This window comes from Paenibacillus vandeheii (assembly GCF_030433635.1).
Lineage (GTDB): Bacteria > Bacillota > Bacilli > Paenibacillales > Paenibacillaceae > Paenibacillus > Paenibacillus vandeheii.
Map to the genome: position 1 here is coordinate 115,343 of NZ_JAROCD010000004.1, position 57,671 is coordinate 173,013.

56 protein-coding genes (2 of these 56 running past the window's edge) are annotated in these 57,671 nt (G+C 48.3%); 11 read left to right on the forward strand and 45 right to left on the reverse strand.

Annotated elements, in window-relative coordinates; translation table 11 throughout:
• From P5G61_RS08540 to P5G61_RS08615, 16 genes are all read right to left on the reverse strand, one after another.
• On the reverse strand, positions 1-188 hold the start of the coding sequence (locus P5G61_RS08540; RefSeq protein ID WP_301246081.1) for an extracellular solute-binding protein. It extends 1,132 nt beyond the left edge of the window; the window shows 188 of its 1,320 coding nt (coding positions 1-188); its start codon is at positions 186-188; its stop codon lies off the left edge, out of view.
• A gap of 117 nt (positions 189-305) precedes the next feature.
• Positions 306-1,100, reverse strand: coding sequence for a response regulator transcription factor (locus tag P5G61_RS08545; RefSeq protein ID WP_301246082.1), 795 nt, complete (start codon positions 1,098-1,100; stop codon positions 306-308).
• Positions 1,066-2,856 (reverse strand): cache domain-containing sensor histidine kinase, encoded by a 1,791-nt coding sequence (locus tag P5G61_RS08550; protein ID WP_363325734.1) that lies wholly within the window; start codon positions 2,854-2,856, stop codon positions 1,066-1,068. The genes P5G61_RS08545 and P5G61_RS08550 overlap by 35 nt, the downstream gene beginning before the upstream one ends.
• 288 nt (positions 2,857-3,144) lie before the next feature.
• Entirely contained in the window at positions 3,145-3,972 is an 828-nt protein-coding gene (locus P5G61_RS08555; RefSeq protein ID WP_024629817.1) for a carbohydrate ABC transporter permease, read from the reverse strand.
• A complete protein-coding gene (locus P5G61_RS08560; protein WP_024629816.1) occupies positions 3,972-4,838 on the reverse strand; it encodes a carbohydrate ABC transporter permease in 867 nt (288 codons plus the stop codon). Before P5G61_RS08560 ends, P5G61_RS08555 begins: the two co-directional genes overlap by 1 nt.
• Positions 4,839-4,863: 25 nt before the next feature.
• Positions 4,864-6,102 (reverse strand): ABC transporter substrate-binding protein, encoded by a 1,239-nt coding sequence (locus P5G61_RS08565; RefSeq protein WP_435874090.1) that lies wholly within the window; start codon positions 6,100-6,102, stop codon positions 4,864-4,866.
• Between the two features lie 263 nt (positions 6,103-6,365).
• Positions 6,366-6,857 carry a signal peptidase II gene (gene lspA, locus P5G61_RS08570; protein WP_301246084.1) on the reverse strand — a complete coding sequence of 164 codons (492 nt, stop codon included), beginning with the start codon at positions 6,855-6,857 and terminating at the stop codon, positions 6,366-6,368.
• Between the two features lie 203 nt (positions 6,858-7,060).
• Positions 7,061-8,008 (reverse strand): nucleoside hydrolase, encoded by a 948-nt coding sequence (locus P5G61_RS08575; RefSeq protein WP_301246085.1) that lies wholly within the window; start codon positions 8,006-8,008, stop codon positions 7,061-7,063.
• A 63-nt stretch (positions 8,009-8,071) separates the two neighbouring features.
• Positions 8,072-8,476 carry a DUF350 domain-containing protein gene (locus P5G61_RS08580; RefSeq protein ID WP_285075977.1) on the reverse strand — a complete coding sequence of 135 codons (405 nt, stop codon included), beginning with the start codon at positions 8,474-8,476 and terminating at the stop codon, positions 8,072-8,074.
• Positions 8,458-9,861: a glutathionylspermidine synthase family protein gene (locus P5G61_RS08585; RefSeq protein WP_301246086.1), complete on the reverse strand. Its 1,404-nt coding sequence runs from the start codon at positions 9,859-9,861 to the stop codon at positions 8,458-8,460. The genes P5G61_RS08580 and P5G61_RS08585 overlap by 19 nt, the downstream gene beginning before the upstream one ends.
• 6 nt (positions 9,862-9,867) lie before the next feature.
• Positions 9,868-10,143, reverse strand: coding sequence for a hypothetical protein (locus P5G61_RS08590; protein ID WP_079347982.1), 276 nt, complete (start codon positions 10,141-10,143; stop codon positions 9,868-9,870).
• Positions 10,143-10,610, reverse strand: coding sequence for a hypothetical protein (locus tag P5G61_RS08595; protein WP_301246087.1), 468 nt, complete (start codon positions 10,608-10,610; stop codon positions 10,143-10,145). Before P5G61_RS08595 ends, P5G61_RS08590 begins: the two co-directional genes overlap by 1 nt.
• 331 nt (positions 10,611-10,941) lie before the next feature.
• On the reverse strand, positions 10,942-12,873 hold the full coding sequence (abc-f, locus tag P5G61_RS08600) for a ribosomal protection-like ABC-F family protein (RefSeq protein ID WP_301246088.1): 1,932 nt from the start codon (positions 12,871-12,873) through the stop codon (positions 10,942-10,944).
• Positions 12,874-12,971: 98 nt separating this feature from the next.
• Positions 12,972-13,133 carry a hypothetical protein gene (locus tag P5G61_RS08605; RefSeq protein WP_301246089.1) on the reverse strand — a complete coding sequence of 54 codons (162 nt, stop codon included), beginning with the start codon at positions 13,131-13,133 and terminating at the stop codon, positions 12,972-12,974.
• Between the two features lie 109 nt (positions 13,134-13,242).
• Positions 13,243-13,512, reverse strand: a complete 270-nt coding sequence (locus P5G61_RS08610; RefSeq protein WP_301246090.1) for a YesK family protein — start codon at positions 13,510-13,512, stop codon at positions 13,243-13,245.
• A gap of 311 nt (positions 13,513-13,823) precedes the next feature.
• Entirely contained in the window at positions 13,824-14,021 is a 198-nt protein-coding gene (locus P5G61_RS08615) for a hypothetical protein (RefSeq protein ID WP_301246091.1), read from the reverse strand.
• A gap of 68 nt (positions 14,022-14,089) precedes the next feature.
• Here P5G61_RS08615 and P5G61_RS08620 point away from each other — a divergent pair, with 68 nt between their 5' ends.
• Positions 14,090-14,275, forward strand: coding sequence for a hypothetical protein (locus P5G61_RS08620; protein ID WP_301246092.1), 186 nt, complete (start codon positions 14,090-14,092; stop codon positions 14,273-14,275).
• 218 nt (positions 14,276-14,493) lie between these two features.
• On the opposite strand, the gene P5G61_RS08625 is transcribed toward P5G61_RS08620, so the two are convergent.
• Positions 14,494-14,694, reverse strand: a complete 201-nt coding sequence (locus tag P5G61_RS08625; protein ID WP_301246093.1) for a hypothetical protein — start codon at positions 14,692-14,694, stop codon at positions 14,494-14,496.
• A gap of 314 nt (positions 14,695-15,008) precedes the next feature.
• On the opposite strand from P5G61_RS08625, the gene P5G61_RS08630 reads away from it, so the two are divergent.
• Positions 15,009-15,146, forward strand: a complete 138-nt coding sequence (locus P5G61_RS08630; protein ID WP_435874093.1) for a recombinase family protein — start codon at positions 15,009-15,011, stop codon at positions 15,144-15,146.
• Between the two features lie 249 nt (positions 15,147-15,395).
• Here the strand turns inward: P5G61_RS08630 and P5G61_RS08635 are convergent, their stop codons facing one another.
• A complete protein-coding gene (locus P5G61_RS08635; RefSeq protein WP_301246094.1) occupies positions 15,396-16,394 on the reverse strand; it encodes a glycosyltransferase in 999 nt (332 codons plus the stop codon).
• A gap of 18 nt (positions 16,395-16,412) precedes the next feature.
• A complete protein-coding gene (locus P5G61_RS08640; protein ID WP_301246095.1) occupies positions 16,413-17,396 on the reverse strand; it encodes a phosphotransferase family protein in 984 nt (327 codons plus the stop codon).
• A gap of 286 nt (positions 17,397-17,682) precedes the next feature.
• Between P5G61_RS08640 and P5G61_RS08645 the strand changes: the two genes are divergently transcribed.
• Both P5G61_RS08645 and P5G61_RS08650 read left to right on the forward strand, forming a co-directional pair.
• Positions 17,683-18,279: a TetR/AcrR family transcriptional regulator gene (locus P5G61_RS08645; RefSeq protein WP_301246096.1), complete on the forward strand. Its 597-nt coding sequence runs from the start codon at positions 17,683-17,685 to the stop codon at positions 18,277-18,279.
• Between the two features lie 223 nt (positions 18,280-18,502).
• A complete protein-coding gene (locus P5G61_RS08650) occupies positions 18,503-19,084 on the forward strand; it encodes an NAD(P)H-dependent oxidoreductase (RefSeq protein WP_301246336.1) in 582 nt (193 codons plus the stop codon).
• A 272-nt stretch (positions 19,085-19,356) separates the two neighbouring features.
• On the opposite strand, the gene nikE is transcribed toward P5G61_RS08650, so the two are convergent.
• The 11 genes from nikE to P5G61_RS08705 form a co-directional block, all read right to left on the reverse strand.
• Complete coding sequence (gene nikE / locus P5G61_RS08655) at positions 19,357-20,157, reverse strand: nickel import ATP-binding protein NikE (RefSeq protein ID WP_301246097.1); 801 nt, start codon at positions 20,155-20,157, stop codon at positions 19,357-19,359.
• Between the two features lie 116 nt (positions 20,158-20,273).
• Positions 20,274-21,086: an ABC transporter ATP-binding protein gene (locus P5G61_RS08660; RefSeq protein WP_435874094.1), complete on the reverse strand. Its 813-nt coding sequence runs from the start codon at positions 21,084-21,086 to the stop codon at positions 20,274-20,276.
• 53 nt (positions 21,087-21,139) lie between these two features.
• Positions 21,140-21,970, reverse strand: coding sequence for a nickel ABC transporter permease subunit NikC (gene nikC / locus P5G61_RS08665; protein WP_301246098.1), 831 nt, complete (start codon positions 21,968-21,970; stop codon positions 21,140-21,142).
• Positions 21,967-22,911, reverse strand: a complete 945-nt coding sequence (nikB, locus tag P5G61_RS08670; RefSeq protein WP_301246099.1) for a nickel ABC transporter permease subunit NikB — start codon at positions 22,909-22,911, stop codon at positions 21,967-21,969. Before nikB ends, nikC begins: the two co-directional genes overlap by 4 nt.
• A 78-nt stretch (positions 22,912-22,989) precedes the next feature.
• A complete protein-coding gene (gene nikA / locus P5G61_RS08675) occupies positions 22,990-24,627 on the reverse strand; it encodes a nickel ABC transporter substrate-binding protein (protein WP_301246100.1) in 1,638 nt (545 codons plus the stop codon).
• Positions 24,628-24,856: 229 nt separating this feature from the next.
• Positions 24,857-25,798: a glycoside hydrolase family 113 gene (locus P5G61_RS08680; protein ID WP_301246101.1), complete on the reverse strand. Its 942-nt coding sequence runs from the start codon at positions 25,796-25,798 to the stop codon at positions 24,857-24,859.
• 66 nt (positions 25,799-25,864) lie between these two features.
• Positions 25,865-25,987: a hypothetical protein gene (locus tag P5G61_RS08685; RefSeq protein ID WP_301246102.1), complete on the reverse strand. Its 123-nt coding sequence runs from the start codon at positions 25,985-25,987 to the stop codon at positions 25,865-25,867.
• A 35-nt stretch (positions 25,988-26,022) separates the two neighbouring features.
• Positions 26,023-27,060: a glycoside hydrolase family 130 protein gene (locus P5G61_RS08690; protein ID WP_301246103.1), complete on the reverse strand. Its 1,038-nt coding sequence runs from the start codon at positions 27,058-27,060 to the stop codon at positions 26,023-26,025.
• Positions 27,061-27,329: 269 nt separating this feature from the next.
• Positions 27,330-28,169: a carbohydrate ABC transporter permease gene (locus P5G61_RS08695; RefSeq protein ID WP_435874095.1), complete on the reverse strand. Its 840-nt coding sequence runs from the start codon at positions 28,167-28,169 to the stop codon at positions 27,330-27,332.
• Entirely contained in the window at positions 28,166-29,053 is an 888-nt protein-coding gene (locus P5G61_RS08700; protein WP_192271700.1) for a carbohydrate ABC transporter permease, read from the reverse strand. Before P5G61_RS08700 ends, P5G61_RS08695 begins: the two co-directional genes overlap by 4 nt.
• Before the next feature lie 140 nt (positions 29,054-29,193).
• A complete protein-coding gene (locus tag P5G61_RS08705; protein ID WP_435874117.1) occupies positions 29,194-30,480 on the reverse strand; it encodes an ABC transporter substrate-binding protein in 1,287 nt (428 codons plus the stop codon).
• Positions 30,481-30,730: 250 nt separating this feature from the next.
• On the opposite strand from P5G61_RS08705, the gene P5G61_RS08710 reads away from it, so the two are divergent.
• The 3 genes from P5G61_RS08710 to P5G61_RS08720 all read left to right on the forward strand — a co-directional run bounded on the left by P5G61_RS08710 (position 30,731) and on the right by P5G61_RS08720 (position 34,315).
• Complete coding sequence (locus P5G61_RS08710; RefSeq protein WP_301246106.1) at positions 30,731-31,912, forward strand: AGE family epimerase/isomerase; 1,182 nt, start codon at positions 30,731-30,733, stop codon at positions 31,910-31,912.
• A gap of 2 nt (positions 31,913-31,914) precedes the next feature.
• A complete protein-coding gene (locus tag P5G61_RS08715) occupies positions 31,915-33,099 on the forward strand; it encodes a glycoside hydrolase family 130 protein (protein ID WP_301246107.1) in 1,185 nt (394 codons plus the stop codon).
• 202 nt (positions 33,100-33,301) lie between these two features.
• Positions 33,302-34,315: a substrate-binding domain-containing protein gene (locus tag P5G61_RS08720; RefSeq protein WP_301246108.1), complete on the forward strand. Its 1,014-nt coding sequence runs from the start codon at positions 33,302-33,304 to the stop codon at positions 34,313-34,315.
• 151 nt (positions 34,316-34,466) lie between these two features.
• On the opposite strand, the gene P5G61_RS08725 is transcribed toward P5G61_RS08720, so the two are convergent.
• Positions 34,467-35,894: a pectate lyase family protein gene (locus P5G61_RS08725; RefSeq protein WP_301246109.1), complete on the reverse strand. Its 1,428-nt coding sequence runs from the start codon at positions 35,892-35,894 to the stop codon at positions 34,467-34,469.
• A gap of 350 nt (positions 35,895-36,244) precedes the next feature.
• Here P5G61_RS08725 and P5G61_RS08730 point away from each other — a divergent pair, with 350 nt between their 5' ends.
• Positions 36,245-38,230 (forward strand): stalk domain-containing protein, encoded by a 1,986-nt coding sequence (locus P5G61_RS08730; protein WP_099857964.1) that lies wholly within the window; start codon positions 36,245-36,247, stop codon positions 38,228-38,230.
• 270 nt (positions 38,231-38,500) lie between these two features.
• Here P5G61_RS08730 and P5G61_RS08735 read toward each other — a convergent pair whose 3' ends face one another.
• A complete protein-coding gene (locus P5G61_RS08735) occupies positions 38,501-39,016 on the reverse strand; it encodes a DUF2179 domain-containing protein (RefSeq protein ID WP_301246110.1) in 516 nt (171 codons plus the stop codon).
• A 493-nt stretch (positions 39,017-39,509) separates the two neighbouring features.
• Here P5G61_RS08735 and P5G61_RS08740 point away from each other — a divergent pair, with 493 nt between their 5' ends.
• Positions 39,510-40,685: a Leu/Phe/Val dehydrogenase gene (locus P5G61_RS08740; RefSeq protein WP_301246111.1), complete on the forward strand. Its 1,176-nt coding sequence runs from the start codon at positions 39,510-39,512 to the stop codon at positions 40,683-40,685.
• 149 nt (positions 40,686-40,834) lie between these two features.
• On the opposite strand, the gene P5G61_RS08745 is transcribed toward P5G61_RS08740, so the two are convergent.
• From P5G61_RS08745 to P5G61_RS08775, 7 genes are all read right to left on the reverse strand, one after another.
• Positions 40,835-42,502, reverse strand: coding sequence for a hypothetical protein (locus tag P5G61_RS08745; RefSeq protein ID WP_301246112.1), 1,668 nt, complete (start codon positions 42,500-42,502; stop codon positions 40,835-40,837).
• Between the two features lies 1 nt (position 42,503).
• The gene (locus P5G61_RS08750) at positions 42,504-43,289 is read right to left on the reverse strand and encodes an ABC transporter ATP-binding protein (RefSeq protein ID WP_094938755.1); all 786 of its coding nucleotides are present in this window, start codon (positions 43,287-43,289) and stop codon (positions 42,504-42,506) included.
• 306 nt (positions 43,290-43,595) lie between these two features.
• Complete coding sequence (locus tag P5G61_RS08755) at positions 43,596-45,101, reverse strand: RICIN domain-containing protein (protein ID WP_301246113.1); 1,506 nt, start codon at positions 45,099-45,101, stop codon at positions 43,596-43,598.
• A 388-nt stretch (positions 45,102-45,489) separates the two neighbouring features.
• Positions 45,490-46,134, reverse strand: a complete 645-nt coding sequence (locus tag P5G61_RS08760) for an SDR family oxidoreductase (RefSeq protein ID WP_301246114.1) — start codon at positions 46,132-46,134, stop codon at positions 45,490-45,492.
• A 345-nt stretch (positions 46,135-46,479) separates the two neighbouring features.
• Positions 46,480-47,661, reverse strand: a complete 1,182-nt coding sequence (locus P5G61_RS08765; RefSeq protein ID WP_024629787.1) for an NAD(P)/FAD-dependent oxidoreductase — start codon at positions 47,659-47,661, stop codon at positions 46,480-46,482.
• 23 nt (positions 47,662-47,684) lie between these two features.
• On the reverse strand, positions 47,685-48,131 hold the full coding sequence (locus P5G61_RS08770) for a DUF1641 domain-containing protein (RefSeq protein WP_024629786.1): 447 nt from the start codon (positions 48,129-48,131) through the stop codon (positions 47,685-47,687).
• Between the two features lie 578 nt (positions 48,132-48,709).
• Positions 48,710-48,892, reverse strand: a complete 183-nt coding sequence (locus tag P5G61_RS08775; RefSeq protein WP_301246115.1) for a hypothetical protein — start codon at positions 48,890-48,892, stop codon at positions 48,710-48,712.
• 91 nt (positions 48,893-48,983) lie between these two features.
• Here P5G61_RS08775 and P5G61_RS08780 point away from each other — a divergent pair, with 91 nt between their 5' ends.
• Positions 48,984-49,157 carry a CsbD family protein gene (locus tag P5G61_RS08780; RefSeq protein ID WP_285076017.1) on the forward strand — a complete coding sequence of 58 codons (174 nt, stop codon included), beginning with the start codon at positions 48,984-48,986 and terminating at the stop codon, positions 49,155-49,157.
• Positions 49,158-49,318: 161 nt separating this feature from the next.
• Here the strand turns inward: P5G61_RS08780 and P5G61_RS08785 are convergent, their stop codons facing one another.
• Positions 49,319-50,326 carry an NAD-dependent epimerase/dehydratase family protein gene (locus tag P5G61_RS08785; RefSeq protein ID WP_301246116.1) on the reverse strand — a complete coding sequence of 336 codons (1,008 nt, stop codon included), beginning with the start codon at positions 50,324-50,326 and terminating at the stop codon, positions 49,319-49,321.
• Positions 50,327-50,475: 149 nt separating this feature from the next.
• Between P5G61_RS08785 and P5G61_RS08790 the strand changes: the two genes are divergently transcribed.
• On the forward strand, positions 50,476-51,006 hold the full coding sequence (locus P5G61_RS08790; protein ID WP_301246117.1) for a cupin domain-containing protein: 531 nt from the start codon (positions 50,476-50,478) through the stop codon (positions 51,004-51,006).
• Positions 51,007-51,347: 341 nt separating this feature from the next.
• Here P5G61_RS08790 and P5G61_RS08795 read toward each other — a convergent pair whose 3' ends face one another.
• From P5G61_RS08795 to P5G61_RS08820, 5 genes are all read right to left on the reverse strand, one after another.
• Positions 51,348-52,421 carry a DUF1835 domain-containing protein gene (locus P5G61_RS08795; RefSeq protein ID WP_301246118.1) on the reverse strand — a complete coding sequence of 358 codons (1,074 nt, stop codon included), beginning with the start codon at positions 52,419-52,421 and terminating at the stop codon, positions 51,348-51,350.
• Between the two features lie 89 nt (positions 52,422-52,510).
• Positions 52,511-53,170, reverse strand: a complete 660-nt coding sequence (locus P5G61_RS08800) for a TVP38/TMEM64 family protein (RefSeq protein ID WP_301246119.1) — start codon at positions 53,168-53,170, stop codon at positions 52,511-52,513.
• 277 nt (positions 53,171-53,447) lie between these two features.
• Entirely contained in the window at positions 53,448-55,112 is a 1,665-nt protein-coding gene (locus P5G61_RS32050; protein ID WP_435874097.1) for an HNH endonuclease, read from the reverse strand.
• A 400-nt stretch (positions 55,113-55,512) separates the two neighbouring features.
• Positions 55,513-56,688: an acyltransferase gene (locus P5G61_RS08815; protein ID WP_024629778.1), complete on the reverse strand. Its 1,176-nt coding sequence runs from the start codon at positions 56,686-56,688 to the stop codon at positions 55,513-55,515.
• A gap of 301 nt (positions 56,689-56,989) precedes the next feature.
• Positions 56,990-57,671, reverse strand: partial view of a cryptochrome/photolyase family protein gene (locus P5G61_RS08820; RefSeq protein ID WP_301246120.1) — the 3' portion only. The gene runs 671 nt beyond the window's last position; 682 of the gene's 1,353 nt are visible here — the last part of the coding sequence; its start codon lies off the right edge, out of view; the stop codon is at positions 56,990-56,992.

A 57,671-nucleotide genomic window follows, 5' to 3' on the forward strand; every position in this document is an offset into this window, starting at 1 on the left:
ACCAGCTTGTTCTGCTGTGCAGAACTGCCTGCTGGCCAGAGGTGCATAAACTTGAGGGTCACCTTTCCGTCGGACCCGCTGCCGCTTGCTTCACCTTTTCCGTCGGAATCTGAATTGCTGCATCCAGATAAAAATATGGTGAGGATAAGCGTCAATGTCAGAAGCATTGCTATGGGCTTTTTATTCATTTTCCCAACCCCCTGTATTCGTTTTTCGGTTGATGTAACCGCTTTAATTAAATTCTAACATGGGCACACCGACCCCATAAGACCAGGATGATTTGGAAAAACTCCACTATTTTATGGTTATTTTTTCTCTTGGGCGGTAATGGAATGACGATACTTGCTTGGGCTAATTGCTTCGAGGCTTTTGAACACTTTAATAAAATATTTGTCCGTCTGATACCCCACTTGCTCGGCGATCTCCGCGATGGGCATGGCGGTCTGAACGAGCAATTCCTTGGCTCGCTGAACACGTTTGCGGGTCAGATATTCACTGAAATTGATCCCCATCTGCTCCTTGAACAGCACGCTGAAATAACTTGAGTTCAGATGCAACAGCTCAGCGATTTCCCGCATGGTGACAGGCTCGCCCAGATGGGCTTCCACATAAGCAATAGCTTCGCTGATCTGGGGATTAAGCTGTTGATCTCCTCGCTCCCTTGCATCCAGCAGCTTGGGATCAACGAGCTTCTGCATCGTTTGAATACGCCGCTGCTGTTCACCGAGTTCCAGAGCTTTCTCAACCGTCTGGATCAACTGCTCCTTCTCAATTGGTTTAAGCAGATAATCCACCACTCCGAGCTTGATGGCCTGCTGAGCATATTGAAAATCGGCATGTCCGGACATGATCAGTACGACAGGCTTGCTCGGATAATTCTGTACCGCTTCAACCAGAGACAGGCCGGAGAACTCCGGCATTCGAACGTCTGTAATCAGAAGGTCTGCTGACTGTTCCTTGAGCCATTCGGCTGCCTCGACTCCGCTAGCTGCCGTTCTGATCTCATTGCGGCCAGCCGACCAGCCTTCCAGCGTCTTGCGGATGCCCTCTCTTGTGCGTGGCTCATCATCGACGATAAGAATCGTTTTGCCATGAATCATATGCACCCTCCGTATCCTTCGGAATATGAAAGCCAATGACGGTTCCTTGACCAGGTTCACTTTTCACGGACAACCCGCAAGCTTTACCGAGCTGATTGCCAAAATAGAGCTTCAGCCGACGATCGACGTTCACCAGACCTACGCCTGTTCCCTTATTGGAAACAGCAGGGCCCCCGTTCAATGCGCGAACGACAGATTGAAGCCTTAGATCATCCATTCCGGGTCCATTATCTCGAACTTCAATGTGAACAAGCCCCTCCTTCGTCGAAGCATCGGCGCGAACACTTACCTTTCCTGGTCCGATTCTGCTCTCCACGCCGTGAAGAATGGCGTTTTCCACCAACGGCTGAATGAGCAGTTTAGGTATTTTCACCATTCGCATGGCTTCACTCAATTGGATGTCCCACTCCAGTCTCTCCCCCAGTCTCATCTCCATGATTCGAAGATAACGTTCAGCGTGTTCCAATTCATCAGAAAGCGTAACCCATTCATCCTGGTTCGGACTGGAGATCGTGTAGCGAAATAATCGGGACATCGCCACAACCATCCGCGCCAGCTCCTCATCTCCTTTGTCCTCAAGGGACCAATAGAACGCCTCCAGCGTGTTGAACAGGAAATGGGGATTGATCTGTGACTGAAGCGCCTTCAGTTCCGTTCTGGACTGCATAATTTCCTTCTCGTACACCTCCTGGGTCAACTCGTTCAGCCTGTATACCATCTGATTGTATACTTCATTGAGCTTATGTATCTCCATTGTTGAGCTCACCATAATATTGGGCTCCATCGCCCCCGGACGCGCACTGCGCATGGCCCTCATCAGTCGCCTGATCGGATGTGTAATCATGGTTGATAAGAGAAAGGACATGATTAGAAACAAAACAACGCCGAACAAGCCGGAAATGAACAGCGCCGTACGAAGGATGGATACTCCCTCCGTCGTCTCACTCACCGGAGTAAGGACAGCCAGGGTCCACCCCGTAATTTCGGAATGCTGTCTGACCACGATATAGGGCTCATCCCGGGTCTGAACGATGGAGCGATCACTGCTCAACAATGCCTCCACATTCAGGTCTGCTTCCAGATTGGAAGTCACAACGCTCCCATTGGCATCCGCCAACAGAATCGAGTCCAGCGTATCGTCTGCATCATCCAGATCATTCAACTGAAAGAAACTGCGCTGCATCCGCACTACAACGTAGCCTCCATGTTCAAAGGCCCGGTCCATCAAGCTGACACGCCGAATAGCCATAATCACGCCGGGATCTTCCGGATCGGGGCCAGTCCAGATCAGCCTTCCTTTTTCCTTGTCCGCTTCCGTAATCCAGTTCCGGTCCAGCCTCACATCCAGGGAGCGGTCATCCATGGGGAAAATCCGGCTGTGATTGGTGGTGTAGATTTCCATGCTCTGTACGCCATTCATAAAGGATTGATAGCTGCCCACAATCTGCAGGAGGGCCTGACGCTGATTGAATGTTGCCGATTCTCCGCTTTTTTCATTGCTCAGCAAACGCTGAACGTAAGGATCATCCGCCACTTGGGCTGTCAGGGAGTTCACCTGTGAAATAAGGGCATCCAATCTGCCGTTGGCCTGAACAGCCGTCTGATAAATATGCTTCTCCGCATTGGTCTTCAGCAGACCGGATACCCGATCATAGGCAACAATGCCTGCAATGAATAAGACCATCAGCATCACCAGTACAAAACCAACAAAGATCTGATTGCGTAATGAATTCCATCTGCCCATTTTCCCTCGCAAGACCCATCCTCCTCGCTGCATGTAAAAGAAATCGCCACCCGAATCTCATGCTGGGTGACGATGGAGTACAAGCTATGCCGAATCCAGCATCAGCAATAATTAAAGCGTTTACATAACGGCTGATTACTCCCTTTCTCTGCGCTTTGTTTATCGATTAAACTAACGACTAAAAAATAGCACAGTTCCCTTTGTTAATCAATCACTTATATCTACCGTCCTGTCCAAACAAGCAAAAGAGCCATAAAAACAAAAAAAAGGCGGGCTCCATTGAGCCCAACCTCTCCTTTATTATTTTACCGAGCCTTGTGTCACTCCGTTGATAATCCACTTCTGCGCGAACAGATAGATGATGATCATTGGCAGCAATGCCAGCAAGTATGACGCAAACGCCAGGTTAAAGTCGGTATTGAATTGACCTTGGAATACATACTGCACAAGCGGCAGCGTGTATTGTGCCGGATCACTAATGATAATGAGTGGCAGCAGGAAGTCATTGTAAGTGGACAGACAGGTCAGGATACCCACTGTGGCACTGATCGGCGCCATCAATGGGAAAATGATTTTCCAGAACGTGCCCCAGGTTGTCGCTCCATCGACAAAGGCCGCTTCCTCCAGTGCTACCGGAATGGACCGAATGTATCCGACGTATACAAATACGTTAAAGGCGAGTCCATACACCGTGTGCAACAGGATTAGACCCAACAGATTCGTCATGTCCAATGATGCAGTCAGCTTAACAATCGGCAGCATGATGATTGGAAACGGAATGAACATCGCACTGACGAAGTAGTAGTACAGCCCTTTGAAAAATTTCCGTTTCTCCATATTTCGCGCAATCGCGTAAGCCACCATAGAGTTACTGAGCAAGGTCAGGATAACTGTTGATGCAGTCACAATGGCACTGTTACGGAACGATTGGAAGAAGTTGGTCATGTCTATTGCACTTGCAAAGTTCTCCCAGTGAAGCGTTGTCGGAATGGCAAATACCGATTGGGCCATTTGCTCCGGATTTTTCAATGCGATCGTTACCGTCATATATAACGGGAACAGAATGAACAAGGTACCCAGAACAATCAATAACATAACGGGCCAGTTGGTACGTAAACGGCTTCTCATTACAGATCCGTCTCCCTTCTTTGCAGGAACCGGATTTGCAGAATCGAAATCACCGCGATAACGATGAAATAGATAACCGAGTTCGCAGATTGATACGCATATTCGCCGCCTTCAAATCCACCCGTATAGATCAGATGGGAGATGGACTGTGTTGCCCGTCCCGGTCCACCATTGGTCAAGGCCACGATTTGGTCAAAGACCATCAGTGAGTTTTTCATCGCCAGCACCATGTTAATCGTGAAGAATGGAGCAATGAGCGGGAATGTAATGCTCCAGAACTCACGCCATTTGCCGGCGCCGTCCAGATTTGATGCTTCATACAATGTTGTAGGGATCGTTTGCAATCCCGCCAGATACAGAATCGTATTCAACGCAACGGATTGCCATACGGCCACAATCACGATCCCGATCCATGCCAGGCTTTCGCTGCCCAGAATGTTGGTGGATAGGGCGTTGATCCCTAGGTTTTGTCCCCAGATCGGAAATACGTTGGAGAACAGGTAGTTAAATATGTAACCTACAATCAATACACTCAGGATATTCGGCAAGAAGTAGATGCCCCGGAAAAAGTTACGGAACTTGATCTTGGCATTCAGCCCGAGTGCAATGAGCAGGCTTAGAATATTCGTCAGGATCGTTACAACGATCGCAAACTTGAAGGTAAACCAGTAGGCGTTGCCCACATTGTCATCCTGAAACAGATTGAAATAGTTTTTGAATCCAACAAAATCATAACCATTACCAAATCCGTTGTAGTTCGTAAATGAATAATAGATCCCCTGGAGGGCCGGCAGCGTCATAAATACGAAGAACAATACTACCGCCGGAACCGTCATCCAGTAATAGGGCGCAATGCGCTTGTTCATACTCCATCCTCCTTCGGACAAGGCGTTATCGCCGATTCGCTACCTTGTCCCATTCTTTGTCGAGTGTATCCAGATAGTTGTCGATGTTCTTGTTCTGCAAAAAGGACTGTACGATGGAATTCAGCTGCACCGCAGCCGGAATATAGTGATCGGCAAAGTCGATAACCTTGCCCTGCTCAATGTAAGGTGTCAGTTCCTGTACAGCAGGATCATCTTGTTTTACACCTTCCACCGCAGAGAACAGCGTTTGTTCCTTAATGTACTTGCCTATATTTTCAGGCTTCAGCAGAAATGCGATGAACTGCTCAGCCTGCTCCTTGTTCGGTGTATCCGCTGCAATGGTAAACAGGGAGTCGATTCCGTTCACCAGCTTAATCTGGCTAGGGTCGTTGCCTGTCGGGAATGGGAAGAAACCAATGTCCACATTCGGGTTCGCTTTGCGAATCTCGGAGATCGCCCAGGTACCCTGAATGTACATATAAGCTTCTCCATTAGCAAAGGCCCGGTTACCATCGGAATATGCTTTACCGAAGTTGTCGCCGTGACCGTAATTCATCAGTTCCAACTGCTTCTCCGCGACCTCGCGGTATTTCTCCTTGAAGGTCACCTTGTTCTCGCGACGCTCCAGATAGAAATCAATACCAACCAAGTTAGGTCCGAGTGCATTGAACGGCAGATTCGTCTGCCAGTCATCCTTGTATGTGAAGTAAAATGGAATTTTACCTGCATCCTTAATTTTTTGGGCTGTTGCAATCAATTCGTCCCAAGTCTTAGGCACGTCCAGTCCCATTTCCTTAAACAACGTTTTGTTATACATGATTCCGTTTGCATTTGTTGCGTAAGGAACGCCCGTCACTTCATCCATTCCCGTGACATCCTTCAGCATCTGTATGTAGTTGGGATCGATCGTTTTCAACAGTGGACTGTTGGTCAGATCGGCGAAAATATCACTCTGTGCAAGAATGGAATAGGTATCCGTTGCCCCCATCGCCATAATATCTGGCACATCGTTCTTCACCACACGTGTCTTCAGCACCGTCTCCGCATCTGGTGGATTCACCTGAGTGACCTGAATATCGGAGTGTTCGGCGTTAAATGTTTTGATTAATTCGTCAAAGGTTCCTTTGGCTTCGGGTTTGTTCTGAAAAAATTCAACCTGCACTTTGCCGTTGGCATGATTCCCGCTGGTGCAGGAAGACAGCAATACAGCCGTTATTCCACAAAGCAGCATTATCCCGAGTGCCTTGGTAAGCGATGTTCTCATGTTGTACCTCCCTCAGCTTATATACGTTAAGATTTACCCATTAAATTAGTGAAGTAACCATGTGGTTAATCCTTCCACTGATTCCTACTATGAGCGTTGACTATAATGTGCCCTATTATTCCTAAAACGGTTTCGATAAAATTGAATCAGCCCCACTGAGCGTGAGTCCGGTCATCGACATAACAAAAAAAGACATCGGATGATATCCAATGCCTCTTATTTATTCACTTATAATGGCCTACAATAGAGCTGTCGTTGCCTCATTATGAACGCTCTATTTTTGGCAATGCATTCCGCAATCGCTTCGCCCGATAGCTCTGAAATGCACGAATTAACATACCGATGACCAGCAGCACCACGCCTATGTTTATTGCAACATCCGCCAGATTGAGTATTCCGCGTCCCGACGGAAACACGAGAAAATCCGTTACGCGTGCGTAAATAAAGCGATCGATTGCATTCCCCAAAGCACCACCGACCATGAAGCCGGCTCCTGCCTGCATCCAGAAACCACGAATTTCACCTTTTTTCCGATAATACATCATGCCTATGATAAATAGAATGGCGACCACGCCGAACAGACGCGCGTTCCCCTGAAACAGGCTACCGGCCATCCCACTGTTCTCATAATGCTGCAGCTGCATACCCGAATCGCCAAGTCTCATCGTGTCGCCAACTTCCATATACATCCTCACCGCCATTTTGGTGCCTTGATCCACCAGGGTAACCAGCAGTGCTATAAAATAAAACAACATGTTGCCTCTCCTCCTGCCAGACTGCTATAGCTGCCTAGCCTATGTTAACCCCTCAGTCTTCTACCTTACCATTGGGTTTAACGTAATGTTTCCTCCACTTTAACACAGCCGCTGTATTGAATCCATATGAGCTGTAGAACCTGTGCTCACACTGAAAAAAAGCCCCCAGCCGTCTTATACGGAATGAGGGACAATTAACGAAATTATCGAATAGCGGAGAGCACATCCAGCAGCATCGATTTGAATTTCGGACGGTCAATGGCCTCGCAGACGCGTACGTTCGGTTCTTTGCCGAAACGTCCGTTGATATCCACCACGCTATATCCGCGCGTTAATTCTCCTGCTGCTTCCACGTCCACGTAATACTGACCGGATTTGGTCATGAGCGACTCATCTGCGGCAACAGCCATTAGCAACGTATCCGGATGAGTGGTTCCGTTCAGTTTATGTACCGATTTGTTGAACTGCATAACCACTTTGTTGATGGCCGTGAAGAAATCCGCACCAGATGTACCTAGCGCTGCAATCTCCGCATGATCGTCATCATCCATAACGGAATACTGAGTACACATCTCCCAGCCAACCATGGTAATCGGAATGCCCGCGTGTAATACAATTTTGGCTGCTTCCGGATCAACATAGAAGTTATACTCCGCGGCTGGCGTAATATTGCCCAGTGCATTATTCGTTCCACCCATGATGTAGAGATGTGCAATCTCTGGAATAATAGTCGGGTCCTTCTGAATGGCCATCGCAATGTTGGTCAGCGGTGCAATAGCAAGAAGCGAGATTTCGCCCGGCTGTGCGTGTACCTTTTCAATGATAAAATCAACTGCATGCCCTGCCTCGGGACGCTGGTCCGCCTTCGGGAAATGGGCTCCGCCCATGCCGTCATCACCATGTACGTCTTCCACCGTGCGGTGTTGGGCCTTGCCATAGGCCATTAACGGGCGTTCGCATCCTTTGTACACAGGCACCTTGCCGCCATGACCCGCAACCTGCACGGTGTACAGTGTATTTTCCACCTCTTGGTCAAACTGCACGTTCCCACCTGTAATCGTGATGCCCTCCACCTGGAAATGGTGCAGTGCCGTCAGGATCGCAATCGTATCGTCTCCTGCTGTATCTGTATCAATGATGACTTTTCTCATGATGCTGCGCTCCTTCTTGGTTAAATATTTATTCTGAATTATCGTTTATCGCTAGCATTTATTTTACATCAAAAATGTACCGATGACGATGGAAACGCCGATGATAATGGAACGCAGCAGCTGTGCCACGGCCATATTCCCTCGTGCAATTTCATCACATACCCGCATCTTGGGGGTCAGGAAGTCAAATATAATATAGACCAGACACAAAATAATGATTCCCAGCGCCGACCAAAGCAGCATATCCAGCCACGAGTGCGTGGAGAAGGACACCATGCCCACAATAATACACAGGCCCAGCAATTTGCTCCCCATGTATATGCCTGCCGCCTCGTTGCCTTTCGCAATTTCCTCACTATCGTTATACCGGGTCAGTTGGCTAAAAGCGAAATACCCGCATACCAATACAACCAGTAAAATGCCCACACCTACCGCTACATTCAGCAGGTTCAATCCCAAATTGTCCATTCCTTCTCCTCCTCATCATCCATCCGTTCATTGACCGTGGCCGCACAATAATAGGCCATATCCCCTGTCACTTTCTCCCCGATTCGCGGCAGTACACCCGCAAAACGTCCATTAATGACAAATACTCCGGTAAGCAAATAACCTCTGTATTCGCCATCCTCTGTCTGAATCACGGCCTGTTCCATTGGAACGAGCTGCTGATAAATCTTGGGCTGATTGTTATAATAGGCGGCAAGCTCCTCTTCTTCATCCACTGTGCCTGTTTCGTTCGAGTTTGATGGCGTCTGAACGCTCACAGGTGTATACGTATTCGGCTTGCCCGTAGTCTGCTCCGTTTCGTCACCCAGCAGTGAGGTCCCTCGGCCTTCACGTCCCCAATAGCTTTTGGCTACATATGGAATGGAATCCAGCTCAAAGGGTCCTGCTTCGAAATAAGTTGGCAGCAAATACCGCGAAATGGTTTCCAGCTCCGCATCGTTAAACAGCCGAAATCCGCAATATTCCGGGGTCTGTTCATTGCGTTCATAGAGCGACCAGATGGCGGCCATGAAGCCTTTGCTCTGCATCAGCACATGTTGTACGGGATTCATCAGACCGAGTCGTCCTTCCTGTACCAGCTCAAGCAGCGCAGCGCCGATATCCACCCCCGTCGTCTCGTCTCGATCATCGATCAGATACTCCAGGGGATATAGACGGTACAGCAGGTTGATCTCGCGCCCTTGATGGTAGAGTGAATCCCCGGGGATAATCTCCAATTCCTCCAGTGGAGCGTAAAACGTTTCATATCCCGCTTCCTGACACAGCTTCATCAGATACTCCGTATTGGTCCGATCCTCCACATGATCTCCGAACGAAGTAAAGGTCACCACGCCTTGCAAGCCCTGCTTTGCATAAGCACCCAACCAGCTGTGAAAGCATTCTCGGATACACTCATCCATGCCTTTGGACGGAGGATAGAGCGATGTTTTTTCAGCCATCCCAACCAAAATACCTTCCAATGCAGCTGCTTCTGGTATGCCTGTTGGGGTATCGGTGTTATTTTCAATGCATTTGGGACCCGTTTCCCCAATAATCCAGTCCTGCCGAGTGATCCCGCCTGTCACCATCTCCATACGAGCCGCTGGAATAAGGCCAGGGTAAATACCCAATTGATGCTCCAGAAAAGAGTCGGGCATGTATTGCTGGATAAAACGCATCACCTTGCAATAAATCCCGTCTACAGCCTCAACTGCTGCACGTAATTCCTGCATCTCCGCAGGGGTATAGACCGTTAATGCAGGCACACAATATTGCTTGCCATACATTCGGTGATAGGGAACTTGTTGCCCTGCTTCGTCCCTGAATACTTCTTCATGGCTGAACGGCAGCTCGTATATATGCCTCATCAGGTTCTAACCTCCCGAACTGCGGAAGAAGCTGCCAAAGCCGCTCGATTTGGAACTGGATTTGCTGTAGGAACTGCTGTCCTTGTTGCTCCGATAGGACGATCCGCCACCATAGTAATAGTGCCCGCTGCTGGAGTCATACTCACATCCGGTATCGTATTCCGGGTCGCAATCATCGCTATTGCTGCCACAACCGGATAATACGGCAGGCACTGCAAGCATGAGCGAGAAGGCAACCAGCTTGGCACGTGAGCCGGGTGTGGGTGTGAGATTTTCGGCCATTACAGATCCACCTCCTTCATAAAAAACAACACTTTCTTGCGATCCGCATCCAGCACGGAATACACAAATTCATAGGTTATACCGCCTCGGACCATGTAATGGTCCAGTAGTTGCTCGCCAAGCTCCATCGTGTACGAGGAGGATTCTGCCAAGTCCAATTCCTGAAATGCACTCCCATTCCACAGCATGTATTCCGAGCTGTACATGGAGGACATTTTGCACATCGACAGTGCAGCGTCTGCAATCGCTGTACCGTGTTCCGCAGGCTTTTGATTGTTGTATTCGGTCAAGTAGACTGCATGCTCCCGACGATCCTCGCATTCATTGGACAGATGCGCCCAGAGCTTATTTTTCATCAGGGTAGCATCGACCAGCTTGCGCATGAACAATTCATCGCGAGTAACCGAAACCTGTTCCAATACCCCCGTCTCCACCTGCCGATCATCCGACCAGTTCCGATAAGTCAATGAATAATAAATAACGATAACCTGCCTTTCTGTGAGCTCTAAGAGGAGCCGTTTCCATACACACAAACGTATTAAACGCACGAGAAGGAAAAAAGTTACACTATTCCCGATGACATGTAAAAAATCATGTTGTATCAATCTCAAGAGCGTTTTTCAATCGGCAAGATATAGATCGAAATAAATCATTCAATTACCATCGATATCATCGCGTCACGATGTTAACTATGAAAAGCAAAAAGGGCCAGAGAACCTTCTCCAGCCTTCTTCCCTTCTTCATCTATTTTAAAATCTATCCAAGATGCACCTTGAGATCAGCTCCATGTCGACTGTCTCACAGCTCTGCCCACTGGGCCAATATTTCATTGTATTCGCCAGAAAGTCGCTCGCGTTCGTTCCATATTTGCTCTAGCTCATCTGGCGTGTTCTCCGCAGATTCAAGCTGATGATCCATCTCCTGAATTTGTCCTTCAAGCCGAGCCAGTCTCTGCTCCAATTGTTCAGCGGACAGCTTTTGGGATTGGTGCTTATCAGCCGTTCTACCAGACTTCGTCTCGGAGTTCGGTTGTGAACCCCCACGTGATGGAGTCGCTACAGCTGCTATAGGCTGACTTGCCACTGCTGCACGTGCTTGCAGATCAAGCTTTTTCTCACGGTAAGCTTCATAGTCTCCCAGATAGGTGACCATCCGCCCGCCCTCCAGTTCCCACACACGTGAAGCGAGGCGATTGACGAAGTAGCGGTCATGCGAGATGGCAAGCACCGTTCCTTCAAAATCAATGAGCGACTCTTCGAGCGCTTCCCTTGAAGCGATATCCAGATGGTTGGTCGGTTCATCCAGCAGAAGCACATTCGGCTTGCGCTGCACCAGCAGAGCCAGTCGCAGACGTGTCCACTCCCCACCGGATAATTGCCCGACAGAGCGGAATACATCTGCCCCGTAGAATAAATATCGGGCCAGAATACCGCGAGCCTCCCCTTCCTCCACACCTGCTTCCAGACGGAAGTATTCTAGTACATTCAGCTTCGGATTGGTTGGCTCCTCCTGCTGTGCCAAATAACCGACATCCACACGTGCACCCCACTCCAGGCTGCCTGCACTAGGCTGCTCCTCTCCCAGCAACAGCTTGAACAACGTCGTTTTGCCTGAACCATTGCGCCCAATAAGGGCAATTTTATCGCCATATTCGAGCAAACCCGATACCCCGCGCAGAATCGGGCGTTCTCCATAAGCCTTTTCAACCTGTTCCATAACGGCCACCCGTTTTCCCGTGCGGTCCGTAGGACGAACATCGAAATCGGCATTACGCCGCTCCAGCACAGGTCGCTTCACCTGCTCCATTCGCTCCAATGCTTTGCGCATGGAGGCAGCCCGCCGAAAGAACTTTTCATTACCGCCCACACGGCCCCATTCCTCCAGCTGGCGAATCGTTTCCTTCATTTTTTTCATAACCTTCTGCTGTTCCTTGAACTCCTCAAATTGCTGCAGCAGTCGTTGTTCCTTCACCTTCATATACTCCGTATAACCGCCAGCAGACGTCTGCGCTTCTCCATCCTCCAGCTCTAACGTCCGGGATGCTACACGGTCCAGAAAATAACGATCATGTGAGATCAGGATAATCGTACCTGTGTACTCGCGCAAAAATCCTTCCAGCCATTCCACTCGCTCCAGATCAAGATGGTTCGTCGGCTCATCCAGCAATAACAGATCAGGTCTTACAATAAGCTGTGAAGCCAGCACAACCCGGGTCTGTTCACCACCAGACAACGAGCCAAAACGCCAACCGTAATGCTCCTTCGCAATATCCAGACCGTCTGCCACCTGATCGATCCGGGCATCCATCTCGTATCCACCCTCGCGCTCAAACTGGTCCTGCAATGCCGCGTACCTCTTCAACAGGCGCTCCAATTGGTTCGGATCGGCTGCACAGTCCGGATCGGACATCTGCTGTTCCATTTCCTTCATTTGACTCCGGCATGCCATAAGCTCCCTGAATCCAAGGCTTAGCACATCCAGTACCGTGTGATCATCCATTCCTTCCGGTACCTGAGCCACGTAACCCATCCGTGTATCTTTCTTGATCATCAATTGTCCTTCATCCGGTTGATTCAGTCGTGCCATCAGTCGCATCAATGTTGTTTTGCCGCTTCCGTTGCGGCCGATTAGGGCGACCTTGTCGCCTTCCATAATTTCAAACGTAATGCCGTCCAGCACCAGATGTGCTCCGTGGTATTGGGTCAATTGTTGCGCGCTAATGATCATCATAATAAGGTTCCTCCTATGGATTGGAAGAGCCTGACCGCAACACAAAAAGAGCCGCAGGAGGTTAGCTCCGCGGCCCTTCAGAATTCAAGCAAAATTGCTTATCGTCCGAATGAGGTCAAGGCAGGCATCTTCTCGCAAATGTTAATTTCCGTATATTCAAAATTGGACAGACTTCTCCCGTTAGTTGGAAAAGTATGAACAATGCCAGCCATAGCAATTGGCAGCTGGCTAATACGGTTGTTAAGCATCGCGTGATTCACCTGTCTTCACCTCCCTTGTCATAATTAGTGTCAATATATCACAGACGAATGCATTCCTGCAACCGTCTGATCGCCCAATTCATTCTTTGTAGCGTAAACCCCATTCGTTCTATTCGTTCCTTCTGCGCCGCCGCATGACCACATCCACAATAATGACCGTGATCAGGGTGAGCAAGCCGGAAGTTGCAATCGATACCCCCAGCAGAGCATAGCCGATCCCGTTCCAGCCGCCAATATCGACGCTGATCATAATAACGATGGCTCCACCCAGCAAGGCCACACAAGGCAGAATATATTGAGCCCTTGTCATCCGCCGACCTTGCAATCGATAGATAAGCCATTCAATAAGCAGCAATGCGAGCCAAATAAGGAGTATCAATATAATAAGACCTTTCACTTATACGCCCCCTTCTTCTCCATACATTCCTCCGAATGACCAATGACACTAAGCATTCTGGATACGTGTAGAGTTTATCACATAATGAAGCCCTCCATTCACGATAAATCGAATTCGTGATTGAGGGCTTCAAGAGGTTTCATGATATGAAATTGGCATATTTCTTATGATGCCATGTTCCCGCCAACAGGCTCAGTAAAGGCTTACACTTTCAGCCTGGCGTTGTTCATATCGCAGTCCCTTGTATAAATTCGCTTTGCCAACCGAATGGAACAGATTCATCTCGGTGGGCCTTACTCCACTTTGAACACAATGTCATCGAAGCTTACGCTTTCATCTTCCGTGTCGTCGAATTCTTCATCCTTAGCCGTTACTGGCTTCTTTAATAGGGATAAGGTTATTCCACAGATTCCGGTACCAATGAGAAGAGACAACATAAACAGCCACGGATGCGTAAAAAGGGGAACAACGAACAATCCGCCGTGCGGCACCGGAGCCTCAACCTATTCTGGAAGCCTATTGGCGGGAGGATGGGACAAATATAGAAATTAATTGGTCAATGATGGAGAAGCAAGGCATCGAGAGCCATTGCGCCGATCTGATGCTCTTTAACCAATTTCTGTGGCGTACAGCAAGGGAGCTTGAAGAAAATGAACCGACGAATATTCGGAAAATCGATCAGGTTTATGAGATGATCAAGGGCATTAGTAAGATATTTGAGGTTAGGCCGGACGCAGCTCCATAAAAAAGGACTCTATATATTTCCAAACGGACGGTTCTATTTTCTGGCATGGGTGATTGTAAGGGGGAGAAGGCATGTTGGAGGAGATATATTTCATTATTTTCTGAAGATAAGCAGAAAAAAAGGCATCACCTGAAGGAGATGCTTTTTTTCTTGAGTAGAAACATTGTTAGAATTGCTACTGGGAATCATTCGTCCTAAATCGAGGCAGTATAAATATATTACTCTCTTTTTTCATCATCTAATCGCCGACGAAATACCAAAGCCGAGACAGCAAATATAATAAAAGATAGTGTTGAAGCCGCAGTAACCATCTTCAACACATTTCCTATTGGGGGGTTAAACAACAGAGCAATTGAGATGATTAAAACGGCACCAGTTAAACCCATTCCCAAAATCGAGATCGCTAAAATCTTGTTCATCAAATCACCTCACAGGTAATTGAAACAAGAGGATTTCCCTCACATATATAGACGCCAGAAAAGGAAAATAGTTACTTTTTTATTCATCGTTTTGTAATATAGTCCAAAAAAAAGTTAGAATAACCGCCTATATGGACGACACACACGTAGAAACAAATTCCACATACTAAGTACGAAAACCCGTCCGTAAAGGTATTGAATTAGTTTTTAAACGTTTATAAAAATATTAACACCTTTTTAAATTAACAGGAGTTGATTATGCGAACACTTACGAGAATATACGGTATGCCAGGGTATCCACCAAAGATCAGAATATGGATCGTCAATTAACCGTATTACGGGAACAGGGTATTCCAGAGGATCATATTTTTTTGGATAAGGTTAGCGGCAAGAACTTTGACCGTCCGGAGTATCAGTTTTTAAAACGTGTACTTCGAGAGGGCGACACCTAGCGCTTTCATTAAGGGGTAACTCCTTCCTTACGCCCACAACATAACACCCGGCCTTTTTTTGATAAATACTAAAATATGTCCATTTCATTCGTGTCAGATTAATATAGCTCCTGTTCAGCGCTAGCGGAACACCCGTTGATTCAGGCACAAAGAAAAGGCTCCTGATCGGATTCCCTGCCCAATTAGAAGCCTTTTTGTGTCCATTTTCTATTCAACGACCGGAGCCTTTAGTACCTGCATATGCATGAATTACTTCAACCAGTTGGCAAAGAACTCACGGTATCCCTCTTTCATGATTGTGCGCGAAAAAGCACCAAAGGCATACTCACGGTTGTCTTCGGACACACTGCGCGGCGCCGCAGCAGCCATGTTCACCAATTCAAACCAGTTATCCTCGTTGCCTGCAAATGCATGCGTGGATCGAATGTGGCCGTAGCAGGCATGCTCCGGCTTCACGACCATTTTGCCCATCGCCATCGCTTCGGTCAGCGGCATCGCAAACGTATCAAAGGCCGAACAGCTCCAATATACCTTGGACGAGTTCATCAGGGTGAATACCTCATCCTGTGTTAGCGCGAACTTCAACTTCACGTTGTCCGGGATATCGTACTTTTTCATGCTCTCCTCATAGCGGCGTCCGCCAAAGACCATATACACTTCCTTGTCCGGGTTCTGCCGGGCATATTCCAGCACCAGGTCCGGACGACGATTCGCCTCATCCCGACCGATCCAGAGCACGCGATTATGCACCACCTGACTCGGATCATAATGTCGGTTCGCTAACTCTTCACTAAAGCCAATCGGGATGACGTTCACGTCATGAACACCGAAATTGCGGCCCAGCTCTGTTTTCAGGAACTCCGTCTGTACAATCGCTTTATCCACCATCGTATAGAACGGCTTCATCATCTCATAACCTGTCAACGCCGGGTCGGGAAAACTGTGCGGGAACAACACGCTTTTCGGTAAAAACATCTTCAAAAACGTAAACCCGGATACGGTGTAAATGACATGCTCGATATTTTGGCTATATATCTGGTCCAGTACGATATCATAGTTCACCAGGTCACCCTTCTCATGCTCATACCCAGGCAACCACTCATACCCGCTGACATGGCGCTCCGGTGAGATGAACACAATCTCCACGCCCAGCTCCAGCCCAATCTGCTTCAACCGATCCGCAAATACGCGCGGGCCCTGAGCCTCCGTGAATTGAATTTTACGCATTACGAGTCCTACCTTACGCATGTTCTGCACCCCTCATTTCTATTCCGTGAACAACTGGTTCATGCACTGTTCCAGTGTTGCTACCGTCTCCTGCCACTGGTTTCGCAGCTGTTCCTCGGGCCATACACAGTCTGGACTTCTCAGATCCCCATCAATCAGACGCAGCATCCAGAGCGAGAAGACAATGGCATATGCACTGTACCACCTTTTAAAAGTAACCCGGTCAACCTGAACGCTATGGCGCTCCAGCCCATCCAGATAAACATCAATAATCCGCTCCCGTAGCTCCGGCGTAACGGTTCTCGGGAACAGCGGATGCGATAGATCCACCAGATGGTACACGTCCCAAAGCGGAGTGTTGAGATGGGCATGCTCCCAATCGATGATGACCAGTCTGCCATTCACATCCGCCATGTTCCCGGGATGCAGGTCACCATGACACAGAACTCGTGGAAGCTCTTCCTCTGCCTTGCGAATTAGCGTGATCATGCTGTCCCAATCGGATGGAGACAGCGTCATTCCCAGTTTGAACAGCATGTCCTCGGTAGCTCTCTTCTGCCCGAGCAGCTCGTCCAGCATGTTCCGAATGGGTGGTTTCTGACCCTCATGAGGCATTTCGTCCCAGCCGGAAACAGGTATCGTGTGCCATTCGGCCATGTTTACAGCAGCAGCTGACAGCGTATTTTCCCGCAAATCATGCACCAGTTGCCCCAGATCCTCGTAAATCAGCCAGCTCTGATCCGGTGCAGCGTCTCTGACTGATGCAGCGATGAGCCGGGGATAGATCGGCGGTAAATGCACCAGCACATGCTCTGCCATCCATTGTTCACGCCCATGCTGTCCGTGATGGGTCAACGGCTTAAAAATATAGCTCTCTCCGCCCGGGGCTGTGAATCGCTCGACATATCTGCCGTTCATGCCTTTGTACAGCCGTTCACGTTTGCATACATAATGGTCATTCAACATTCCTTGCGGGGTCACCCAGCAAGAAACATGTAATTCTGCATTCCCCTGGTCCCCCATACTCCGTACCCTCCGTAATTCGTCCGTATGAAAACGCCGGCATTTTGCATCATTAGCTTCCGCCATACCCGCAGGGACAAAGCTCCCGTTGAGCAGAGACGACTTGCTCTATATCATGCAGTTTGTAAAACATACTCGGCAATGATGTAAAATGCTCATTTCTTTCCATCATACGTTGACACCCATCAGGCTGCAAGCTTTTGCGCAATAGCACTCTGGATGCAGGATATAAGGCCATTCATAAATTACCCTTGCAATTTAGTTAGTGATCACTTACTATACAATCATGAAGAACAAACCTCATGTAGACAGCAAAAAGAAAGACATCCTGCAAGCGGCAATGCGCTTGTTCGCAACCAAAGGCGTTGACGGCATTTCCGTCAAAGAGATCGGTGATGCCGCGGGAGTAACCGATGCGGCGATCTACAAACATTTTAAGAACAAAGATGCTGTTGCTCTCGAAGCCTTCACCCAATACTGTGCGGATTATACCGCCTTGATCGACGGGTATGTCCGTCAGGACGGTCCGGTGCTGGAACGCTTCAAGCAGCTGATTACCGAGGTTCTTCAATTGCACGATGAAGATCCCTACGGACTGCTGCTGATTTCGCAAAATCACGAGATATTCATCGAAGTCGGAAGCAGTGAAGATTACCGCCAGCCGCTGGATGCGTTGATAGACCTGATCGATCAGGGAGTGATGCGGGGTGAACTGCCTGCTCAGGATTCACGGCTTACGGCCGTACTAGTCATCGGTGCCATTACACGCATGGGCGTCTCCAGTATGCAAGGTGAACTGCCTGAGCTGCTCGTCCCGTATACCGGGGAAACCGTTCATCGACTGGCGTCGATGTTGGGGCAGGTATCGGCTGAATTGGGATAGAACCGACGAATATAGGGATTCCGAAGTCGTTCCGATCTCGCAGTCATCAAGAGATGGCTCTGATCAAGCTGGGTTCCGTTGCAATATCTTTCGTTTAAATGATAGGAAAACCAGCTTCAACTACCTTCAGGAAATTCCTGATTGATTACCGGGTCATTCGTGACCTTTTCTTTTTACACATGAGGTTAGTGTTCATTAACTAAAATAGACAGGACGTGTCGTCATCATGAAAAAAATATTAATTATCCAAGGTAATCCCGTTTCCCCAAGTTACAATGGTGCAATCGCCGAAGCTTATCGAAAAGGGGCAGTTGCATCAGGTGCCGAGGTTCGCATGATCACCCTAAACGAACTGGAATTCAACATGAATTTAGAGGGAGGTTATCGTAATAAACTGCCGCTCGAACCGGACTTACTGGAAGCTCAAGAGGCCATTAAGTGGGCAGAGCATTTGGTATGGATATTCCCGATTTGGTGGGGAGGACCGCCCGCTTTATTCAAAGGATTCATCGATCGCATCTTCATGCCAGGCTATGCCTTCAAATATCACAAAGGTAAACTTTTCCCGGATCAGCTGCTCAAAGGCCGTACGGCTCGCATGATCACCACCATGGACGGTCCAAGCTGGTACTACAAATGGTTCCAGGGTGAGCCCGCACACAAAATGATGAAGATCTCCACCTTTGCTCTGACAGGCATCAAACCAGTGCGCATAACACCTGTAGATGTGGTGGGAAAACAGTCCGAGGAACAGAGAAAGAAATGGTTGGAGAAGATTGAGCAGCTAGGGCGGAAGCTGGGGTAACTTATATTCTATAGTAGTCATATTAGAAAAGTATGCGTTACAGGTTACAAAAAAGGGCTGTCCTTACGTCATGATCATGACGGGACAACCCTTTTAGCAATATTCATAATCTAACGAACCTTACACATGGCTATTAGCTCCAAAACCTACAAGTCTGTGATTTAACAAATCGTAGAGGCGTTATTTCCTCAATTCGTATTTCATTTCGCAGGTTTTCACAGTTTTGTAGCTGAATAACTTCACTGAGGTTCGTTAGAGGATTAAGAAAACGGTTAGCCAAACGTAATACGCTCCGATGGATGCTCGGGCAAGATGGACGAAACCAACTGCTGAACAGCCGGATGATTGGACTCTGTAATCGAATCCTTCTCCTCCCCGTAATAGACCAGCCTTCCCTGATCCATTACCGCAATGCGATCGCAGATAGTCATCGCCGCACGAATGTCATGTGTGATAAACAGGTAGGATAACCCATACGAAGCACGCAGCTCTGCCAGCAGTGATAAAATTTGAGTCTGATGCACCATATCCAGGCTGCTGACTGACTCGTCCAGGACAATCAGCTTGGGCTTGAGAGCAATCGCTCTGGCAATATTCACTCGCTGTAATTGGCCGCCGCTGAACTGATGTGGAAGCTTGCTGCTGTCCTCAGGTGCAAGCCCCACCTGTTCTAGCAGCTGACCAATCTTCCGCTGCTGCTCCTTTGCTGACAATCGCTCGTAGTTATCTAGCGGTTCACCAATAATCTCAGCTGCTGTCATCAGCGGGTTTACGGCAGAATAGCAGTCCTGAAACACAACCTGCAGATCGCGCCTTACCCTTTTCAGCACCTGTTTGCCCGCTCGGTATATATCCTGCCCCTGGAAGATAACCTGTCCCTCAGTGGGCTTTTCCAGCCCAAGGATGATTTTGCCCAACGTGCTTTTACCTACACCGCTCGTCCCGAGCAAGCCCAGACATACCCCTTTTTCAATCGTAAGCGAAATGTCTGTCAGCACAGGAGGACGTGTCCCCGAACGATCCAGCCAGCTGCGTTTGCCATAGCTATGGCTTACTTCACGTACCTGAAGCATCAGGTCACCGTCCTCTCTTCTCTTCGACTTGGCAAAAGGAAAAACACTCCGTAAAAAACAAAAACGGGTCGTCCATTGCGATCTATTTACGCCTGCCTCAGCTTAACCACATGCGTCTATCCCAGAGATATGTTGGGCCTGGCATGGAGCAGCATTCGTGTATACTCATGCTGTGGCTGATCGAACAACTGATGGACACCTGCCTGCTCCACAATTCGTCCTTTTTGCATAACTGCAACTTCATCCGCCATTTGCGAGATCACGCCCAGATCATGCGAAATGAGCAGAATGGAGGTGCCGTACTCTGTGCGCAGCCGCTCCAGTTCTTGCAGCACCCGCAGCTGGTTCACCACATCCAGCGCCGTGGTCGGCTCATCCGCAATGACCAGGGCAGGCCGCAGGCACATGGATATGGCAATCATGACCCGTTGCAGCATGCCGCCGCTCAACTGGAACGGGTAACGCTTCATCAGCTTGGCCGGTTCCGGCAGGTTCATGTCGGTCAAGGCTGCAACCGCCTGTTCTTTGGCTTGGCCTTTGGACATTCCAGTGTGCGTACGCAACGTTTCAATGAATTGAGCGCCGATCGTATAGACGGGGGTAAAAGCATTCATCGGATTTTGCATAATAAATCCGATCTCCTTGCCCCGGATGCGCCGCATCTCTTCGCTGGACAACGTACCAAGCTCCCGTCCATGCAGACGGATGCTGCCGGTCACTTCCATCCTGCGCGGGTCAAGCATGCGGAGCAATGCGTTGCACGTAATCGTTTTGCCACTGCCGCTCTCGCCAACCAGTCCGAATACACAGCCTTTGTTCAGCACCAAATCCATCGGCTCCAGCAGCGGTGCGATATCCTTTTCCGTTTTGAGCTTCACTTGCAGACCTCGGACCTCCAATACCTTATCCTTATCCGTATCCATCACCATCGCTTCCGTTCACCCCCGTATCTCCATCCCATTCGAATCGAACTGATGAACCTTTAACGCTTGGCAATGCCATATCGCTCAGACAGCGCTTCTCCCAGGATGTTGAACGTAATGACCACTAGCAGAATCATCACCCCCGGATAGATCATCAACTCGGGGTGACTGCGAATATACCCCGTTCCTTCATGGATCATCGCGCCCCATTCGGCGTTGGGTGGTTGAATACCGAGACCGAGAAAGGAGAGCGCCGATATGTCCATAATCGCCCACCCCATCTCCAGCGTACCCATGACAACAATCGGACGCTGCACATTGGGAATGATATGTTTACGAATAATCGTCCAGGAAGATGAGCCGCTAATGCGAGCCGCTGCGATGAAGTTTCGCTCCTTTAGACTGACCACCATATTCCGGCAGATTCTTGCATAATACACCCACTGCACCATCATGAGGGCCAGCAGAACCTGCATCAGCCCTGGACCAAATATCCCCACAATGCCAAGCACCAGCACCAGATTGGGAAAAGCCATTACCCCTTCACAGAATCGCATGAGCACACTATCCACCCAGCCGCCAACGTAACCGGAGACAGAGCCGACAAGAATGCCAATGATTAGGGAGGATAGAAAAATAAGAGTCGCGAATCCGAGCGACACCCTCGCTCCATAGATCAACCTGGATAAGGTATCACGGCCCAGATGGTCCGTTCCCAGCCAGTGATCCAGCGAAGGACTCTTCAGCTTTTGCAGCAGATTCACCTTCACCGGGTCATGTGGAGCGATCCAAGGGGCCAGAAGCGTCACCACGAAGAACAGCAAAATAATAATCGAGCAGACCACAATAGCTCTCTGGCCTTTAAAACTCGCACGCCATTTGTTTATCAATGCTCTGCCCGTCCTTTCGCTGAAATTCGTGGGTCCATAGCCAACTGCACCAGATCAACGAGCAAATTGCATACGATGAACAGGCATGCCGCAAGAAAGACATAACATTGGATAACCGGAATATCCCGGTTAAATATCGCATCGACAAAGTAACGTCCAAATCCGGGCCAGGAAAACACCTGCTCCACAATAATGGTTCCTGTGAGCAGCTTTCCCATACTCATCCCCATTCCCGTAATAAAGGGTGATATCGCGATTTTCAGGACATGCTTCAGCATAATCACCCGTTCCCGTATCCCGCGTGTTCTCGCGTACTGTACATATGTCTCCTGTAATTGCTCCAGTACGCTGGAACGTAATAACCGAGTATATAAGGCAATCAGGATTAAGGAGAGTGTTACCGTAGGCAGCACCAGATTCTCCCACGATCCGCGTCCTTCCACAGGCAGCCAGTCCAGCTTCACCGAGAAAAAGAAGATAAGCAGATACCCAAGCCAGAATTGCGGGATGGACGCCCCAAAATAGGAAATGGCCCTGCTGATCATATCAATCCAGCTATTTTTGTATACCGCCGCCAGTATTCCCAGGGGAATGCTCACCAGTGCAGAAAACAATATGCTCCACAAGGCCAATTCAGCCGTCGCGGGGAGTTTTGATTTCACCTCATCAATGACAGGTTTGTTCGTGAGATACGATGTGCCAAAATCCAGTTGGGCAATCTTCTTGAGCGTATGAACATATTGGGTGAGCAACGGTTGATCCAGGCCAAACTCATGTCGCTTCTGTGCAAGCAGCTCCGGTGTTGGATAGATGTGAGCAGCCGTCAGATAGGCCTCAGCCGGATCAACCGGTGAAATATGAATCAGTGCAAATGTAACAAGTGTAGCGATAAAAACGATAGGAATGATCGCGACCATTCGTTTCCCGATATAGCTGATCACCAAACATTCCTCCCTTTTATCAAGCTACATAGACTGAATGACATGTATTCATACATGGATGTGTATATCCTTGTTCGTTTACTGGTCTCCTACTTCAATGCCAACAAACGGATTTTCATCCCGGTTTGCCGGGAATACAAAGTTCTTAATTTTCTTTTGGTATACCGCCGTTTTCTTGATATAAGAGATCGGTACAATCGCCGATTGCTCCTGAAGTGTTGTCAGGATGGAGCCATACAGCTTCTGGCGTTTCGTCTCGTCTGTCGAGGACAGGGCTGCATGCACCTGCTCGTCCAGTTCTTTTTTCATCGGCAGGGCGCTCAAGGTTTCGGAAATACCAAATCCAGGGCTCGCGACTACGTTAATGAAGGAATGTGGATCATACGGCGCACCATAGTTGTACCAGAAGTAAAGGTCGAAATCATTGGCTTTCAAGCGTTTGATCTGTACTGTCAGTTCCAGCCCGGTAAGGTTCACCTTGACCCCCAGCTCGCCCCATTCTGCCTGTATGGTCTCGGCCATTGCCTTCTGAATCGGATCGGTTTTATCAAAAATCATCTCAAACTCAAGTGGCTGTCCATCTTTCTCACGCACGGTACCGCCCGCTGGCTGCTTCCAGCCTGCTTCATCCAGCAAAGCTTTGGACTGCTCGACATCATATTCAATCGGTTTCAGATCCACATTAGTATACGGATAGTTTTTGGACAATACCGTATCTGCTGGTTCCTCCAGCCCCGCGGTTACACCCTCTACCATTGCTTTTTTGTTAAACCCTTGCTGTAACGCCATCCGTACTCTTACGTCGGACAGCTTTGGATTGGAAGAGTTCAGCAGCAGATCGCGCGTACCTACCGGATCAGACAGTTGAGTTACATATTCATCGTTGTCACGAAGCTGCTGGAACGCATCCAGACTGATGACCCCTTCACCGTAGATCAGGTCAAGATCCCCTTTTTCAAAAGCAAGCACACGGGTTTCACCGTCAGGAATGATTTTAACGGTAATCTGGTCCACCTTCGGCGCAGTTCCCCAGTAATTCGGGTTGCGCTTGAAGACGGCATACTCGTCCTGCTTGTAATCAGCCAGCATCCACGGGCCTGTACCAACCGGCTCCTTGATGCCTTTGGATGTATCTCCGTCATCCGGGAATCCGGCTTCACCCAGGAAACGGAAAGGACGAACTACAGACAAGTCCTGAAGAACAGGATAATACGACTCTGTGAGCGTCATGCGGAAGGTATGGTCATCCACAACCTCTGTCTTGTCGAGTACCCCTACAATGCCGAGCCAGCTATGTGTATCTTTATTTTTCATGACAGCGTCAAAGTTTTTCTTCACGATCTCGGCATTAAATGGTGTACCATCCGAGAATTTCACACCTTGGCGCAGCTTAAATGTATACACTTTGCCATCATCGGAGATGGTCCATGATTCAGCCAGTGCAGGCTCCAGCTTACCATCCTTCTGGTAACTGATCAGCGGTTCGTAGAGCATGGATTGGGCGAATAGTTGTGAAGGATTATACGTATGCGGATTCATCGTACCGATATCCCGCGGCCACGACATTGTAATCTCCTTCGTGGAAGATGCTTGGTCCGAGGCAGACGAGGAGGACGCCTTCTTGTTATCTGTATTGCTGCAGCCCACCATAACCAGCAGCAGCAATAACGCGGTTGCCAGCAGGAAGGCAGACGATTTTCGATGTGATGCAAACATGGATGTGGAACCCCTTTTCTCTATATCATATTTGATAATGATTCTCATACTCATCCATTAAGAATAGGCAGGAGCGCGCTTTTTGTCAATATAATTCGACAGTTCGACAGTCAGCTTCAAAACCTGCTGCTTAAAGCTAAAAAAGATACCCTTCTTATATGAGAAAGAAGAGTATCTTTTCTTGAATTAGATTTTTTTATCGATCCTTGGAACACCTTGCACATTCAGTTTATACGCCAACCGCAATACCTTCATAGAAACAGCGAATAACACTCTCCGCAGGTTTACCGTAAACTCCGTATCCGTCATCGTTCAGGGCATCCTGCTCCTGATACAGATGCGCACTCCAGTCCCACAGACCAAATCCGCGTACCCACTCCCTCTTACTTGCATGACGGAACATGGCTTCATAGAACTGCTCCTGTTCCTTCGCGCTGACCTCACCTGTTAACCCCCAGTCGTTCGGTACCTGCGCCGATCCGCTGCGGCTAGGGCAACCCGCTTCCGCGAAGAAGAAAGGTTTGCCATAGGGTGCAATGACCTGTTCAATCCGATCCAGCTGCGCTTCCCAGTCTCCGATGGGATAGTATCCACTCGACGAGATGACGTCCACGGCATCCCACCATTTCACATGCCCTTCTTGGTACTTGTCCGTATTGTACGACACGAGCCCGGAATACACTTCACGCACTCCCGCGATGACCTCGCGCCATTCCTCACTCCGACGCTCAGACTGCACCATCTCACAACCTACAATAAACATCTCGCAATTCTCGCGCTCTGCAATGGCTGCATAGTGCTTCTGATACGTGGTATAACTGCGGAACCAGTCTTTCCATTTCGGCTCACACGGCACATCGATATCAAAGAAGTTAATGTGTGCCCGCCATGTGCCATCGGTGCAATTGACAGTCGGTTTCAGAATGACCCGCAGTCCGAGCGTACGGGCGTAGCGTATCATGTCCACCAATTCATCGTCTTCCACCATATGTTCACCCTCATATTTGGCCTCTACCGCCTGCGGATGATCCTGCTGCGCCGCCAGTGCAAAAATAACATGCGAACTGCCTGTGCGTTCAGCCATCAGACGCAAGGATTCTTTCGCTTCTGGCTTGCGGAAGTCTCCCCTGCCACTCATCCATCCAAATGTAAATCCCTTGATGTATTCCATATGCATTGTTCCGCAATGCCCCTTTCATCATCTAGTGTAGATATGAATGACCGAATGTTTACACATTCACTCCGATTGCAGCACCATCTTCCGATCGCCGTTATCCCCGGATTTTCTTTTAATCCCTTTATTAAGGGTAAAATCCGGGGATAAATGCGAACGCTCCGCTTCTTCAGATTGGTTCTGCACTCTCCGTTTTTGTGTAAACCTTAACTGCATTAATGCTATAACTTGCCTTCCTCACGGTCTCCGGCGATAACTTCGTCGGTCTCAATGACGTAGTTCACGATCTCTTCGACGGTTGTATAGGCCACTCCAACGTAGGTGTCGGCTGCGCCGTAATAGATGGCGATTCGTCCGGTCTCCGCATCATGCAATGTGGCACACGGGAAGATAACATTGTCCACAAAGCCCTGCTCCTCGTACCATTTTTCCGGTGTCAGCACGAAGTTGGAGGAACGATATTTTACTTTGGATGGCTCATTGAGATCCAGAATGACTGCACCCATGCTGTACACAAATCCGTTGCACGTTCCGGTAACGCCGTGGTAGAACATCAGCCAGCCTGCGGACGTTTCGATTGGTGCTGGACCGCCGCCAATTTTGACGGATTGCCACCAGCCCTGACCACCTTTGCTCATGACATGGCGATGTTTGCCCCAGTACACGAGATCCGGGCTTTCGCTCAGAAAAATATCCCCGAACGGCGTATGTCCGCTGTCGCTTGGTCTGGACAACATCACATAATTGTCATTGATTTTGCGCGGAAACAACACGCCATTGCGGTTGAACGGCAGCATCGGATTTTCGAGACGCACAAACGTTTTGAAATCATCGGTTTTCGCCAAACCAAGTGCAGCGCCGTAGAAATCGGTACACCAGATGATATAATACGTATCTTCCACTTTCACCAGACGTGGGTCATATGCATAGTTGGGCATGAAAGGATCGCCATTCTCATCCACAAAAGTAATGCGTTCCTCTTCGATATTCCACTCCAACCCATCCTCACTCGATCCCATGTGCAGGTGTGGACGTCCGTTAATCGTTTCGGCGCGGAATACCCCGATGAATTTCCCTTCATAAGGAACGACTGCACTGTTGAAAATACGGGCAACTCCCTTGACCGGGTTACGCGGCACGACTGGATTGGCTGAGTGTCTCCAGACCGGTCCGTCCGTTCCCTCCGGTTTATCCTCCCAAGGCATATTCGGCAATGCATCTCCAACAATGTGTACGTGTTTCGTATCGACAACTGTCATCGTTTCATTTCTCCCTTCGGTGATAGGCTATATGAAATAAACTGTTAAAATTACACAAGTCCACTCCGATGGCAGAACAACCTTTCGATCGCTGTTATCCCCAGATTTTTTTGATTCCCTCATGAAAAGGTAAAATCCGGTGATAGCATATGCTTACGGAGAGAGCTTTCTTTCAGAAAGCTTTTAGGCGAACACTCCGTTTCTCCAGGTTTTTTCTGCCCTCTCCGTTCCTGTGTATTTTCATATTAATTTCATATAGCCTTCGTTTTTTATTTAACGGAGCCTTGTGCGAAGCCGTTGTAGATGTACTTCTGTAGCAGCAAGAAGATAATCATCGTTGGAATGATGGCGATCATAATCCCCGCGCTGATAACCTCCCACTGTGATCCGAACGGTCCCTTGAATTTGAAAAGGGCCGTGGATATGACCTGCAAGTCTGTCTTGGGCATGTACAGGAACGGCGTGTAGAAGTCGTTGTAGATGTTGACGCCCTTCACGATAATGACCGTTACAATCGCCGGTTTCAGCAGTGGCAGAATGATTCTCCAATAGATCGTGAAGTAGGAGGCACCGTCCAGCATGGCGGATTCATCCAGTGCGTTGGAGATGGAGCCCAGGAATTGCAGGAAAATATACACCGCGATGATATCTGTACCCAGGTACATTACAATGGCTGCCCAGCGGGTGTTGAACAGGTCGAGAGCGTTGATGATCTGGAAAGTGGCTACCTGCGTTGTGACACTCGGAATGAGGGTAGCGAGCAGGAAAGCTGCGACCATAATTTTTTTGCCCTTAAATTTGAAACGATCCAGCACATACGCGATCATGGAACCTGTTAAAGTGGCACCCACGATGGAGATGATCAGGATGATAATTGTATTTTTGAAACCGACCAGCATGTTGCCGTCCACAAAAGCCTTCGTATAGTTCGCAAAGTTCAGCCAGTTGGCAGGTGGGGCAAGCGGGCTGCTGGTCGCATATTCGGCATTGGTCTTGAGCGATGCAAACAGCACCACAACGATGGGTACAAGTGCAATGAACGCGGCGATAATGAGTGAAGCATATTTGAATATGCTCGCAAGGGTGTATTTGAGTTGATGCACGTTCATTCCTCCCCTTTCATGGTGACACGCTGAACGAGCGTAACAAGAATGACGATAAACAGCAGCACAACCGCCATGGCCGATGCCAAGCCCAGCTTGCCGTACTTAAATGCCAAGTGAACGGTCTGAATCACAAACGTCTCACTGCCGTTGGAACCATCGGTCATAATGTATGGAATATCGAACGCACTGATTGCGCCGCTAATCGCCAAAATCAGGTTGAGCTGCAGGATGCGTGTAATGCTCGGCAGGATGATATGGCGGAACTGCTGCCAGCGATTGGCCCCGTCAATGTCCGACGCTTCATAGACATCCTTTTGAATGGAAGAGATCGCGCCCAGGAAGATGATGAAGTTAAAGCCCATATACCTCCATACCGATGCGCCTGCGAGCGACACGTTAATAATGTTCGGATTCCCAAGCCAAAGCTGAGTGTATTGTCCAAGCCCCACGGCCTGCATGAGTGTATCGAGGGTGCCATCCGGTTTGAAGAAAAAGAGGAAGATAAATCCGATCGCTACGCCATTCAGCAGATAGGGAAAGAACAATATGCCTTTGAAAAAGTTTTTGCCTCGAATTTTGAAACTCAGTATGGTTGCAAAGTAGAGGGCCAGGCCCATTTGCAGGAAAGTGGCAACAAAATAGTACAAACTGACAATAAACACTTTAAAATATTCAGGGTCACTGAATATCCGCGTGTAGTTCTCAAACCCCACATAGTCGAATCTTTTGCTATATCCGTTCCAATCCGTGAAGCTGTATTTGAACATGTTAATGACAGGTAAATAAGCAAACGTGAACAGCAGTGCCAGCGGAATGATTGAGAAGGCACAGATAATAAATATACGTTGCGCTGAGTAGCCCCAATTCGAAATCTTCAAGTATTTCATGCTCTCCACACCTCCAAGCGGTTCTACCGCTTTATATCAAAAGAAGACTCCCATCCATTACGCGATACTTCGCTGCATGTCAACGGTGGTCGGCCATATACATCGCGCTTTTATTGGCCGACCCATCCGCCGCAACTGGCTTATTTCGCGAGTTCTGCCCGCGCTTTCACCCATTTGTCATTCAGGTCCTTCATAATATCGTCATACGATTCGCTGCGGTTACCGATACCTGCTTCAATAATGCGTTTCTTAAAGTCAGGCTGCCAGAGGCCGATCTCGCCTTCGTTGTCGATTTTGTCAACCAGACCTTCCTGTCCTTCTTTGGCAGGAGTCAATGTGGAGAATGTAACGTCTTTGTATTGATCCAAAATCGGTGGCAATTCTGCATTTTTGTCTGCGCTCATACCTCCACCTTGCTCAACGGCATAGTTTGATTTCGCAAGGAACCAGTCAATCCACGCTTTTGCAGCAGGTTTGTTCTCACTGTTCACGTTCATGCCGATGTTATAGTCTGCAGCGAGCGGAACGACCACATCACTTGCATTCGTAGGGAATGGTAAGAATCCGATGTTATCCGGTGTATCCGTCAAACTTTGAATTTGTGTAATTGCCCATGACCCCAGCGCCATCGTTGCAATTTTGCCGTTCGCCAGGTCCGCCTTGGAACTTTCCCAATCGGTTGTCGTTGGATCTTTCTCGATCAAGCCATTTTTGGCTGCATCATAAAGCACTTTGTACAATTCGTAGTGCGGCTTGCCAGCCACAAAGTTCTCATCCGTGTTCGGTTGATCAATGTTAACGTAGTCGACACTGCCTGCAACCGTCGGCAGATCCGCTTCCCATTGTGTCAAAGCCCAGCCGGATGCATAGTTGGTGTACAGTGGCACCGCATCTGTATTATCTTTGACCAGCTGAAGCGCAGCCTGGAATTGCTCGGGTGTTTTCGGAACTTCCGCAATGCCAGCATCTTTGAATACCTGTTTGTTATAAATGATACCGGAGAACGTAATAACCGTTGGAATGCCATATACCTGACCTTCCACCATACGTTCTTCAATGCCTGTGTACTTATCTTTCAGCTCATCGTACGTGCCCAGCGGTTCAAAAAAATCCGGAATGTCCGCAATTGGTACGCTGGTGGGGATCATCAGCACATCGCCGTAATCCTTGGTGCTCATACGGATCTTCACTTGTCCCTCATAATCGGCCAGTGCCTGGAAGTTTACTTTGACATCCGGGTATTCCTTATTGAACTCCGCGGCATAGTCTTTGAACACGGTATCCACAATATCTGTACGCTGCGTAAGGACCGTAATTTCACCCTTGATGTCCGCCGGATCTGTGCTAATCTCCTCTCCTGCCTGTGAAGAGCCACCGCCGGAAGAGCAAGCTGCGAGCAGAGAAGTAATGAGTAGCATGGTAAGCATCAGTATCCAACCTTTGTTTTTTCTCAATTGATTCTACCCCTTTTCTAAGTTAATTTAAGTTATCGTTAAGGTTACAAAATGAATTTTATTATGGTAACGCTTACCTGTCAATTAAATTATTTATTACTTAACAAAAAGTTTTTCTTTGATGACTCGTTGACAATGATATTATCCGACACTAATATTATTTAATAAAGTTAACGATAACTTAAATTAATTCGAATCCTGTACTTTGAAGGAGCCCTAACTTATGACTTACACCAATGACATCAAAACGGAAATAAAGGAACAGTGGGAAGGACATATATTGCCATTCTGGTCTGCCCTCAAAGATCATAACAACGGCGGCTTCTATGGCCGGGTCGGCAATGATCTTCAAGTTGATCGCCTCGCTCCCAAAGGCGGCATCGCCACGGCACGGCAGCTCTGGTCCTTTGCAGCCGCCTACCGGGTAACCGGGAATGAAGTCTGGCGGGTTCACGCCGAACACGCCTACCGTTTTCTTGCGGATCATGTGCTGGATGCCGAACATGGAGGCTTGTACTGGATGGTGGATGCCAAAGGGGAACCGCTGGACACAAGTAAACATGTGTATACGCAATCCTTTGGGGTGTATTCACTAAGCGAGTATTATCGCGCAACCGGGGATGAAGCTGCTTTAGAACTTGCGAAAACGCTTTTTGCCCTGATTGAGGATCAAGGCCTGAATGCCGAATCACCTGCATACAAGGAACAATTCGACCGCTTCTGGAATGAACAGCCCAATGAAATGCTGAGCGAAAATGGTGTGATTGCGGATTACACAATGAATACACATATTCATGTGCTGGAGGCCTACACCACGCTCTACCGCGTATGGCCGGATCCGCAGGTGCAAGCGGCGCTGGAGCGCCTGCTTGGGATTTTGTATGAACGAGTGTATGACAAAGACACGAAGTTTCTCGGGGTGTTTTTCGACAAACAGTGGAATTCGATTATCGATCTGCGCTCGTTCGGGCATGACATTGAAGCCAGTTGGCTGATTGACGAAACATTGAAAGTACTAGGTCTGGATCAACACCCGGAGTATTCCGCTATGGTAACGGATATTGCCTATAACATTTCCAATGTGGCCGTGAATACAGATGGTTCGCTGTTGAATGAACAAGAGGGTGACCTTGTAGATGAGACGCGCATTTGGTGGGTTCAGGCCGAGGCGATGGTCGGCTTCTACAACGCCTATCAGCGTACAGGTGATCCGTTGTTTCTGGAGAGAGTGGAACGTTTGTGGACGTATACGAAGGAACATATTATCGATCACCGTGCTGGCGGGGAGTGGTACTGGTCAGTAGACGGGAACGGCACACCGGATCAAAGTGAAATCGCCGGACCGTGGAAATGCCCGTATCACAATAGCCGATTCTGTATTGAACTAATTGAGAGGATGGGATAACGATGATACACCCCAAATACAATGAATTATTGGAGCAACAGGAGCAGCTGCTTACGCGTCAAAATGAAATTGATCCCACCTTCTACAACGGCGTATATGATCGGTACCGTTATCCGGTAATCACACGCCATCATGTGCCGCTGCACTGGAGATTTGATCTGGACGAAACGACAAATCCCCACTTCATGGAGCGTCTGGGCATTAACGCTACGCTTAATCCAGGAGCCATCTATTTCAACGGTAAATATGTGATGGTCATCCGAACCGAGGGCTTGGACCGTAAATCCATCTTTGCCCTGGCTGAGAGTGATAACGGCATCGACGGATTCCGCTTCACGGGCAAACCATTAGTATGGGAAGATATCGATGCCGACGAGACCAACCAGTATGATATGCGATTGGTGCAGCATGAGGATGGCTGGATCTACGGCATCTACTGTTCTGAACGTAAAGACCCGGAAGCTCCAGCTTTTGATACATCCAGTGCCGTAGCCCAGGCCGGACTTGTCCGGACACGTGATCTGGTCAGCTGGGAGCGTCTGCCCAACATCACGACCAATTCTCCTCAACAGCGGAATGTTGTATTGCACCCGGAATTCGTGGATGGCAAATATGCGTTCTACACACGTCCACAAGATGGATTCATCTCCACTGGCAGCGGTGGCGGGATCGCTTTTGGTCTGTGCGATGATATTCTGAATCCAGTTATTGATGAAGAAACCATTATCGACGAACGCAAATATCATACCGTATACGAAGTGAAAAATGGCCAGGGTCCTGCTCCGCTCAAAACGGAGCGCGGTTGGATTCACATTGCCCACGGAGTACGCAACACTGCAGCTGGCCTGCGTTATGTGCTGTACACGTTCGCCACGGATCTGAATGATCCGGCACGTATCATCGCCAAGCCGGGCGGACACTTCATTGCTCCTTATGACGATGAGCGCGTAGGTGATGTGTCCAATGTTATTTTTTGCAATGGTGCAGTAGTCAATGAACAGGGTGAGGTCTTCATCTATTACGCGTCCAGTGATACCCGCTGTCATGTAGCCACTACAACGCTTGATAAACTGGTCGATTATACCTTTAATACCCCGGCCGATCCGTATCGTTCCCTGGATTGCGCCAGCCAGCGCGGGGATCTGATTGAGCGGAATGAGAAGCTTCTCCAAAAGCAGATGGCTTAAATCCGACGAACAGCCTTCAACAGAAAATGCAGCATGTGAAAAATTAACGGAGCGCTAACCAGAATTTCTTTATTCCATGTGGGTAACGATGTATACTAATATGGATTGTTATTATGATTGAAGGAAGCGCTAACCATAATGACAGCACATTGTACGTAAACCGGCTTGAAGGAGGCGACCAAAGCTGAAGAACAATATCACCATGCGGGATATCGCCGACAAGCTCGGAGTTAGCAGTGTGACGGTCTCGAAAGCATTAAATGATAAAGATGGCGTCAGTGGCGAATTAAAGGAAAAAATTAAAGTCCTTGCCGTTCAGATGGGCTATCGGTATAATGCCGCGGCCCGTTCAATGAAGGAAGGCTTGACTCATAATATTGGCGTTATTATCCCGGAGCGTTTTACCGGGCCTACACAATCGTTCTATGTACGTGTATTCCAGCGCATTACCAAACATCTGGAGGATCAGGGGTACTACGGCATCCTGCACATTCTGAATGTTGAGGACGAAGAGGAATTAATTCTGCCGAAGCTCTATAGTGACAACAAGGTGGATGGTTTCATTGTGCTTGGACAAGTCAGCAAGGAATATATCGAGCTGGTCCAGTCGATGGACGTTCCCAAAATGTTTCTCGATTTCTACGATGAGCATTCGGATATCGATTCTGTCGTCACCGATAACTTTTACGCTGCTTATGAGCTGACAAACGTTCTTGTACAACAGGGACACCGCCGCATCGCTTATGTCGGGAATCTCTATTCTACAAGCAGCATTCAGGACCGATTCCTCGGCTATTACAAATCATTGCTGGAGCATCGGTTGCCGATGGATCAAAATCTTGTGCTTAATGACCGCGATGAGCGAGGTACGTTTATTGAAATTGATCTACCTGAGCAGCTGCCAACAGCTTTTGTATGCAACTGCGATCAGGTCGCTCATTTGCTCGTTCAGAAACTGACTTCCCTGGGTATCCAGGTGCCTGCACAATGCTCCGTCGTTGGATTCGATAATGACATCTATGCCACGCTCTCCGAGCCCAAATTAACTACGGTTGAGGTGGATGTGGAACAGATGGCGCGGACTGCGGTTCATTCCATGCTCAAAAAGATTGATAACCCGAGTCGCAGCTTCGGTCGCGTACACGTGAAGGGCAACATCATTTATCGGGATTCGGTGAGTGCTGCACCAGCCCTTTCGGATGACGCGTCTAACTAAAAAGAAACAGGGTTCCCCTGTTTCTACAAAAAGAGTGCTCCCGGCCATTATGGCTGCAGGAGCACTCTTTGCTTATGAAAAAACGAGGAAGCAGCAGCAGGAATCCTGTAGATCACGGCCACTCGTTTCAACACCCTACTCTTGTTGTAACTTAGTAGCTCGTCTTCAGCCAGTTGTCTTTGGACCAGGTTAATTTGCCTGCACCTGCTCCGCTTGAACCGGTAAGACGTGCATTCAGCGTCGCTGGATCATCCGTAGTGTAGCTGTAAGGAAGGGATGAGAATCCGTTCCAGGAAAAAGCTTTCACTGCGGCCGGAACCGGGCTAAGCGGACTGCCGGACGTATCACTATTTCCACGGAATGAGCTTCCATCCAGGGAATACATCGTGTCCGTCACCTGAATTTTACCGGTATATGTGGCATCGGCCGGATCCGTCTGGTTATTGCGGACCGGGAACAGTACGTCTTTGATCACCGATTTTTCGACCAGCACTGCACCATCTTCCGTGGAAATAGCTCCGTTGCCAATGATATCAAAATGATATCCTTTGGATGAGATTGCCGTTGCCATTGCAGAAGTGATTCTGGATTTGGCCGCACGTGCCCCCGTTGCATCCATCACAATATTATAGGCGTGCGCATTACCCCCGCGCAGACGCGGCATGCGATCCTGGATATCCTTGTACAGGTTATGGTGCAGGGTCATGGACAGATTGGCGTTGGCGGATTCAAAGCTGGTTGAGCCAACGAGATGTCCCTTTTTCTGTGGTCCAGAGATGGCGATAATGTCCGCTTTACTGAGACCCACTGCACTGCTGCGCAGGTAGTTGTACATCGGATAGGAAGCTTTATTGGCTTCCAGCTCATTGATCTGCTGCGTAACCCAACTGTTTGCGCTGCCGTCATCGCCCTTGAAGGTAGACCAGGAGATGGTCACGCCGCTGGTTCCTTTTTTCGAATCAACGAGTCCGTCATAGGCTTTGTTAAATGTACAGTGATCAATCCACACACCGCTGCTCTCCTCCAGAGTGATGTAATCCCAGTCGTTCTTATCATAATCACCCTTGGTGGATTCATCCCACTCCCAGAGCTCATCAAATTCGAGGTTACGGATAATGACGTTGGAGCTTCGTTTCACGCTAATGGCAGCATGTTTGATTTTGGAACCGTTAGCGGAGAAAATAGTGAGTCCATTAAAACCGTCAATTGTAATCTTGCTTACGCCAGTCTGTTTCAATACAGGATGCGTTAAGGCATCATTGTGTTTGGCAAAAGGTGATGTCTGCGCGGCACTCGGAATTTCGTTCCACCCTAGATTCAAATCATTCATAATCTCCACCACTTTGACGCCGGAGTTCTTCTTCAACGCCAGTGCCAGGTCAGTCGCATTGTATACCTTCTTATACGTGGACGTGTTCGACTCACTGATGATGCCACCGCCCGTGTTACCTTGGGAGAATCCCGTGAGATTGTAATCTGCATTCCCTGCTGCCTGCACACTTGCAGGACCCGACATTAGTGTGATCCCCAACGTTACAGCCACGGCTGCACTGCACCAGCTTCTTAATTTTGTTTTCATCCCATTCATTCCTCCCATTTCATAATTGATAAGGCTCGTCCCTCGCTGCCATACCGTGTCATGAAGGACATGTCCTCACTGTATATTTTGAAAGCGATTACAACAATAATCTTAATCTCACATCCATGTGGAAAAACCAAATCTGGTAAGAGGTTATACTGTAATCAACTATGAATCGTATAGGTTTAACTTGGTTTCAGGATGACTACATTTCCGATATATATAGTTAAGTCCTACTTCTTGTGATAAAGTGAGAGAGCAGCAGGCAATTCCACATTGTGGATAGAGTGTATTAATAGGACAAACAGCAGCTGACTTATCTATAAGTTACATAAAATGGAGTGAAACAGATGAAGTTTAGAAAGATGCTCTTGATATCGTTTATTTCTATTTTTATTTTTGGCAATTTGGGCCTTCACAGCGTAATTGTGCACGCTGCTGATTCCCTTGAATTCAGGGAGCACGATGATTTAATCAATATTCTAAAAGATGGTGATGGAGAAAACCGCGTCTTCGGATTTACAACGAAGAACAAGTTGACCGCATCCAATACCACTTTGCGCTTGTATGTCAATGCGATAGAAGTGGACTCCAAGGACTATGTTGTGGATTATGCCAACTATAGCATCACCTTCAATAAAGCTCCCGACAGAGGTGCCGAGATTCATATTAAATACGGCATTATTCCCGGATTTGAGTGGGAAGAAGGTGCCAATATGGGTTTTGCCTTGCCTGAGGGAGATGGCTCCACACGGAATTTTCCAGTGTCGTTAAACTATACGCTAAATTCAACCAAACAGATCAGTCTTTCCATTGACCTAACGAAGGTAGCCACGTCCCGATTTACCTTCAACGCAACAACGAATACCGTAACCCTATCCGAAAAACAGCAGGTTCCGCACTCCGGTGCCAAAGTCTATTTCTATATCCCTAAGGCTTCTATTTCCAGTAAACCCTCTCCTTCCGAAGAAGTGATTGAGAGTCCGAGTCCAACTCCAAACAAACCATCGGAGCCTCTTGTTCAAATTCCAACAGGAGAGCGCTATCCCGGCAGTATTACGATCAGATCAGGCAATACCATTACCATCAAACTGTCTGAATCGGCCTCCGTTTCCGGGTACACCTCCTATTTAATGGTGAAAAATGCAAGCGGGCAGGTGGTTAGGCAAATAAAGATTGAGCCAGGAAAGACCTTCAGTTTCTCACTAAGAAAGATGGGGCTTCCAACAGGCGGATATTATTTTTACCTGAAATCGGCCAATCAGTCAGGTGAATTGTCTGCTTCTATTCCTCAATTCGTTATAATCAACCATGAGCCTACGAATATTCAGGTGTTTATTGAAGGTGAGAAGCAGGTTTACAAGCAACCCCCGACTAATTTCAAGGGGAGTGTGCTCGTGCCGCTTCGAGGAATCTTCGAATCGTTGGGAGCCGATGTTAAATGGAACAGTTCCACTCAAACGGTTACGGCAATTAGAGAAGGCCGGACTATCGTGCTGACGATCGGCTCTAAAATTGCCTACATTAACGGTGTCGCTGTAACCTTAAGTGCAAAACCACAGATCATTAACGGCGTAACCATGGTGCCACTACGGTTTGTCAGTGAAGCATTCGGAGGAGAAGTAGAGTGGCACGGAGAAGCTGGTTCGGTTACCATTTTTCTAAATAAGCCATCCATTCCTACATCTGCTGAAAGCGAAGAACCGGCTTCGGGAGCAACAAAAACAACAGAATCTGGGTCTTCAAGTACCTCGCCTATTTTAAATAATATATCGAAGGGAATTAATACTCCGTCTGATATTATATTTGTTATAGACGTGACGGCCAGTATGGGTGAAGTGATCGACTATATCAAAGAAACGGTTAAGAGCTTCGTTGATTCAGTACCTGCCGGTTCGAATTTTGCGGTTATCACCTATCGGGACGTTAACATTTACAGAAATGGCGATTACAATTTGAAGTTCTTTGATTTTACCCAGGATAAAGATAAGTTAAAGGGGGATTTGAATACATTGGTGGCTTCTGGCGGAGGGGATATAAGAGAATCGGGACTGGAGGCTATTAACTTAGCTACTAATAAGCTCTCGGAGTTCAGCAGCGACAACGCCAAACGGATTATATTCATTACCGATGCCCCTGTCCATGAGTCACTCCCCTTGTCTTCCTTTAGCATTAAAGAAATAGCTGATAAACTGAAAGCAGACGAGATTGTATTTGATGCCATCGCCCCATCAGACGGTGATGCCTACAGACAGATTATCCAACTCGTTAAAAGTACCCCTGACGGAGTTCTCTATGATATCAAAGATGCTTCGGTACTCTCGCTGAACAAGTGATACGTTAGCTGTGCGATCTCTCCCATTCATAAATGAAACGGAATCCCGGACATGATGTGCCGGGATTCCTTTTTGTTCGCGGTTATGGTAGCACACAAATTTATGGTTATAAATGCACCCTGAAGTGGTACATTAACCATAACATATAACCTACAGGTGTGATAAATAGTGTATCTTATTCAAAAAATTAAAGAAGTGACTATGCAATATAACGATGCCAGAAAAGGCATTGGCGAGTTTTTTGATTCTACCATGTTGCATCATTACAAGTTATCGCTTAATAGAACGTGTCCAGAAGCCACCATGGAATTGTTTTGGCTCCACCGTAATAACGAAGGCTTTGGGGTCTAACCCGAGAATCGTCTGGTAGAGCAGCTTTTGGTTTTTGCGTTTCGCCAAAATCTCCATCACCAGTCTGTCCCCATCGCGCCCACTGCCTACCCATGCGGTAACGCCATATCCTTTGTCCCGCAGAGAATTGGCGACATTGCCATCCATCTGATTACAGATCACCTTCACCGTAACATAGCCAAGCGCAATCTTCTCCTCAATCCAAGCACCTAGTAACACACCAAGTCCATATCCTACTGCATAAACAATGAGTGCAACCGTCTTATCCAGATAGCTCAGCACCAAGTTCAATCCGAGTACATAGATCACAATCTCCCCCGTACTGATCAGTGCGGCGATGTATTTCTGACCTTTAAGCGTCAGTATCATACGCAGCGTGTACGCCGATACGTAAACAATTTGAATCAGAAAAATAAACACGAGTATTTTAAACAATTTGCATCCCTCTTTCCTAGGGCGTGTCTGAAAACTCCGCAGGACGCAGATTTTGCCGAATTTCCGTTCCAAGTCAGGAAGTTTTCCGCAGGCGTGCCGAGGCACATCAAGGGAGACTGACGCAGCAAGGGGCGAAAAGGCGGTGAAAGATACACTTCAGCAAGTTTTGAGACACGTCCTAATGATCAGACCTGTTACTGCCAGCCTAAGTTCCTGATCTTCCGTTTGCTCTCAGACTAACCAAGTATTATTAATTCTTATCTTCATCATTGGACGTTATGGTGTGATTTTAAACGGTCTACTTGCAATCGATATGGTGCCAGAACTGCCATTATAGAATTGTTTACTGCGATTATCAACCCGGTAACAGACCTAGGGGCGAAAGGCTCTATCGTTGAATATGCTGAAGCATTAGTAATCGCCGAACACCATGGGATACACCATGCGAACAATCGATACCCATCAATGATACATCAAAAAGGGGGGAGCATCCATGCAGCTATGGCAGGAGATGGAGCAGGAAGGGATGGAAGAACTCCTATTTTGTCACGACCCAAGTAGCGGGCTGAAAGCAGTGGTCGCAATTCATAGTACGGCACTCGGGCCAGCGCTCGGAGGATGTCGCTGCTGGGCATACGCCTCAGAAGAGGATGCAATCCGCGATGCTATGCAGCTTGCTAGAGGTATGACCTATAAATCAGCCGTTTCCGGTCTGCCTTATGGCGGCGGGAAAGCGGTTGTCTGGAATATCCCCACGGAGTGGAAGGTAAGCACTTCCCCTGCACAGCCTAAATCCCAAGCTAGTTCTTCATTCCCCATTAAGAACGTCGTGGATTCCGATTCTAGTTCCCATCAACTCACCATTCCCAACACCAACACAGGGCGAGCCCATATCTTTCGAGCCCTTGGACGTTTTCTTGAACGACTGAACGGTCGCTATATTACCGGTCTTGATCTAGGCACCACGTCCACTGACATGGATCAGATCCGATTGGAGACTTCCTATGTGACCGATATGACCGGATCACTGGGCGCACAGGATGACTTCACCGCCGAGATGACCGCTTACGGTGTGTACACCGGCATCGTGACCTCGCTAAGTCATCAAGGCATCGCCACATTACAGGGCATTCCCATTGCTGTCCAGGGACTGGGCAAGGTTGGGTATGCCCTGTGCCGTCACCTGCATGCAGCCGGGGCACGGCTCATCGTGGCAGACGTTGTACCGGAGCGTGTACAACGTGCCCTTCTGCAGTTCAGCGGCGCCACCTCGGCCGATCCGGCCCATATTCACGCCACTGACTGCAAGGTGTTCGCCCCCTGTGCCCTAGGGGGCGTGTTAACCCCGGCATCGGTGGAGGAGCTGCGCTGCTCCATCGTTGCCGGGGCGGCCAATAACCAGCTCAGCCACCGGGAGCTGGTTATTGCCCGGATGCAGGCGCGCGGCATTCTGTACGCGCCTGACTATGTGCTGAATGCCGGAGGCATCATCAGCACCGCCTGCGAGCTGGAAGGCGCAGGGCCCGACCTGATCCGCCAACAGGTGGCAGGGATTGCGGGCACACTGTCCAAGGTCTATGCCAGGGCAGAGCAATCTGCCATCTCCACAGCGGATGCGGCGGATCAGCTGGCAGAATCTGTTCTGCAAAGCGGGAGATCCCACACTTAACGCAGCAATTTAGTATATATAGAGAATAAATGTCCCTCTTATATTCGAAAATCCTTTTTCGAAGTTTCCAATCACACGCCGTAGATTAATTTAGGTTAACAAAATAACCTCAGCCTCCACTTTCTGTGGAGATTGAGGTTGCTACCGCCTTAACCTTCAACCGTTACAGGTGCTCGCTTCACCCGATAGCGATGCAGCATCGTCCAGAACAGCACATTGGTCACCACCAGAAGCGCTACATAGATCCAGATACCTGCCGGTATGGTGCGGATGAATACATGTAATCCCCATAACAATGCCATGAGCGGAAAGAAAGCAAATATGAGCCAGCCGTCACTCTGCCCGGCCACACTGAAGGATTGGGAGAACGGCGGTTTTCGCAACAACAATTTTCCAGACAACGGGATAAGTGCAGTTGCCACCAACAATATAATGACCATATCAGGGAGAATCCGTAGACCAAAGGTCCACACAAATACAATAACGTTTAATATAAATACGGGCAGAAACATATTGCATAAGAAAGCCTTCAGCGCTCCGCTGTACAGCGCGTTCTCATTCGCCAGAGGGGCCGCCCGGAAGATCCAAAACGCCTTGTATTGTCCTGAATACTTCAGCATGATTACCACCGTCACAATCAGCAAGAGCACCATATACAGCGTGTAAAAAAAGGAGCCTTCCCTGAATTCTGCCCACGAGGAGCTCTGCAATTGGGTGAACCAGAACACATAGGGCAGTACGAAGGATAATCCCATAGACGGATACACCTTGAGCTTGAATTCCCGCTCATTTCGCATCATACTGGCAGACAACCGAAAACACGCCTGTTCTTCTCTCGAACGAGAGAATACCTTCGCCATGATGCGATCCCATCCCCCACGTCTTCGTCCAGAGGCTTGACCTGCATGTGCCATTTTCTCCAAATACAATTCAAAGGAAGGCATCAGCTTCACGTACACCAACAGACTTACCATTGGCACAATCAATGCAAGCGCCGAGAAAACATACAACCAGGCGCCTCCACCACCGCCGAACAGCAGCTCAAATGCCGCTGCATACCATACCGGAGGCAGCAGCAACTGCCACCAGGCAGGTGTGAACACCATATTAAAATCGATAATGCTGAACGATCGTATGACCAGCTGATAACCTACGGCAATCCCGATGGAGAGCAGGATCTGCACCATATTAATCATGTCCTTCAGCTTCTCGCCATCCAGAAACTTCATCATGAATAAATAGATCAGGGACGTGGTCACCAGAATCAACATATTCATCAGAATTAGCTCCACCAGAAAAAGCAGGAAAAAGCCGATTCCGTGGGCAATCAATCCCGCTACCAGCGGCCCAGCCGTCAGGGAACCTGTCAACAGCAGCAGATAGACGCCTGCATGGATGGCACGAGCCATGCCAACGGTACGTCCGTTTACCGGCTTGGTCATGATGATATTACGATCCCGAATATCGAGCAGTACCGAAGAAAAGTCCGAGATCATCGATGTCATGATCATAAACATTAGCATGGCAGCCACAAGACCCATCTGAAGCATATAGTGCCCTGTATCCCAGACAACAAACGGAACCAGAATCAGCCCCATCAGTGCGTATAACCAGAGGGAACGCAAATACAGATTGCCTTCTTTCTGCTCCTTGTTGCCATTCCGCGCTGACAATACCGTCGGCACCCTGCGTTGATCCATCTGAAATTTCACCCGTAGAATAAGGCGCAGCACATCATAATCCGCTCCTGTTCTGGTGATGATATGCCGAAAACGATCCAGAATCTTCAGCGTGCGGAAGTCGGAGGATTCCGCCATATCAGTACACCTCCTGCACGATGGACACAAAGCGTTCCGCAATCGCCTGATGCTCATTGAAGCCCGTCAGTTGATTGAATACTTCCTCCAGTGAACCCTCCATGGATTGCTGCTGAAGCTGCCTGAACGTACCATCCGCCATCACACGGCCTTCGGCAATCAGGACGATTCGGCTGCTGATCTTCTCCACCACATCCATGATATGTGACGAATAGAATATGGTTGTGCCTTTGGCCGACAGCTGCGTCAAAATCTCCTTCACGACCATCACGCTGTTCGCATCCAGTCCACTGAGCGGTTCATCCAGAAACAACAGATCCGGGTCATGCAGTAGCGCGGAAATCAGCAGCACTTTCTGACGCATGCCTTTGGAGAAGGAAGCGATGCGGGAATGATATGATTTCTCCAGTCCAAAACAGTCCATCAGCAATTTCGCCTTATAATCGGCATCTTCATAGGACAATCCGTACAATTCTCCGGTAAACGTCAGATACTCTGCCGGGGTTAATTGTTCATACAATTCCGCGACTTCCGGTACATAACCGATTCTGCGTTTATATTCCACGTCACCGTCCGCAATATCCTTACCAAAGATGCGAACCGTACCCACATATCCCTCAACCAGTCCGAGCAAAATCTTAACCGTTGTGCTTTTACCCGCACCATTCGGACCGATGTATCCGATCATCTCACCCCGATTCACTTCCAGATCAATACCATTCAGCACATAACGGCCGTTATACCTCATCCGCAAGCCTTCAATTGACAGCACTTGTTTATCACTCACTTCGTTATCCAGCTCCTGTCTCTATGTATATATATTTCTACAATTCTACTAGTTTACCACAGATTGGGATGGTAATCATTGGTGCAGCATAAAAGTTGTCATCAATATCAGGTATATAACCTACCCCAAAGAAAACCTCCCTTTTCAATAATGAACCCCTCATTACTTTTCCGCATTTTGCTATTTGAATGTAAAATCAACATATGAAAATGTCCTGGTTTATATCACAAACCCTTGTCTCACCTATAAGGCAGGACAAGGGTTTCTATGTTCCTTTTGATAATAACGCTACCTCAACATAAATTCTTATTGAACCTTAACAATCTGAAAATGCTGATTCGTACCGCCATTATCTGTCCACTGGATTGCGGCGGCCCCGTCTGCCAGGGATTGTCCGGATATATCAAGGAGCTTGCCGGTGCTGCGGTTTTTCAATTTATAGTAACCTCCACCCACACTAACGAGCTGCCATTGCTGACTGGCCCAGCCGCCATCGTTCCACTGCTCAATCACAGCTCCATCTGCTGTGGAGCCATTTTCCACACCGATCAGCTTGCCGCTGGATCGGTTGATGATTTTGACATAACCGCCATCCGCATCCGTGATCTGCCACTGCTGACTGGTCGTGCCGCCATCTGCCCGTTGCTCCAGATCGGCACCGTTATCCGAAGAACCGCCGATGACATTAAGCAGTTTATTGCTTTTACGACTAATCAACTGATACGAAGCATTGGGGTCCCATACGTCAGGCGTATCCACTCCGGTTACGGAACCTGTAGCTGCATCAATGGTAACACTGCTTGCCCAGTTCATCGCCAGACTGGTTGCACTTGGGAAAGACAGTGGCAGCCACACATACTTGGAATCCTGCACTGGCCCGCTCCAGGCGCCAGCCCAGCGATCTCCCATATAAAGATAGGATGTTGTCTGTGACCCTTCGACCGGAAGCACGTATGCCGATTGGGAACCATAGGTTGTACTATCGCCAAAGTTGCTCAGGCCGCTCCACGTGCCTGTTATGCTGGAGGCAGTCGCATATTTCGCCTGATTTGGATTCCATCCCGTAGCCCCGGATGTAATCAGGAAGTAGACGCCGCCTTTTTTGAACATGGCAGGTGCTTCACGATATTGACCCGGCCACAGCGTCGTTACGAGCGATTCCACACCGAGAAAATCCGGAGTCAGCTTGTAAATATTCAGGTCGGCATTCACTTTGGTCGCTGAGATGAGGTAAGCCGTTCCGTTGTCATTGTATACCGTCATATCTCTCGAATCATAGCCAAGCGGACGATAGCTGCCCACATACGTATAATTGCCGTCCACTGTACTTGAGGTTGCTACAGCCACTCGGGCTTCACCGTAATCAACTCCGTTTTCCTTGTGCATCCAAAGAACATACTTGCCTGTTGCACTGTTATAGATGACTTTCGGGCGTTCGATGTTGGAAATGTTTAGCTCGGGAGCTGAGCTGCTGGTGAGCACATCATTGCGATACTCCCAGTTTTTCAGATCCGCTGAACGATACACGGACACCGCCTTGAACGTTCCATTCGGATTGCGGTTCTCCCCAAACCAGTAGTAGTATCCGTTTGCCTTAATCATCCCTCCTCCATGAGCATGAATGACATTACCGCTTGTATCCTTGAACTGTACCCCGTTGGTCACACTGAGTGGAGCAGCGGAAGCCTGTTGTCCTGGAGCGACCAGCATAGCTAGCGATTGTAGCGCCAAGATCAGAGCAAGCAGATAACAAACGCGACGAGGTAAACGATGTGAATTTGTTTTCTTCTTTTCCAACCAATCCTCATTCATAGAGCAATACACCTCCGCAATTTATTTATAGAGCGCTTACAATAAAATCGATACGTCTCTTCTTCCTCCGATCGATGATGCATTTCATCAAATACTTACTCCTCAGACTGGATCGGCACTCACCTCCTGGTTACGATTGTATCCGCCCAGCCCCTGCTCGAATAGTGAACAATACGGCGGAACATGTACGATTACACACTGAACTTGCGAGTGAACAGCAAATAAGACGCTTCATTTGAAGCGCCCTGCTGCACATGTCTTAACTCTATCATGTAAACTCTCTCTTTAGTTGAGCCTTGCGCTCGCCTTTGATCACCTGTACGGAATCAATCATGCTGAGCTCTCCTTCATTCCGCCATTCCATTCTCCCGTTCTATTACAATACGAATTACAAATTACCTAAGGCATCCTCTACCAAGTCATCCCCGGCGATCAGATCAAAAGCCATGCGATACGTCTTCTCCTCCTGAAGGGAAGCAGCGATTACACGGGCCACATCTTCACGCGGAATACTTCCCGGTTTTAGATCTGTTCCTACAGAGATTTTGCCAGTGCCCGGCTCATTTTTCAAACCACCAGGACGGATAATGGTGTAATTCAGATCACTTGCGAACAACGCCCGATCGGCATAATGCTTCGCCACGTAATATGGTTTAATGGCATCCGACCATTTCTCCCGTTGATCGGCCCCAAACGCACTGACCAGAATATATCTGGTAATCCCCTGCTGCTGTGCGGCCTCCATCGTTTTGACCGCCCCATCCAGATCAATGAGCAGCGTTTTGTCCGCGCCTGTAGATCCGCCAGAACCCGCTGTAAAAACGATGGCATTGTGGTCCTTCATCGCCTCAGCCAGATCTTCCACGCTGCCTTCCAAATCACCGATCACGACATTGGCACCGAGCTGCTTCAATGCATCAGCCTGCTCCGGTTTGCGAACCATCGCAGTGACCTGATGTTTCCCTTCGTGCGTCAGCTGCTGCACCAGAAATTTGCCGATTTGTCCGTTCGCTCCAATAACTAATACGTTCATATATCATTCTCCTCTCGGTTTTCCTTTTTGTAACCAGCTATTTATAAATCAGACTTCTCTTTCATTTAAACGAAAGCCGACGCTTCTAAGCGCCGGCTCCTATGTATTACTACCATTCAATGCATCCTGTGATGCGTATAACACGCACTCCTTTAATATACCATACTCCCAATACAGTTATACTGAGCACCTTTGATCCTCGATATTTACAATAAGCAACATGGATATGATATATCTCTCTTACCTTTAAAAAATGCTTTTATATGCCCATAAGGTATTCATGGCTACAACAAAAAAAGGCACCCCCAGAGGGGGTACCTTTGTGTGCTGTATGGCGAACAGGTCTTAGTAAGCCAGTGCAAACAAACCGTGAATATGAGCAAGGTAACGGATGTTACTTGCTTCTTTCATCATGGTTGCAGGCAGACCTTTCAGACGAGTCTGGTTGCCACCGATCATGCCGACAGCATCCTTACGACCCAGACTTCCCAGTGTACCGGAGAATACTGGTGTGAAGGATTCCATTGCGCCACCTTTGAACATTACGCCCAGGTTGTGACCAATGGTTTCACCCATTTGCCAAGCCAATTGTGCTGTTGGAGGGTATGGACGAGCGCCTTCGCTAGGGAAGACCACTGCGCTGTCACCAGCAACAAACACGTCTTTATGGGATGTGGATTGCAGTACTTCCGTAACTTTCGCACGGCCACGATCCACTTCAATTCCGCTGCCCGCAACAACTGCATTACCTTGAACGCCGCCAGTCCATACGAGTGTGTTCGTAGGGATCGAGCTTCCGTCTTTCAGCAGAACTTCATTTTCTTTCATTTCGGTAATCGCTACGCCAACGATGAAGTTAACGCCACGTTTTTCCAGACTTGATTTAGCACGCTCAACCAGTTCTGGCGGGAATCCTGCCAGGATGGAAGGACCTGCTTCAACCGTGTACAGGGAAACTTCTTTGAAGTCGATACCTTTTTCTTGGCATACAGCCGGAAGAAGGTCAGCGAATTCGCCAACAAGCTCGATACCTGTCAAACCGCCGCCACCAATAACAAACGTAGCGTCTGCTTTGTTGCCGGATTGTTTGTAAGCATCCAGACGAGCTTCCACGTGTGCACGAATGCGGTTAGCATCGCTAACGGATTTCAGCGTGAAGCTGTACTCCTGCAATCCTGGAATTCCGAAGAATGCCGTTTCACTGCCCAAGGCAACAACGAGTGCATCGTAAGAGTAAGTAGAACCACTTGTCATGAGAACTTTTTTCTCGTCCGGCTTGATTGTATCCACCGTATCGATTTTCAAGTTCACGTTTTTACCACTCAGCAATTTTTCGAGTGGAAGGGCCACTGCTTTTTCAGCAATGCTTCCCGCTGCAAGACGGTGCAGTTCCGTAATAATTTGGTGCGTAGGGTAACGGTTCACGACTGTAATAGTCGCTTCTTCCGGTGTCAGGTATTGACGCGCAGTCAGCGCAGTCAACAGACCGCCGTAACCTCCGCCCAAGATCAAAATTTGCTTCGACATATCCATCCTCCGTTCTTCTAATCTTAACGTTGCTGTTGTTGACGCTCGTTCAGGATGCTCAAGAATGATTGAGCAAAACGCAGCGTTTGTTGTACGTTTGGATCTTTAAGCATTTTGAGCATAGCGAACAAACCAACCGAAGTTTGCTCGGCTTGCGCACGATCACTCGCTTCGATGGCAGCAGAAGCTACACCTTTAGCTTTGTCTACAACAGGTTTAGCAAACTCACCCATTGCGCTCATTGTGTCGCTAATCAGAACTTTGTCTGTAGCTACGCTTTGTGCAAAGTCATAAGCTTTGGTCATTGCAGTGACCATTTCAGCCAGTTTAGGCAGGTTCTCCACCAGAACGGTCAAAGACTCCTGTACCTCAGGCTTCATCAGTTGATCCAGTACGTCCAAGGACTGGCGTTGGGAAACGTCGGCACCTTCTGTAACCGGCACCTCTTGTTGAGTAGGCGATTGTGACATAAGAGAAAGTCCTCCTTTACTTTGGGATAGAAGTCCGCGACTTTCATGATGCCTGTCAAGCAGAGCCGAACCACAAATACATCCAATACAACTAAATGTACCAAATTTCACACAATAGAATGAGCATAGCCCATGGGCCGCTCCCACATCATGTATTGTATCTTGGGTCTATTGCGGACAACATGTGTTGACGCAAAACGACAAGCAGGCCGAAACCGAACTCTATACCCCTATATTACACCTCTTACACATGAACATGAAAAAGAAATTTTTTACACTTGTGAAGATATTGTGAACATTGTAACAAAATCGATTTTTTTGTCAAGCATCGCAATCGAATTACAATCGTTCTTCATCCTGTCCCAGATCCGTAATCCTACCATATGTGGTATGAAGACAAGATCCCATATGGCTATATGCGCGATATGTACACAAGGGAGGATTTTTCAACTTAATTTTTCAGGAATTGTTTTCCAAAACCATGAATTCATGCAACGAAATTGGTCACTGTCGTTATTATGCAGCTAGGGGTACAGCCTTATTCCTGAATTGACATCATTTCTTACCTTAGTATGAACCTATCGTGGCTTGAAAGCAAAAAAGACACAAAGAAGGCCTGACGAATCGTCCTGCCTCCTGAGGTTTATTTCACTGTTCGCCCGATCGTTTTTCAAATCATCTACAGGCATCTCTGTCCCCCGTGATTGCACACGCTCGCGCACACTGAATTCCAGAATGCTCATCGCTTTGCTGATGGCCAAGAATTTTTGCCCCCTGTCCAAAAGCGAACGTTTAGACTATGGATATCCCGGTTAATAAGGACTACACCAGAAACGAAGGAGATGTTCGATTATGAGTAATTCAACTAGCGATAAAATCAAAGCAGGCGTAAACAAAGCCAAAGGCGAAGTGAAGGATCAGGTCGGTAATGCAACTAACAACAGATCCCTTCAGGCTGAAGGCAAGAAAGATAAGGCCAAAGGTGCTGTGCAGGATAAAATTGCCGATGTGAAAGAGCATCACTAGATCCATTCGTTTAACGTGAAAACGCACGACGATTCGTGCAGTAGATATAGGTAAGCTGCCTACCGTTCAAGCCGAATGAACATTCGGAATTGTACGGGGGCGCAAAAAAGCCAAGGAAGGTGTTATTCCCTACACCCTTCCCTGGCTTTTTTTGTTCTGGTTTATACAGCTGGAACTGCGTATCTGGCCATATCAATAATAAAACTGCGCGTCTCCCTTGTCGTATGATATTCCCGGCTGAATTGCCTTACCCAATCGGGATGTTCCTGATACCATCGAAAGGTCTGCTCTAGCCCCTGTTCCAACGTTATCTTGGGGAACCATCCGAGCTCTGCTCGCAGCTTTCCAGAGTGAACGACCAGGCTCGAGCCCCTGGATTGGGTAGGTTCCTGCTCCCGAATCTGTGCCGTTCCATGGGAACCATGTATGGTTTGCAAAAGCGCCCCTATCTCTTGCATGGTCGTTCCTTGCCCCGTCGAAATGTTATAGATCTGCTGATCTTGTCCAATCAGCATAATCTGTTCAATCGCTCGCAGCGCATCATCCACATACAGAAAATCACGTACAGCCGATCCCTGGATATCCAGCGGAAGTCCGTCCATGATTCGCCCAAAATTACGCGGAATAATTCGATCCGGCAGCTGCCAGGGACCATAGAGATTCGTCAACCGAAATATTTTGACAGGAAGCTGGTAACATTGAGCATAGGATAACGCAAGCATCTCACAGGCTACCTTGGACGCGGAATACGGGGATACCGGAGCATAATCATCCGATTCATGATACACTCTGCCCATCTCCCCTCCATATACCTCCACGGATGAAGCCAGTGCAACGGGAATATGATGATCGGATGCATATTGCAGAATGGCCTGTGTACTGAGGGTGTTGTTACGAAACACTTCTCCGGGGTGATGATACGAATAGTCTACGTGTGGCATCGCTGCCAGATGAATAATATAATCTGTTTCGTGTGGCAAGCTGAATCTGTCTGTAGCGAGGTCACAACAGATGAAGGCCATGTCATGAAGTGGGGAGCTGTGAACAAGCCTCTGACAATAATCATCCTGATCCACCAGGGTGATTCGATGTCCTTTTTGCGCTAAATACTGCGAAAGGTTAAAGCCTACAAATCCAGAAGCCCCTGTAATGACAATGTTCAAGCACATTCCCCCTTGCGATTTATACAACAAGTTCACTAAAGAGAGTCTATGTTCTGAGTATAACCTTAAAGAGATACAATTTGTATCATTTTACCATTGTTTTTTGTTCTTCTCCATAAATAAACGGGTAATGTCATAGAGAGGTGATATTTACGATGAAGGATCGAATGAATGATCCAATGAATGATGTACAGACGATGTTATTTCAAGATGATGGTGTGATTCCCAATCATACGAGCCTGCCTGTACTTCTCTATAAAGGGATTTGGGCAAAAGATTCCTCTCGTGCGGAGTCGTTACTGAACGGTAACGGATGGGGAAATAGCTGGATTAACGGTGTGTTTGATTATCATCATTACCACAGCAATGCTCATGAAGTACTTGCCGTGGTCAGCGGCTGGGTTCAGCTCATTCTTGGCGGGGAGCATGGACAGACCGTTCGCCTTCAGGCTGGAGATGTCGTTGTACTTCCTGCGGGGACCGGACATAAGCGGCTGAGTGCGAGCCTTGATTTCCGCATAGCCGGGGCCTATCCGGGTGGCATGAGTTACAATACCCGAACTGGTGAACCGGGAGAGCGACCCAAGGTTCTGCGAGAGATTCAGGAGGTCCCCGTTCCGGATACTGATCCGGTATATGGACAAGAAGGGCCACTGTTGGAGTTATGGAATGAGAAAAAGAATTGAAAGAATACATGCATCATCAGAATGAGAAATAATTACATCAATAAGGCTATCTCGCAGGGATTTCGCTCTACCTTCCACGGCTAACGAACCTACCGCACCCTAAACTGCGAATTTTCAAGAAATACAAATGTTAACGAACTTCAGAAATGCTATTTCGGTGCAGCACGGTCTAAAGACCTTAGAAATCGCCCCAATCGACGAAATAACGTCTCTGTGATTCGTTACATCTCAGAACTAAGCAAATGGGAGCGAATAGCGTGTACTAGGTTCATTAGATCAAAATGAGACTAAAATGAGGCTCCCCCATCATGCCCATAACTTATGGGAAAGCCCCTTTTCAGTTACTGGGGAAGCCGCACGCTGTAGAATCGCATGGCATGAGGATTCCCTTCCATCTCAAGCCGTCCCTGTATGATCAACTGTCGGACTCGGTATTCAATAAAGGCATCTCCGACGGCTTGTTCGAGATGGCCCAGCACCTCACCAACAATACGGGCTGATTTTATGAATTCACCAGACTGTCTGATTAACGTAAGCTCTCTGGCTTTTTGCATAATGTATTCATCAATCGCGTCTTCGGGCAGGCTTTGAATCTCGCCATCCTTCATTAAGCGCAGAAGCCCAGGCTGTACAGCCAAATCCAACCACTCTTGCTCCATGTGTCTGCGTTCCTCCAAAGACAACGGTTCAGCTTTCACGCAGTGTTGCCACATCGCTAGCAACTTCTCAGAAAAAATTTCACCTGTTCTAAGAACATCATGCTGAACTTCAGAATTATTAAATAATTCCTGATATAAAGTACTTGTCTCGATCAAATAAACAGGGGCAAGCCGGTTACGCAGCAAATACATGGCATATAATAGTCCCGTTTTCTCATGAGCATTATTTGCATACCAGATAGTGATTCGCGTATCTTCGTCAATCGAACTCACTACGCTGTTTAATTGTATCAGCTCATCCATGCCTTGAACGGCATAACTTCCATGCTCACTCAAATAAAATTTCTCAAGTAGCCAGAGATGCCTGCGGTGCAAATCCGCCTTGTTCGTCAAATCGCCCAATGGACCGATGGCATAGTAGTCATTCATAGAGAAAAACCGCCGCTCCGAGCGGCCAGGAACCTTGCCCATCGCAACCTTAATGCTACCAAGCGACGATTCACCAATCGCTATATGAATTTCACGTGGTTTCTGTGCCTTTAATGCCTGTTGCTCAGCTTTCTCCCGGTTCCGATTCTCGTCCAATGTCTTAAATATTGACTGAATTTTCGTTGCAAAATGAACAGAATGTTCTTCCACTGACTGATCACTTACTGCCATATCTGCGCTGAGATAGAGCGTACGCAATAACGAACGCAGCTCATCCTCATTCATAAGGTGCAGCTCCTTATCAAAATCAAAGACATTGTCAATCATGCTTATCCCCCTATAAACATTCTAAACAGATGGCCATCTCCGATTAAACCATTCAAAATCAAACATACGTATTTGCATTCCCCTAAGTTTTACGACGAAATAGACTTTCCAGAGGAGTGACTCAGATCATCCATTTCCTCACGATTTGATGACGAACGGGTAAAATGACGCTCCAATTTCCGGCTTGCCCACAGCGATACCGCAATAAACAACAACACGCCGCCCCACCGAACAGGATGCTCCATAAACTGAGCTACATTTGAACCGATATACGTCACACAGAAGATCATAATGGCTTTACCAAAGCTCACCGCAAGCAGGAAGGACATGAATCTCATCCGCGCGATACCTGCCGCTACATTGATGATGACGAACGGACCGACCGGGAATATACTCAGCAAAAACACATAACTGAACGCATTCCGCCGAATCCATACCATACTGCGCTGCACACGGGGTTTACTCGCCCAACGTTCCACAAAAGCCGATTTCCCAATCTCCCGAACAATCAGGAATGTAACGGTACAGCCAAGTACCATCCCGATCCATGAATATAGAAACCCTGCCCATAGCCCGTACACCGCACCGTTAACGCCAACAATCAGCAATGTAGGGAGCGGGGGCACGAACGATTTCGTAAAGGTAAGCAATATTCCCGGTAAAGGGCCCAGGGAGCGAAACTTCTCCAGCCAAAAACGAATATTCTCTTCCGTAATATAGGACATGATGTCCAAAGATGCCGGGGTCATCTGCTTCCCTCCAATCTATAAGTCCAATATTTCTTCTATGATGTGTGTTAACAAATCCGCTTTCGAATATAAGGATGCTGAAATATCTCTACTCACTCCCCCCAGTATAACGTACATATGAATGCTGTACCGTTGTCAATTTGAAGAAATTTCACCCGCTGCGCTGAAAAACAAAAAAGCACACCTGGACCTGTTCAGTCTTGGTGTGCTCTCCTTATCAAATGCCCTGCCTGAAACAGATTGTGGAACAAGCCCAGGGCAGTGTATCGCTTAACAATTATTCTAGCTGAACTTCCTGCATGGCCAATTCATTAAGCTCTTCCTGATGCGCAGCATTCCACTCGGGAATACCGGAACGCATGAATTCCTCGGCATCCATCGCTGCTTTGGACTGGTTGCACAGATTGCAGGCGCAGACACAATTGAGCGGAGTGGTATGTCCACCCTTGGCTCGCGGCAGAAGATGGTCAATCGTGTCTCCGTACGAGCCACAGAAATAACAGGTGTAGTTATCCCGAGTCAAAATAAACCGCTTGAAGTCCTTGTTACTGAACAATCGGCGGATCGTGTACCGATTAACTACAACAGCGGCCTTTTCCTTGACCAGCGTGACCGCCAGCTCCATATCCACTTCCTGATGCCAGCGCCGCCCTTTGTCTGTCTTGCCACGCATGCGCACCATGCCTTGCCGGTTTGTCCGAAGCGATGACGGATCTTCCGGGTCAATCGCTACAGGAGCCGCCGGAGTATGACGGCGGGGACGGCTTTCTGTTCCAGCCCCGTGACTGCGGCTGGAATGTGCAGGCGCCCGCTGCCCGGATGATCCGGCACGGGCGGTGTCTTCGCTGCCCGCCTTGGGCGCACGCTCCTTGCGTGCCGGGCGCGGCTTCGACCCGGGCGAGCCTGGCTGGCGCACGGGTGCAGGAGGCGCAGCCTCCATAGCCGCGCCCGATGCTTGGCCGGGCGCGGGCTGTGCAGCAGCGGCAGGCCGTGCTGCCGCTGTGGGTCCAGCGACCGTATTGGCATCGCCACGGTCGCTCAGGCCCGGCGCACTGGCCTCAGCTATGCTGCGGGCCTGTTCTGCGCCGGACGGCAGCGCGGCAGCACGTTTGCGGCGCCGCTTGCGTTTGCGTTTGGCTGCGGTCGGCTGATCCGCAGCTTCTGGCTCTGCTGCCGGGCCTTGCGGCTTGGTCCGCAGCAGAGCCTTGGCCGCCGTTATCTCCTGCTCGGCGGCCTGATCCGTGCCAGCGGCTATGCGCGCGCGGGCACGCTTCGCAGATGGATCAGCACTCGCTGTATGCACCTGCGCATCCCTGTCTTGTTGTTGAAGCACATCGGTCTGTGGAAGATCTGCAATGTCGCTCTCGGGGTTCGTCTGCGAAATCACTTCCGTCGGCTCATGACCCGGATGCACGTCAGTACGCTTCGCTTTCCTCCTTCTTCTCCGCTTCTTCCTGTTGCCTGAAGGAGACGAAGGGGTAACAGCAGCAGCTGCGACAACATTTTCTCCATAGTCAGCAGAGTCCCGCTCTCTCGGAGAAGTTGAATTTACTGAAGGCTGAGCATCCATACGTCTATCTGACGCAGACACAGAACCTGAATCCCTGTCCACTGCATCAGCGATCAGGTCTGCTGCGTGTTTTACAGACGCAGAAGCGTCGGCAGCTATATGCCGCCGGGCTGGTGTGACACTATTTTGATTCCCCGTATGCTCATCCGTCTGCCGAATTGAGACGTTATGGGCACTATCGTTATCCGCTTGTCCACCGAGCTGACGACAGCGGCGACAAGCGCCGCGTCTGGCTCCGGGGCCAGCCCGCTTTCCGGTTCTTCGTCGAAATTCGGACAAAGGTCGCTTTTGCCCGCAATACATACATGTCTTGGTCAGTTGCGCTTCATGTTCCGTCATTTCCTGCCGGAAAGGGGCCAAGCCCGTCTCCATGTTGTCACCTCGGTTCCGTATGAATCCGGTTTCTTTCTATTGTATCACATCTGCTCGCTAACACACTCATAGCCAGATGTCTCATAATCTTTTGTCTTGTACTCCTGCGTCTGCCCCACGCATTCGTGAAGGATATGTTCCACGTATTCCAATATATCTTGCATCGGTTTCCCGCATTGTTCACATGTTGTCATTGTTCTCACCTTAATCCTGTTCTTAAAGTTCTCTGCTTATCAAATTATTTAAATGGTGTTCCGCCTTCTCATTACCCTTCGCGTATGAAAAAGAAACATCCGTTCCCCATAATGAATCCAACCAGCAACCAAAAAACCGTTCCCCGCTCAACCCTAATGGTCGACCAAGAAACGGTTTATTATTCCTGTGTTGGCATAAATATTTTTTAACGAACGTCGAGTTGTCCCGAGTTTTGTTGCGGTACCAGACGCGGCTTGGGTTTGGGCAAATTGCCGAAAATCACCCATGCAAACGGAATGAATCTTGCCGTGAGTCCAACCACAATCCACGATGCAATTAACGCCACACCAAAACCTCCGGCGTACCACAGGTGGATCAACCAGGAAACCCCGGTTTGTGGTGGGAAGTTCCGATAGACCAGCAGGAAAAATGGATGGATCAGATAAATACCGAAGGACAGTGCCCCCAGCCGATTGAGCGGCTTGACGATCAGCGATGGTCCTTTGCGATAGAGCAGGTACGCAATCTGAATGAGCACCAGCGCACAGGCGAACGTATGCAAGTTCCAGAAGAACTCATACCACAGCGTGTTATAGGTCGCAATCTTCATGCGCAGCAGATAATAAATGTACACATGACCGAGTCCGGCAAAAATCCATACTGCCCACAGCACAATCCATGAAACTACACGAGCTTTAGTTGCATTGGCCCGACTAATGACAAACCATTGTTTAATCTTCGGAAAATAAACCCCGATAAAAGCACCCAGCATGAAATAGGAGAAGTACGAGAATGCCCAGCTTCCCTTGTTCGGCACCTGGAATCCATATTTGTTACTTACGATAAATGCCCACTGAATGAGCAGCCCAATCGGTACTGACCATTTGACGACTGAGGGATATTTCTTGAGCAGCCACAAGACCAACGGGAATAACAGATAGAACTGCATATTAATAAATACAAAGTACAGATGCGTATACGCCTTGCCCGTGAACAGTTTCGTTATGAAACTTACGGCTGATTCACCGAACGGACGGCCCTGATAATGCGTGAAGTGCAGAATCACAAAATACATTAATGAAAATATGAAATACGGCAGCAAAATATAAACAAATCTTTTTTTGTAAAAGTTACTAACCAGCTTCTTATCGAGCGGGCGAGAATAATAGTTATAGAACAGCACAAAACTGCTCATGAAAATAAACGTGGGTGTACCATATTTCATAAAAATATTAATAAAATTGTACAGCCAGTAATACCCTGAACCTGTCATGTCCACCGTAGCGTATGAAGTGGAATGCACACACAGCACGCCGATGATGGCCATTGCCCGTACGAGATTCAGCTCTGGAATTCGCTCTCTTTTGATGGTTTCACTCATAATTAGCGTTTCTCCTTACTATGTTCGTTGATATGTCTAATGTGACTTAGTACGATAAGCTCACTATCTATTAAAAGGCATAAAGCTTAAGAAGGGTAGTCCAATTTCTTAAAAGTTCCTAAATTTTCAACAATTTTCACCGTCTTCTCATGTCTATATATGTAAAAAAGACCGCTATGACGCGGCCTGTGAGCATGTTCCTGTGGGTCCAAAATAATGTTGGGTCACAGGGATGAAAATGGTAAACTCCAATACTAAAATGCATCTTTGCTATATAAACCTATATATTAAGGTGAGCTTCTTAACCACTGGTCTGACGACTCGCCAGAATGTGTTTATAAACATCAATAGCCGACTGACGGGATGTTTTCAGATCAACAATCGCATCCTGGCGGGGCTGATGAATCTCTTTGCTATGCAAATCCTTCAGGTCAGGCAGCCATTTGCGGATATAATCGCCTTGAGAATCATACTTCTCTGACTGTGTCACGGGGTTGTTCACCCGAAAGTATGGAGCTGCATTCTCTCCAAGTGATGCACACCACAGCCAGTTGCCCCGGTTTTGAATGTTGTCATAGTCACTGAGCTTACGTCTGAAATACGCTTCACCCAGCGTAAACGGGCATTGCAGATTTTTGGTAAGAAACATCGCGGTCAGAATACGAAGCCGATTCGGCATATGTCCCGTCTCATTCAGTTCCGTCATCGCTGCGTCGATAATCGGAATGCCCGTTTCGCCCTTGCACCACCGTTCGAAGTAGTAATCGCTGAGCGGCGACAGATCGTAACTTTTCTCATATGTAAAATAATGACTCTCATACACTGCCCGATACAGGTAGAAGTCACGGAAGCACAATTGTCTGATCCATTCGTCCGAATAGTCCGTGCGTTTCGCAGCATCATACATCTTGCGGATGGATACAGCTCCCACAGCTACATAAGAACTGAGACGGCTCGGTTCATATGCTTCATATTCATCCCGA

What these genes read in the sequence shown, in the direction of transcription:
- P5G61_RS08545 (WP_301246082.1), bottom strand. Translation starts at nt 1,100, where the DNA reads ATGATTCATGGCAAAACGATTCTTATCGTCGATGATGAGCCACGCACA.
- P5G61_RS08555 (WP_024629817.1), bottom strand. Translation starts at nt 3,972, where the DNA reads ATGAGAAGCCGTTTACGTACCAACTGGCCCGTTATGTTATTGATTGTT.
- P5G61_RS08560 (WP_024629816.1), bottom strand. Translation starts at nt 4,838, where the DNA reads ATGAACAAGCGCATTGCGCCCTATTACTGGATGACGGTTCCGGCGGTA.
- P5G61_RS08565 (WP_435874090.1), bottom strand. Translation starts at nt 6,102, where the DNA reads ATGAGAACATCGCTTACCAAGGCACTCGGGATAATGCTGCTTTGTGGA.
- lspA (WP_301246084.1), bottom strand. Translation starts at nt 6,857, where the DNA reads ATGTTGTTTTATTTTATAGCACTGCTGGTTACCCTGGTGGATCAAGGC.
- P5G61_RS08575 (WP_301246085.1), bottom strand. Translation starts at nt 8,008, where the DNA reads ATGAGAAAAGTCATCATTGATACAGATACAGCAGGAGACGATACGATT.
- P5G61_RS08580 (WP_285075977.1), bottom strand. Translation starts at nt 8,476, where the DNA reads ATGGACAATTTGGGATTGAACCTGCTGAATGTAGCGGTAGGTGTGGGC.
- P5G61_RS08585 (WP_301246086.1), bottom strand. Translation starts at nt 9,861, where the DNA reads ATGAGGCATATATACGAGCTGCCGTTCAGCCATGAAGAAGTATTCAGG.
- P5G61_RS08590 (WP_079347982.1), bottom strand. Translation starts at nt 10,143, where the DNA reads ATGGCCGAAAATCTCACACCCACACCCGGCTCACGTGCCAAGCTGGTT.
- abc-f (WP_301246088.1), bottom strand. Translation starts at nt 12,873, where the DNA reads ATGATGATCATTAGCGCGCAACAATTGACCCAATACCACGGAGCACAT.
- P5G61_RS08620 (WP_301246092.1), top strand. Translation starts at nt 14,090, where the DNA reads ATGATGGAGAAGCAAGGCATCGAGAGCCATTGCGCCGATCTGATGCTC.
- P5G61_RS08625 (WP_301246093.1), bottom strand. Translation starts at nt 14,694, where the DNA reads ATGAACAAGATTTTAGCGATCTCGATTTTGGGAATGGGTTTAACTGGT.
- P5G61_RS08630 (WP_435874093.1), top strand. Translation starts at nt 15,009, where the DNA reads ATGGATCGTCAATTAACCGTATTACGGGAACAGGGTATTCCAGAGGAT.
- P5G61_RS08635 (WP_301246094.1), bottom strand. Translation starts at nt 16,394, where the DNA reads ATGCGTAAGGTAGGACTCGTAATGCGTAAAATTCAATTCACGGAGGCT.
- P5G61_RS08640 (WP_301246095.1), bottom strand. Translation starts at nt 17,396, where the DNA reads ATGGGGGACCAGGGGAATGCAGAATTACATGTTTCTTGCTGGGTGACC.
- P5G61_RS08645 (WP_301246096.1), top strand. Translation starts at nt 17,683, where the DNA reads ATGAAGAACAAACCTCATGTAGACAGCAAAAAGAAAGACATCCTGCAA.
- nikE (WP_301246097.1), bottom strand. Translation starts at nt 20,157, where the DNA reads ATGCTTCAGGTACGTGAAGTAAGCCATAGCTATGGCAAACGCAGCTGG.
- P5G61_RS08660 (WP_435874094.1), bottom strand. Translation starts at nt 21,086, where the DNA reads ATGGTGATGGATACGGATAAGGATAAGGTATTGGAGGTCCGAGGTCTG.
- nikA (WP_301246100.1), bottom strand. Translation starts at nt 24,627, where the DNA reads ATGTTTGCATCACATCGAAAATCGTCTGCCTTCCTGCTGGCAACCGCG.
- P5G61_RS08680 (WP_301246101.1), bottom strand. Translation starts at nt 25,798, where the DNA reads ATGGAATACATCAAGGGATTTACATTTGGATGGATGAGTGGCAGGGGA.
- P5G61_RS08690 (WP_301246103.1), bottom strand. Translation starts at nt 27,060, where the DNA reads ATGACAGTTGTCGATACGAAACACGTACACATTGTTGGAGATGCATTG.
- P5G61_RS08695 (WP_435874095.1), bottom strand. Translation starts at nt 28,169, where the DNA reads ATGAACGTGCATCAACTCAAATACACCCTTGCGAGCATATTCAAATAT.
- P5G61_RS08700 (WP_192271700.1), bottom strand. Translation starts at nt 29,053, where the DNA reads ATGAAATACTTGAAGATTTCGAATTGGGGCTACTCAGCGCAACGTATA.
- P5G61_RS08705 (WP_435874117.1), bottom strand. Translation starts at nt 30,480, where the DNA reads ATGCTTACCATGCTACTCATTACTTCTCTGCTCGCAGCTTGCTCTTCC.
- P5G61_RS08710 (WP_301246106.1), top strand. Translation starts at nt 30,731, where the DNA reads ATGACTTACACCAATGACATCAAAACGGAAATAAAGGAACAGTGGGAA.
- P5G61_RS08715 (WP_301246107.1), top strand. Translation starts at nt 31,915, where the DNA reads ATGATACACCCCAAATACAATGAATTATTGGAGCAACAGGAGCAGCTG.
- P5G61_RS08720 (WP_301246108.1), top strand. Translation starts at nt 33,302, where the DNA reads ATGCGGGATATCGCCGACAAGCTCGGAGTTAGCAGTGTGACGGTCTCG.
- P5G61_RS08725 (WP_301246109.1), bottom strand. Translation starts at nt 35,894, where the DNA reads ATGAAAACAAAATTAAGAAGCTGGTGCAGTGCAGCCGTGGCTGTAACG.
- P5G61_RS08730 (WP_099857964.1), top strand. Translation starts at nt 36,245, where the DNA reads ATGAAGTTTAGAAAGATGCTCTTGATATCGTTTATTTCTATTTTTATT.
- P5G61_RS08740 (WP_301246111.1), top strand. Translation starts at nt 39,510, where the DNA reads ATGCAGCTATGGCAGGAGATGGAGCAGGAAGGGATGGAAGAACTCCTA.
- P5G61_RS08745 (WP_301246112.1), bottom strand. Translation starts at nt 42,502, where the DNA reads ATGGCGGAATCCTCCGACTTCCGCACGCTGAAGATTCTGGATCGTTTT.
- P5G61_RS08755 (WP_301246113.1), bottom strand. Translation starts at nt 45,101, where the DNA reads ATGAATGAGGATTGGTTGGAAAAGAAGAAAACAAATTCACATCGTTTA.
- P5G61_RS08760 (WP_301246114.1), bottom strand. Translation starts at nt 46,134, where the DNA reads ATGAACGTATTAGTTATTGGAGCGAACGGACAAATCGGCAAATTTCTG.
- P5G61_RS08765 (WP_024629787.1), bottom strand. Translation starts at nt 47,661, where the DNA reads ATGTCGAAGCAAATTTTGATCTTGGGCGGAGGTTACGGCGGTCTGTTG.
- P5G61_RS08770 (WP_024629786.1), bottom strand. Translation starts at nt 48,131, where the DNA reads ATGTCACAATCGCCTACTCAACAAGAGGTGCCGGTTACAGAAGGTGCC.
- P5G61_RS08780 (WP_285076017.1), top strand. Translation starts at nt 48,984, where the DNA reads ATGAGTAATTCAACTAGCGATAAAATCAAAGCAGGCGTAAACAAAGCC.
- P5G61_RS08785 (WP_301246116.1), bottom strand. Translation starts at nt 50,326, where the DNA reads ATGTGCTTGAACATTGTCATTACAGGGGCTTCTGGATTTGTAGGCTTT.
- P5G61_RS08790 (WP_301246117.1), top strand. Translation starts at nt 50,476, where the DNA reads ATGAAGGATCGAATGAATGATCCAATGAATGATGTACAGACGATGTTA.
- P5G61_RS08795 (WP_301246118.1), bottom strand. Translation starts at nt 52,421, where the DNA reads ATGATTGACAATGTCTTTGATTTTGATAAGGAGCTGCACCTTATGAAT.
- P5G61_RS08800 (WP_301246119.1), bottom strand. Translation starts at nt 53,170, where the DNA reads ATGACCCCGGCATCTTTGGACATCATGTCCTATATTACGGAAGAGAAT.
- P5G61_RS32050 (WP_435874097.1), bottom strand. Translation starts at nt 55,112, where the DNA reads ATGGAGACGGGCTTGGCCCCTTTCCGGCAGGAAATGACGGAACATGAA.
- P5G61_RS08815 (WP_024629778.1), bottom strand. Translation starts at nt 56,688, where the DNA reads ATGAGTGAAACCATCAAAAGAGAGCGAATTCCAGAGCTGAATCTCGTA.